Source organism: Streptomyces microflavus (assembly GCF_014650075.1).
GTDB lineage: Bacteria > Actinomycetota > Actinomycetes > Streptomycetales > Streptomycetaceae > Streptomyces > Streptomyces microflavus.
The window spans coordinates 284,317-340,408 of sequence record NZ_BMUG01000009.1; the positions used below are offsets into that span (position 1 = coordinate 284,317).

Annotated in this window: 54 protein-coding genes (2 of these 54 running past the window's edge); 26 read left to right on the forward strand and 28 right to left on the reverse strand. The window is 71.0% G+C overall.

Annotation, left to right across the window (positions count from 1 at the left end):
* Positions 1-540: the 5' portion of a helix-turn-helix domain-containing protein gene (locus tag IE264_RS26465; RefSeq protein WP_032757626.1), read on the reverse strand. It extends 345 nt beyond the left edge of the window; 540 of the gene's 885 nt are visible here — the first part of the coding sequence; it begins with the start codon at positions 538-540; the stop codon falls past the left edge of the window.
* A 242-nt stretch (positions 541-782) separates the two neighbouring features.
* On the opposite strand from IE264_RS26465, the gene IE264_RS26470 reads away from it, so the two are divergent.
* Both IE264_RS26470 and IE264_RS26475 read left to right on the forward strand, forming a co-directional pair.
* Complete coding sequence (locus tag IE264_RS26470; protein ID WP_229887764.1) at positions 783-1,079, forward strand: recombinase family protein; 297 nt, start codon at positions 783-785, stop codon at positions 1,077-1,079.
* Positions 1,076-1,645: an ATP-binding protein gene (locus tag IE264_RS26475; RefSeq protein ID WP_051821845.1), complete on the forward strand. Its 570-nt coding sequence runs from the start codon at positions 1,076-1,078 to the stop codon at positions 1,643-1,645. Before IE264_RS26470 ends, IE264_RS26475 begins: the two co-directional genes overlap by 4 nt.
* 103 nt (positions 1,646-1,748) lie before the next feature.
* On the opposite strand, the gene IE264_RS26480 is transcribed toward IE264_RS26475, so the two are convergent.
* A complete protein-coding gene (locus IE264_RS26480) occupies positions 1,749-3,014 on the reverse strand; it encodes a L,D-transpeptidase (protein WP_015610957.1) in 1,266 nt (421 codons plus the stop codon).
* A gap of 238 nt (positions 3,015-3,252) precedes the next feature.
* Positions 3,253-3,702, reverse strand: a complete 450-nt coding sequence (locus tag IE264_RS26485; RefSeq protein ID WP_373301938.1) for a hypothetical protein — start codon at positions 3,700-3,702, stop codon at positions 3,253-3,255.
* A 108-nt stretch (positions 3,703-3,810) separates the two neighbouring features.
* Between IE264_RS26485 and IE264_RS26490 the strand changes: the two genes are divergently transcribed.
* Positions 3,811-4,113 carry an LPXTG cell wall anchor domain-containing protein gene (locus IE264_RS26490; RefSeq protein ID WP_015610955.1) on the forward strand — a complete coding sequence of 101 codons (303 nt, stop codon included), beginning with the start codon at positions 3,811-3,813 and terminating at the stop codon, positions 4,111-4,113.
* A gap of 75 nt (positions 4,114-4,188) precedes the next feature.
* Here IE264_RS26490 and hutH read toward each other — a convergent pair whose 3' ends face one another.
* From hutH to IE264_RS26515, 5 genes are all read right to left on the reverse strand, one after another.
* Positions 4,189-5,739 carry a histidine ammonia-lyase gene (gene hutH / locus IE264_RS26495; RefSeq protein WP_032757624.1) on the reverse strand — a complete coding sequence of 517 codons (1,551 nt, stop codon included), beginning with the start codon at positions 5,737-5,739 and terminating at the stop codon, positions 4,189-4,191.
* Between the two features lie 112 nt (positions 5,740-5,851).
* Complete coding sequence (locus IE264_RS26500; protein WP_032757623.1) at positions 5,852-7,006, reverse strand: GGDEF domain-containing protein; 1,155 nt, start codon at positions 7,004-7,006, stop codon at positions 5,852-5,854.
* Positions 7,007-7,096: 90 nt separating this feature from the next.
* Positions 7,097-7,909, reverse strand: a complete 813-nt coding sequence (locus IE264_RS26505) for an enoyl-CoA hydratase/isomerase family protein (RefSeq protein WP_032757622.1) — start codon at positions 7,907-7,909, stop codon at positions 7,097-7,099.
* Positions 7,910-8,086: 177 nt separating this feature from the next.
* Complete coding sequence (locus tag IE264_RS26510) at positions 8,087-9,286, reverse strand: adenylate/guanylate cyclase domain-containing protein (protein ID WP_015610951.1); 1,200 nt, start codon at positions 9,284-9,286, stop codon at positions 8,087-8,089.
* 212 nt (positions 9,287-9,498) lie between these two features.
* On the reverse strand, positions 9,499-10,368 hold the full coding sequence (locus tag IE264_RS26515; RefSeq protein ID WP_032757621.1) for a biotin--[acetyl-CoA-carboxylase] ligase: 870 nt from the start codon (positions 10,366-10,368) through the stop codon (positions 9,499-9,501).
* Positions 10,369-10,598: 230 nt separating this feature from the next.
* Between IE264_RS26515 and IE264_RS26520 the strand changes: the two genes are divergently transcribed.
* The 4 genes from IE264_RS26520 to IE264_RS26530 all read left to right on the forward strand — a co-directional run bounded on the left by IE264_RS26520 (position 10,599) and on the right by IE264_RS26530 (position 13,282).
* A complete protein-coding gene (locus IE264_RS26520; RefSeq protein ID WP_031123309.1) occupies positions 10,599-12,179 on the forward strand; it encodes an acyl-CoA carboxylase subunit beta in 1,581 nt (526 codons plus the stop codon).
* Positions 12,180-12,209: 30 nt separating this feature from the next.
* Positions 12,210-12,416 carry an acyl-CoA carboxylase epsilon subunit gene (locus tag IE264_RS26525; RefSeq protein ID WP_015610948.1) on the forward strand — a complete coding sequence of 69 codons (207 nt, stop codon included), beginning with the start codon at positions 12,210-12,212 and terminating at the stop codon, positions 12,414-12,416.
* Positions 12,417-12,502: 86 nt separating this feature from the next.
* The gene (gene mmpB / locus IE264_RS38465; protein ID WP_015610947.1) at positions 12,503-12,631 is read left to right on the forward strand and encodes a morphogenic membrane protein MmpB; all 129 of its coding nucleotides are present in this window, start codon (positions 12,503-12,505) and stop codon (positions 12,629-12,631) included.
* Between the two features lie 39 nt (positions 12,632-12,670).
* Positions 12,671-13,282, forward strand: a complete 612-nt coding sequence (locus IE264_RS26530) for a nucleoside triphosphate pyrophosphatase (protein WP_032757620.1) — start codon at positions 12,671-12,673, stop codon at positions 13,280-13,282.
* Between the two features lie 34 nt (positions 13,283-13,316).
* Here the strand turns inward: IE264_RS26530 and IE264_RS26535 are convergent, their stop codons facing one another.
* Positions 13,317-13,757, reverse strand: a complete 441-nt coding sequence (locus tag IE264_RS26535; protein WP_373301939.1) for a hypothetical protein — start codon at positions 13,755-13,757, stop codon at positions 13,317-13,319.
* Between the two features lie 351 nt (positions 13,758-14,108).
* Between IE264_RS26535 and IE264_RS26540 the strand changes: the two genes are divergently transcribed.
* Together IE264_RS26540 and IE264_RS26545 are read left to right on the forward strand one after the other, a co-directional pair.
* Positions 14,109-15,863 (forward strand): acetyl/propionyl/methylcrotonyl-CoA carboxylase subunit alpha, encoded by a 1,755-nt coding sequence (locus tag IE264_RS26540; protein WP_190167709.1) that lies wholly within the window; start codon positions 14,109-14,111, stop codon positions 15,861-15,863.
* Between the two features lie 181 nt (positions 15,864-16,044).
* The gene (locus tag IE264_RS26545; RefSeq protein WP_441350691.1) at positions 16,045-16,587 is read left to right on the forward strand and encodes a TetR/AcrR family transcriptional regulator; all 543 of its coding nucleotides are present in this window, start codon (positions 16,045-16,047) and stop codon (positions 16,585-16,587) included.
* A 202-nt stretch (positions 16,588-16,789) separates the two neighbouring features.
* On the opposite strand, the gene IE264_RS26550 is transcribed toward IE264_RS26545, so the two are convergent.
* Positions 16,790-17,764, reverse strand: coding sequence for a DeoR/GlpR family DNA-binding transcription regulator (locus tag IE264_RS26550; RefSeq protein WP_078657689.1), 975 nt, complete (start codon positions 17,762-17,764; stop codon positions 16,790-16,792).
* Between the two features lie 219 nt (positions 17,765-17,983).
* Positions 17,984-19,423 (reverse strand): NAD(P)H-quinone dehydrogenase, encoded by a 1,440-nt coding sequence (locus IE264_RS26555; protein WP_015610941.1) that lies wholly within the window; start codon positions 19,421-19,423, stop codon positions 17,984-17,986.
* Positions 19,424-19,674: 251 nt separating this feature from the next.
* Between IE264_RS26555 and IE264_RS26560 the strand changes: the two genes are divergently transcribed.
* From IE264_RS26560 to IE264_RS26570, 3 genes are all read left to right on the forward strand, one after another.
* Entirely contained in the window at positions 19,675-20,112 is a 438-nt protein-coding gene (locus IE264_RS26560; RefSeq protein WP_015610940.1) for a gamma-glutamylcyclotransferase family protein, read from the forward strand.
* 104 nt (positions 20,113-20,216) lie between these two features.
* Positions 20,217-21,041, forward strand: coding sequence for a purine-nucleoside phosphorylase (locus tag IE264_RS26565; protein ID WP_032761064.1), 825 nt, complete (start codon positions 20,217-20,219; stop codon positions 21,039-21,041).
* A gap of 217 nt (positions 21,042-21,258) precedes the next feature.
* On the forward strand, positions 21,259-22,899 hold the full coding sequence (locus IE264_RS26570; RefSeq protein ID WP_032759844.1) for a phospho-sugar mutase: 1,641 nt from the start codon (positions 21,259-21,261) through the stop codon (positions 22,897-22,899).
* Between the two features lie 76 nt (positions 22,900-22,975).
* Here IE264_RS26570 and IE264_RS26575 read toward each other — a convergent pair whose 3' ends face one another.
* Positions 22,976-23,620 (reverse strand): PH domain-containing protein, encoded by a 645-nt coding sequence (locus tag IE264_RS26575; RefSeq protein ID WP_032759845.1) that lies wholly within the window; start codon positions 23,618-23,620, stop codon positions 22,976-22,978.
* Between the two features lie 161 nt (positions 23,621-23,781).
* On the opposite strand from IE264_RS26575, the gene deoC reads away from it, so the two are divergent.
* From deoC to IE264_RS26590, 3 genes are read left to right on the forward strand one after another with little or no spacing between them, the layout of a single operon-like run.
* The gene (deoC, locus tag IE264_RS26580; protein ID WP_043973235.1) at positions 23,782-24,729 is read left to right on the forward strand and encodes a deoxyribose-phosphate aldolase; all 948 of its coding nucleotides are present in this window, start codon (positions 23,782-23,784) and stop codon (positions 24,727-24,729) included.
* Between the two features lie 6 nt (positions 24,730-24,735).
* Positions 24,736-26,172, forward strand: a complete 1,437-nt coding sequence (locus tag IE264_RS26585) for an aldehyde dehydrogenase family protein (protein WP_032759847.1) — start codon at positions 24,736-24,738, stop codon at positions 26,170-26,172.
* Positions 26,165-27,082, forward strand: a complete 918-nt coding sequence (locus IE264_RS26590) for an aldehyde dehydrogenase family protein (RefSeq protein ID WP_032759849.1) — start codon at positions 26,165-26,167, stop codon at positions 27,080-27,082. Before IE264_RS26585 ends, IE264_RS26590 begins: the two co-directional genes overlap by 8 nt.
* A gap of 72 nt (positions 27,083-27,154) precedes the next feature.
* Here IE264_RS26590 and IE264_RS26595 read toward each other — a convergent pair whose 3' ends face one another.
* Positions 27,155-27,574 (reverse strand): hypothetical protein, encoded by a 420-nt coding sequence (locus IE264_RS26595; RefSeq protein WP_031125653.1) that lies wholly within the window; start codon positions 27,572-27,574, stop codon positions 27,155-27,157.
* Positions 27,575-27,636: 62 nt separating this feature from the next.
* Between IE264_RS26595 and IE264_RS26600 the strand changes: the two genes are divergently transcribed.
* Positions 27,637-28,353: a uridine kinase family protein gene (locus tag IE264_RS26600; protein ID WP_015610932.1), complete on the forward strand. Its 717-nt coding sequence runs from the start codon at positions 27,637-27,639 to the stop codon at positions 28,351-28,353.
* A gap of 21 nt (positions 28,354-28,374) precedes the next feature.
* Here IE264_RS26600 and IE264_RS26605 read toward each other — a convergent pair whose 3' ends face one another.
* The 4 genes from IE264_RS26605 to IE264_RS26620 all read right to left on the reverse strand — a co-directional run bounded on the left by IE264_RS26605 (position 28,375) and on the right by IE264_RS26620 (position 33,408).
* The gene (locus tag IE264_RS26605; RefSeq protein ID WP_229887768.1) at positions 28,375-29,439 is read right to left on the reverse strand and encodes a hypothetical protein; all 1,065 of its coding nucleotides are present in this window, start codon (positions 29,437-29,439) and stop codon (positions 28,375-28,377) included.
* Between the two features lie 4 nt (positions 29,440-29,443).
* On the reverse strand, positions 29,444-31,708 hold the full coding sequence (locus IE264_RS26610) for a WXG100 family type VII secretion target (RefSeq protein ID WP_032759853.1): 2,265 nt from the start codon (positions 31,706-31,708) through the stop codon (positions 29,444-29,446).
* Between the two features lie 67 nt (positions 31,709-31,775).
* Complete coding sequence (locus tag IE264_RS26615) at positions 31,776-32,243, reverse strand: hypothetical protein (protein WP_032759855.1); 468 nt, start codon at positions 32,241-32,243, stop codon at positions 31,776-31,778.
* A gap of 367 nt (positions 32,244-32,610) precedes the next feature.
* Positions 32,611-33,408: a SigE family RNA polymerase sigma factor gene (locus IE264_RS26620; protein WP_015610928.1), complete on the reverse strand. Its 798-nt coding sequence runs from the start codon at positions 33,406-33,408 to the stop codon at positions 32,611-32,613.
* A gap of 193 nt (positions 33,409-33,601) precedes the next feature.
* Between IE264_RS26620 and afsQ1 the strand changes: the two genes are divergently transcribed.
* From afsQ1 to IE264_RS26645, 5 genes are all read left to right on the forward strand, one after another.
* Entirely contained in the window at positions 33,602-34,279 is a 678-nt protein-coding gene (gene afsQ1, locus IE264_RS26625; protein WP_176145506.1) for a two-component system response regulator AfsQ1, read from the forward strand.
* Positions 34,276-35,817 carry an ATP-binding protein gene (locus tag IE264_RS26630; protein ID WP_032759857.1) on the forward strand — a complete coding sequence of 514 codons (1,542 nt, stop codon included), beginning with the start codon at positions 34,276-34,278 and terminating at the stop codon, positions 35,815-35,817. Before afsQ1 ends, IE264_RS26630 begins: the two co-directional genes overlap by 4 nt.
* Entirely contained in the window at positions 35,814-36,449 is a 636-nt protein-coding gene (locus IE264_RS26635) for a hypothetical protein (RefSeq protein ID WP_051822021.1), read from the forward strand. The genes IE264_RS26630 and IE264_RS26635 overlap by 4 nt, the downstream gene beginning before the upstream one ends.
* Positions 36,450-36,619: 170 nt before the next feature.
* Positions 36,620-37,192, forward strand: coding sequence for a VanZ family protein (locus tag IE264_RS26640; RefSeq protein ID WP_032759896.1), 573 nt, complete (start codon positions 36,620-36,622; stop codon positions 37,190-37,192).
* Between the two features lie 94 nt (positions 37,193-37,286).
* Positions 37,287-37,493, forward strand: coding sequence for a PspC domain-containing protein (locus IE264_RS26645; RefSeq protein ID WP_015610923.1), 207 nt, complete (start codon positions 37,287-37,289; stop codon positions 37,491-37,493).
* Between the two features lie 122 nt (positions 37,494-37,615).
* Here IE264_RS26645 and IE264_RS26650 read toward each other — a convergent pair whose 3' ends face one another.
* Both IE264_RS26650 and IE264_RS26655 read right to left on the reverse strand, forming a co-directional pair.
* Positions 37,616-37,918, reverse strand: coding sequence for a hypothetical protein (locus tag IE264_RS26650; RefSeq protein ID WP_015610922.1), 303 nt, complete (start codon positions 37,916-37,918; stop codon positions 37,616-37,618).
* 134 nt (positions 37,919-38,052) lie between these two features.
* Positions 38,053-39,207, reverse strand: coding sequence for an adenosine deaminase (locus IE264_RS26655; RefSeq protein WP_015610921.1), 1,155 nt, complete (start codon positions 39,205-39,207; stop codon positions 38,053-38,055).
* 103 nt (positions 39,208-39,310) lie between these two features.
* Here IE264_RS26655 and IE264_RS26660 point away from each other — a divergent pair, with 103 nt between their 5' ends.
* Positions 39,311-40,072 (forward strand): dienelactone hydrolase family protein, encoded by a 762-nt coding sequence (locus tag IE264_RS26660; RefSeq protein WP_078618743.1) that lies wholly within the window; start codon positions 39,311-39,313, stop codon positions 40,070-40,072.
* 18 nt (positions 40,073-40,090) lie between these two features.
* Here IE264_RS26660 and IE264_RS26665 read toward each other — a convergent pair whose 3' ends face one another.
* Positions 40,091-41,044, reverse strand: a complete 954-nt coding sequence (locus IE264_RS26665) for a LysR family transcriptional regulator (protein ID WP_031125663.1) — start codon at positions 41,042-41,044, stop codon at positions 40,091-40,093.
* Positions 41,045-41,106: 62 nt separating this feature from the next.
* Between IE264_RS26665 and IE264_RS26670 the strand changes: the two genes are divergently transcribed.
* From IE264_RS26670 to IE264_RS26680, 3 genes are all read left to right on the forward strand, one after another.
* Positions 41,107-42,414 carry an MFS transporter gene (locus IE264_RS26670; RefSeq protein WP_015610918.1) on the forward strand — a complete coding sequence of 436 codons (1,308 nt, stop codon included), beginning with the start codon at positions 41,107-41,109 and terminating at the stop codon, positions 42,412-42,414.
* A 191-nt stretch (positions 42,415-42,605) separates the two neighbouring features.
* Positions 42,606-43,322, forward strand: coding sequence for a L,D-transpeptidase family protein (locus IE264_RS26675; protein WP_015610917.1), 717 nt, complete (start codon positions 42,606-42,608; stop codon positions 43,320-43,322).
* Positions 43,323-43,436: 114 nt separating this feature from the next.
* Complete coding sequence (locus IE264_RS26680) at positions 43,437-44,465, forward strand: sigma-70 family RNA polymerase sigma factor (protein WP_032759859.1); 1,029 nt, start codon at positions 43,437-43,439, stop codon at positions 44,463-44,465.
* Positions 44,466-44,494: 29 nt separating this feature from the next.
* On the opposite strand, the gene IE264_RS26685 is transcribed toward IE264_RS26680, so the two are convergent.
* Positions 44,495-44,863 (reverse strand): STAS domain-containing protein, encoded by a 369-nt coding sequence (locus IE264_RS26685; RefSeq protein ID WP_032759861.1) that lies wholly within the window; start codon positions 44,861-44,863, stop codon positions 44,495-44,497.
* Between the two features lie 150 nt (positions 44,864-45,013).
* Here IE264_RS26685 and IE264_RS26690 point away from each other — a divergent pair, with 150 nt between their 5' ends.
* Complete coding sequence (locus IE264_RS26690) at positions 45,014-48,358, forward strand: S8 family peptidase (RefSeq protein WP_190167710.1); 3,345 nt, start codon at positions 45,014-45,016, stop codon at positions 48,356-48,358.
* Between the two features lie 82 nt (positions 48,359-48,440).
* Here IE264_RS26690 and IE264_RS26695 read toward each other — a convergent pair whose 3' ends face one another.
* The 7 genes from IE264_RS26695 to IE264_RS26725 all read right to left on the reverse strand — a co-directional run.
* Positions 48,441-49,718, reverse strand: a complete 1,278-nt coding sequence (locus tag IE264_RS26695; RefSeq protein ID WP_015610913.1) for a thymidine phosphorylase — start codon at positions 49,716-49,718, stop codon at positions 48,441-48,443.
* 111 nt (positions 49,719-49,829) lie between these two features.
* On the reverse strand, positions 49,830-50,252 hold the full coding sequence (locus tag IE264_RS26700; RefSeq protein ID WP_015610912.1) for a cytidine deaminase: 423 nt from the start codon (positions 50,250-50,252) through the stop codon (positions 49,830-49,832).
* On the reverse strand, positions 50,249-51,511 hold the full coding sequence (locus tag IE264_RS26705; protein WP_015610911.1) for an ABC transporter permease: 1,263 nt from the start codon (positions 51,509-51,511) through the stop codon (positions 50,249-50,251). The genes IE264_RS26700 and IE264_RS26705 overlap by 4 nt, the downstream gene beginning before the upstream one ends.
* The gene (locus tag IE264_RS26710) at positions 51,508-52,626 is read right to left on the reverse strand and encodes an ABC transporter permease (protein ID WP_015610910.1); all 1,119 of its coding nucleotides are present in this window, start codon (positions 52,624-52,626) and stop codon (positions 51,508-51,510) included. The genes IE264_RS26705 and IE264_RS26710 overlap by 4 nt, the downstream gene beginning before the upstream one ends.
* Positions 52,623-54,206, reverse strand: coding sequence for an ABC transporter ATP-binding protein (locus IE264_RS26715; protein WP_078657624.1), 1,584 nt, complete (start codon positions 54,204-54,206; stop codon positions 52,623-52,625). The genes IE264_RS26710 and IE264_RS26715 overlap by 4 nt, the downstream gene beginning before the upstream one ends.
* A 361-nt stretch (positions 54,207-54,567) precedes the next feature.
* Complete coding sequence (locus IE264_RS26720; RefSeq protein WP_032759863.1) at positions 54,568-55,614, reverse strand: BMP family lipoprotein; 1,047 nt, start codon at positions 55,612-55,614, stop codon at positions 54,568-54,570.
* A 174-nt stretch (positions 55,615-55,788) separates the two neighbouring features.
* Positions 55,789-56,092 carry the final stretch of an amidohydrolase gene (locus IE264_RS26725; protein ID WP_032759864.1) on the reverse strand. 932 nt of this gene lie beyond the right edge of the window, so the window shows 304 of its 1,236 coding nt (coding positions 933-1,236); its start codon lies beyond the right edge, outside the window; its stop codon occupies positions 55,789-55,791.

Consider the following 56,092-nt stretch of genomic DNA (forward strand, 5'->3'; position numbering starts at 1 on the left):
CCGCAGGATGGCTTCGCTGAGCACCACGTCGATGTCGGGCGGTGCCGTCACCCGCGTCAGCAACGCCTGTCGCGCGATGCGAATATGAACCAACCGCTCCACCTCGGCGTCGTTCCTTGCCGAAGTTGACCTCCTGATGAGGGTGCGAGCGTAGTCAGGCGTCTGGAAGAGGCCGGGAATCAGCTCCGCTTCGTACCAGGACAGACTGGCTGCGGCTTCTTCCAGCCCGATGTAGAGGTCGAAGCCCTCAGGAATCACGTCCCCGTAGGCGTGCCACCAACCCCGGTTCTTCGTCTCCTTAGCCAAGCCCATCAGGCCCTTGGTCAACTCGGGGTCCGCCCCGTACGTCCGACACATGGCCTCGACATCAAGGCTGCGAAGCGACACTTGCCCGGTCTCGATGCGCCAGATCTTCGGCTCCGACCACTCCAACGCCTTGGCAGCGGCGCGCACAGTCAGGCGCGAGGCGTTGCGTAAGTCTCTCAGGTGCCGACCGAGTTGGCGTCGAGGAACGGTCGAACCAGTCGTTGCGCCACTCACAGGCGGCCACCTTCCTTCAGTGCGAATACGCCTTACACCCGAAACGTAGTCGTCAGTAGTTCAAATCCGCAATGCCGCATAAAAGTTCGAGTAATTCGAATTGATTACTCGAAATGTAGTCTTGCATAACGATGTCTCAGGGTGCTTCACTCGATTACCCAAAGGACCGCCGCGAGCACTCCACGTGATCGCCGGCAAGGCAAGGGGACCGAAGCGCAATGAACCCGCTGATCTTTGGCTACATGCGTGTGCCCGACGACATGAGCGACGAGGAAGCGAAGCAGAAACAGGACGACCTCTCCACGTACGCCGAGACCAACGGCTTCCACCTGGCCACCGTGTTCTACGAGTACGTACCGGGGGCCCAGTCCGCGTTCACGGAGTTGGTGGCGGCCGTCAAGCGTGCCGAGGCCAAGCACGTCGTCGTGCCGTCCTACCGGGAGCTGGCGCTCAACCGGTCGCTCCAGAACGCCATGCTCACCCACCTCTTCCACGCCACCGGCGGCGCGGAGGTCATCAGCCTGGACGACGGCTCATGACGCGCCAGACCCCGCCGTACCAGCCCCAGCAGGTGCGCTTCGTCGACCAACTCGCCCTCGTCGCCACACAATCGGCCGCCTCCGCCTCGCGCCACTTCCTGCGGCTCGCCCTCTCCAAGTGGCAGGCCGCCCTCATCGAGGACGACGTTCTTCTCGTTGCCTCGGAGCTGGTCACCAACGCGGTCACCGTCACCGGGGTACTCCCGAAGCCGCCTGCGTGGGACGAGTTGGAGCGGCTCGGCCTCGTCCACGTCCGCCTCGTCGGCTTATCGGACAGCGTCGTCGTAGAGGTGTGGGACGTGTCGGGCGAACCGCCCCGGCTCCAGCGCGTCGGCGATGACGCCGAGGGCGGGCGCGGACTCCTCCTCGTACAGCAGCTGGCAACGCGCTGGGGTTCCTACCGCACCACGGGCGGAAAGGCGGTGTGGGCCCAGCTGGCGGCCCGTCCGCCGTTGCCGCAGCGGCCGAGGGGCGAGCGTCGCGGGGGCAGGTCGGCCGCCGCCCGGCCGGGACCCGATGCCGCGCTTCTCCGCCGTATCCGGGCGGGGCTGGACACGGCGTTGTAGAAGTTCCCGCACACGCGCCGAAGGCGGCGGCCCCCGGAGCGTTCCGGGGGGCCGCCGCCTTCAGATGGGGACGGGGGTGAAGCGGGAGGGTGGGGCGGGTGGATCAGGCGGCGGAGCCGGCCGTCCACTGGGCCCAGTCCATGTTCCAGCCGTTGAGGCCGTTGTCCGGGGTGATGGTCTTGTCCGGGGAGTTCTTGACGATGACCACGTCGCCGACGAGCGAGTTGTTGTAGAACCAGGCGGCGGGCTGGTTGGCGTCGTTCGCGCCCTTCACGTCGGCGAGGCCCACGCAGCCGTGGCTGGTGTTGGCGGTGCCGAAGATGCCCTTGCCCCAGTAGTTGCCGTGGATGAAGGTGCCCGAGGTGGACAGGCGCATCGCGTGCGGCACGTCCTTGATGTCGTACTCGCCCTTGCCGTCGTCATCGGTGAAGCCGACGGTGGCGCCGTTCATCCGGGTCTCCTTGTGCTTCTCGGAGATCACCATCTGTCCGTTGTACGTGGGGTTCTCGGGCGCGCCCGCGGAGATCGGGATGGTCTTGATCGTCTTGCCGTCGCGGGTGACCGTCATCATCTTGGTCTTCGCGTCGACGGTGGAGACCTGGTTGCGGCCGACCTTGAACGTCACGGTCTTCTGCTGCACACCGAAGACGCCGTCGGCGCCCTCGACGCCGTCCAGGGCCAGCTTCAGGGTGACGGTGGAGCCGCCCTGCCAGTAGTCCTCCGGGCGCAGGTCCAGGCGCTGGGCGTTGAACCAGTGGCCGACGACCTCCTGGCCGCTGCTGGAGGTCACGGTGATGCCGGACTGGACGGCCTTCTTGTCCGTGATCGGCTTGTTGAAGTTGATCGAGACGGGCATCCCGACGCCGACGGTGGAGCCGTCCTCGGGGGTGAAGTTCCCGATGAAGCTGTTGTCGGGCGAGACGGTGGTGAAGGAGCTGTTCTCGTGGGCCTTGCGGCCCTTCGAGTCCTCCGCCGTGGCGTCGATCTTGTACGTGGTGGAGCGTTCCAGCTGCCCCGCCGGCTTCCAGCTGGAGCCGTCGGCCGCCAGGGTGCCCTCGACCGTCTTGCCGTCCGCCGTGGTCATGACGACCTCGGTCAGCTTGCCCTTGGTGACGGAGACCTGGGCGGCGTTGTTGATGCTGGCGTTGGTGGCACCGTTCTTCGGCTTGATCGCTATCTGCGCCTCGGAAGCGTCCTCGGCCGCGGCCTTGTCCACCTCCTGCGCCTGCGAAGACTCCGAACTTCCGGCGCCCGCCTTTTTGTCGCCGTCGTCGCTACAGGCCGAAAGCACCAGCACGCCGCCGAGCAGTGCGGACACGGCCGCGAGGCCCCTGCGCCGCTTGCTGTCCGTCATCACACGCTTCTCCATCGTTGCCGATTCCCCAAAAATCCCCGAGCGGGGCTGCCAGGCGGCGATTCCCCGTCAATGTTCCAAGAACACCCGGAACGGGTGCTCCGTTCCGCATCCGCCAGGGATGTGGGGAACACCACTCATCGACGCGGCTGCGGCAGCGGTGGTTCCCACTGCCCAGCCCGTATACGAAGACCGCCGCACAGCACGGCCCCGGTCCGCGGTGAAGCGGGGCCGGGGCCGGTGTTCTCACACGTCAGACCCGCTGCGCGAGGTCACCGTCCTCGCCGTCGTTCTTCCCATTGTGCGCGACCTCGTCGCCGTACCCCTCCTCGTCGTCCCCGGCCTCGGCCGGGAACGGTCCGTCCTCGTCGTCCTCGTCGTCGTCCCAGCCCTCCGCGTCGGGGTCGTAGTCGACGCTCTCGCTGCTCCAGGAAGCCTGCGCGAGCTCGACCCCGGGCACCTCGCTGACCAGGTCGAACGGGTCGATCAGCGAGGCGAGGGCCTCTGCTCCGTCTGCCCGGACGGTGGCCTCGGCATGCATCCGCTCCTCGGCGGTGTCGCTCTCGGTGATACCCGAGACCGGCTCCCCGTATTCGGCGGCGATGGATTCGAGGGCGGTACCGGTGAGGGCGTCGAGGTCGGTGACCTCCAGCACCATCTCCACGCGAACGCGAACAAACCTGGATGTCTCTTCTGTGCTCATACTCCGGAGCGTATGGCTCGTGGAGGCCGCGACTTTCCACCGACCCGCTGCTTTGCTTAGCATCGGCCCACGGGGCTAACTCATGGTTGTCGCAAGGGGATAGAAACTGTGTCCATCACTCGCCGCACGCTCCTGACCGCCACCGCCGCGGGAACGCTGCTGGCCGCTCTCTGGTTCGTCCCGTCGGCCAACGCGACCGTCGAGACCACCTCCCGGAGCGGCGCGGCCACCACGTCCGCCCAGGGCGCACCGTCCACCGCCGAGGACGCCGCCTCCGGTCCGCAGCTCGCCGAGACCGGCCCGGGGACGGACACCACCCCGTACCTGATCGTCGGCACGGCGCTGCTGGGCCTGGGCGCCGCTTCCGTCACGTACTCGGTGCGCCGCTCGGGGGCGCGCCCGGCCTTCTGAGGACGTACGCGAAAGGGCTGTCGCACCCCCCGGTGCGACAGCCCTTTCCGCATGAGCCGGACGTACGGGGCCGGCTCAGGCCAGCGGACCGGTGACCGGCTCCACGGCCGCCACCAGGCGCCCTTCCCGTACGAACGTGTCGGCGGCGGCCAGGTCCGGCGCGAGGAAGCGGTCCGGGCCCGGACCCTGCGCCCCGGCGGCCCGCAGCGCGGCCACGGCGGCCTGCGAGGCGGGGGCGGGGGTGAGGCCCTGGGCGGCCCGGATCTCGACGGCGCGGGTCGCCGCGTACAGCTCGACGGCGACGATCCTGGCGAGGTTGTCCACGGCGGTACGGAGCTTGCGCGCGGCCGACCAGCCCATGGAGACGTGGTCCTCCTGCATCGCGGAGGACGGGATGGAGTCGGCGGAGGCGGGGACCGCGAGCCGCTTCATCTCGCTGACCAGGGCGGCCTGGGTGTACTGGGCGATCATGAGGCCCGAGTCGACCCCGGCGTCGTGCGCGAGGAACGGCGGCAGCCCGTGCGAGCGGTTCTTGTCGAGCAGCCGGTCGGTGCGGCGCTCGCAGATCGAGCCGAGGTCGGCGGCGACGATCGCGAGGAAGTCCAGGACGTACGCGACGGGCGCGCCGTGGAAGTTGCCGTTGGACTCGACCCGGCCGTCGGGCAGCACCACCGGGTTGTCCACGGAGGAGGCGAGTTCGCGGCCCGCGACCACGGCCGCGTAGTCCAGGGTGTCCCGTCCGGCGCCGTTGACCTGGGGGGCGCAGCGTACGGAGTAGGCGTCCTGGACCCTGGGCGCGTCGTCCTGATGATGGCCCGTCAGGCCCGAACCGGCCAGCACCCGCAGCATGTTGTCCGCGCTGACGCCCTGGCCGGGGTGCGGGCGGATGGCGTGCAGCTCGGGGGCGAGGACCTTGTCCGTGCCGAGCAGCGCCTCCAGGGAGAGGGCGGCGGTGATGTCGGCGGAGGTGTAGAGGTTACGCAGGTCGGCGAGGGCCATGACCAGCATGCCGAGCATGCCGTCGGTGCCGTTGAGGAGGGCGAGGCCCTCCTTCTCGCGCAGCTCGACCGGGGCGATCCCGTGCGCGGCGAGCAGCTCGCCCGCCGGGCGGACCGTGCCGTCGGGGCCCTCCGCGTCGCCCTCGCCCATCAGGGTGAGCGCGCAGTGGGAGAGCGGGGCGAGGTCGCCGGAGCAGCCGAGCGAGCCGTACTCGTGGACGACGGGCGTGATGCCCGCGTTGAGCACGTCCGCCATGGTCTGGGCGACCTCGGGGCGTACGCCGGTGTGTCCGGAGGCGACCGTCTTCAGCCGCAGGAACATCAGGGCGCGCACGACCTCGCGCTCGACCCGGGGGCCCATGCCCGCCGCGTGCGAGCGGACGATGTTGCGCTGGAGCTGGGCGCGCAGCTCCGGGCTGATGTGGCGGCTGGCCAGGGCGCCGAATCCGGTGGAGACGCCGTAGACCGGCTCGGGCTTGGCCGCGAGCGCGTCCACGATGAGGCGGGAGGCGGCCAGCGCGTCCACGGCTGCGGTGGAGAGCTCGATCCGGGCGCCGTGGCGGGCCACGGCGACGACGTCCTCGGCGGTGGTTCCGGACGTCCCCACCACGACAGTGTGCATATCCATATTCAGCAGCGTACGGATTGAAACCCTGTGTGTCACTAGGGGTCGGCGGCGGGATGGTCACGAGTGGTCACCCGGGGGACCCCTTACCGACAGGCCCGCCCCGGTGACGGCCTCAGGGACGGTTGCCACGCAGCCTGCGCCGGTCGTGCGCGGACTTCGGCGGGGAGTCGGCGAGCCGGATGACCTCGCCGTCCCGCCCGGCCACCACCGGCCGCAGCGAGCGGGCGGCCTTGGCCCGGTACTGCGCCGCGTCCGCCAGCCGGAACAGCCGGCGGGCCGAGCGCACCGGGCCGATCGGGTCGCCGGTCGATGCGACCCCGCAGGCGACCCCGTTGCCCAGCTCGATCACCGCCGCCCGGTCGCACAGCTCGGTGGCCACGCCCACCACGTCGTCCGCCTCGGGTCCGTCGGCCACCAGGCAGAACTCGTCGCCGCCGAGCCGGGCGGCCAGGGCGTCCGGGAGCATCGCCCCGCAGAGGGAGAGCACCGAGCCGAAACGTTCCAGCAGCCGGTCGCCGACCGCGTGCCCATGGGTGTCGTTCACCGTCTTGAGGCCGTTGAGATCGCAGACGACGAGGCTGACGACGACCCCGGCGGTGCGGTGCGCCTCGACCGCCTCGTCGAGGCGGATGTCGACGGCCCGGCGGTTGGCGAGGCCGGTCAACGGGTCGGTGAAGGCGAGCTTGCGGACCTCTTCGAGCCGCTCGGTCTGGGCGATCCCGGAGGCCACGACGGCGGCGAGCACGGTCGCGAAGTTCGCGTCGCCCCGGTCGAAGACCGGCATCCCGGCCGGGCGCGCCACATACAGCTCACCCCAGGCCCGGCCGTGCAGCACGATCGGCGCGACCACGCAGCAGCCCCGGCCGCGCCGCCGCAGCGCCGCCACCCGCTGGTGGCAGTACGGGCGGGCGCCGCGCGCCGGGCCGCCCGCGCCGGGCAGGCCGTCGGCGGTCTCCACCCAGGCGTCGGGTTCACCGCCGCCGGCCCAGCGTTCGTGCAGGAACTCGGTGATCTCCGGGAACTCGTGGACCGGGTAGGCCTCCTCCTCGGGGAACTCCTCCTCCCCCTCGGCCCGCCGGCCCGCGTTGACCAGGACCCGCAGCCTGCCCCGGTCCCGCTCCCACACGGAGAGCGCGGCGAAGCTTCCCCCCAGCGCCTCACAGGCCCCCAGTGCGGCCGCCCGCCACGATTCGCGCGGCGTGTAGGCCGCTGCCATCGTCTGCGCCAGCGAAACCACGGCCCGCAGCCGCACATCGTCTCCACCCATTTATCCAGCTTATGTAGATTTGTTCCCTTTTGATCAGTTTGATGCGCAACTAATTTTCGGCGTCATCCAGCCGGGCGGAGGCGCGGTGCCTCACTCACCAGGCCACTGCGGGGTCCGCTTCTCGTTGAAGGCGGCCACGCCCTCCGCCCGGTCCCCGGAGAAGGCCACCGACCGCCAGGCCGCGTCCTCCACCTCCAGGCCCGCCCGCAGGTCGAGGCCGTGCCCCAGCCGGAGCGCCTTCTTGGCCGCGCGCAGGCCCACCGGCGAGTTGGCGGCCATCCGGGCGCCGAGCGCGAGGGCCTCCTCCCGGTCCCGGCCCGCCTCCACCAGCTCGTCCACCAGACCCAGCTCGCGCGCCTCGGCCGCCTCCACCCGCCGCGCGGTGAACACCAGCTCGGCGGCGCGCGCCGCACCCACCCGGCGCGGCAGCAGCTGCGTACCGCCGCCGCCCGGGATGACGCCCACCGAGACCTCGGGCAGGCCGACCACGGCGGTGGCGTCGGCGACGATCACATCGCAGGCGAGGGCCAGTTCGAAGCCGCCGCCGAGGGCGAAGCCGTGGACGGCGGCGATCGTCGGCATGGGCAGCTCCAGGACACCGGTGTAGGCGGCCCGGGCGGTGGGCCGCTGGCGTACCAGCTCGGCGTCGGTGAAGGAGTTCCGCTCCTTGAGGTCGGCACCCACACAGAAGGCCCGCTCGTGGCTGGAGGTGAGGACGGTGACCCTGACGCCCGGGTCGGCGCCGAGGGCCTCGCAGGCGGCGGCGATGGAGCAGGCCATGTCGGTGGAGACGGCGTTCATCGCCTTCGGCCGGTCGAGCACCAGCTCGGCCACGTGCTCCTGCCCCGCGTGACGCCGTACGGCGACGAACTCCCCGAACCGCTGCTCGGACGTGACGGTCATGACTGCACCCCTGTCGGTCGACTGCCGGTGGACGACACCGGCGCGTACCCGAACGCCGGTGAACGCCGATGAACGCCGGTTAACGAGCGTTACCGACAGGGATCCTAGACAGGGCACCCGGAGAACCGACAGGGCGAGCCGAGCCCGAGCACGTAAAGGAACACGTGAAGGCGGGGCTCAGGAGCCCGTCTTCCCCCGCCGGGCCAGCAGCCACGGCTCCACCACACCGAGTCCGCGCACCGGCCGCTGCCACATCGGCTGGAGCCCGAAGCGGTACGTGGGCAGCGGCGGCTGGTCGACCGGCTCGCGGCCCTCCTTCTCGGCCAGCCGCGCCCGTTCGGCGGCGGCCGCGACCTCCTCGGCGGCCTGGGCCTCGGACTCGGGGGCGTCCCCGTGCCGGACCAGCTCCTTGGCGAACGCCCCGTCGACGAGGACGGCGTCCTTCGGAGCTATCGAGGTGAGCCGGCTGGCGAGGTTGACCGTGGTGCCGAAGACGTCGCCCATGCGGGTGGTGACCGTGCCGAAGGCGATGCCGACGCGCAGTGCGGGCATCGTCTCGTCCTGGGACATCGCCTCGATCAGCCGGAGCGCTATCTCGGCGGCCGTGCCCGCGTCGTCGGCGGCGAAGAGCACCTCGTCGCCGAGGGTCTTGATGAGCCGTCCGCCGTGTGCGGCGACCAGGTCGGCGGCGGTCGTCTCGAAGGACTCGACCAGCTCGCCGAGCTCCTCCTCCTCCAGGCGCCGGGTCAGCCGGGTGAAGCCGACCAGGTCCGCGAAGCCGACGGCCAGCCGCCGGTCGACCATCTCGTCGTCGTCCGCCGCCTGCACGACCCGCCCGGTCGCGGCGGCCAGCTGGCGCCGCCACACGTAGACGAGGAACTCCTGCAGCTCCGGCAGCAACAGCTCGACCAGCGGATACGTGACCTCGGTCCGGGTCATCCCCGGCTCGGGCGGCTCGGTGAGCCCCTCCAGGAACGAGTCGATCTGCCACTCCGCCAGCCGGGCGGTGGTCTGCCCGGTCGAGCGGGCCACCTGGATCGCCATCGGCTCGCTGAGCAGCCCCGCCTCCACCAGACCGGCGAGCCGGCGCAGCGCCAGGACGTCGGCCTCGGTGAGCGCCTTGGCCTGGCCGATGTCGGCGAAGCCCATGGCCCGCCAGAAACGGGAGGCCAGGTCCATGGAGACCCCGGCGGTGCGGGCGGCCTGGAAGGGCGTGTAGCGGCGGTCCGCCCCGAGGATCAGCGCTTCGAGGCGGATCGCGAGGGGGTCGTCGGTCGGTTCGGCCGTGTGGTCGACCTCGTGATGCGGGGTGGCATGGACCGAGGAGTCCGACGGGTGCTCCTCGCCCGCGCCGGACGTCGTGTCGCCGACGGTCACCAGCCGCCTCCTGCCCGTTCCCTGCGCACTGCCTGCCGATCTGTCGCTGATCGCCTCGACATGATCTGTCGCTGGATCGCCTCAACAATACGGCAGGTGTGCCCTAGCTCACGTCCTTGGTTGCCCGATACGGGTGCGTCGCGCGTGACATCCACCGGTTACGCGGTATCCACCCCTTACCCGGCCCCCTCCCGTACGGGCATTCGGGTGTCTCACGTCAGTCCGCCCGCCGCCCCCCGCAGGTGCACGATGTCGCCCGCCGACACCGGCTGCTGGAGTCCCCCCTCGGTGGAGAGCACCAGACGCCCGTCGCCGTCGATCGCGACGGCCTGCCCGACCAGGGAGTTCCCGCCCGGCAGCTCGGCCCGCACGGTCCGGTCCAGGGTCGCGCAGCCCGCCGTGTACGCGGCCTGGAGCCCGCTCGCCGACGCGTCGCCGTCGGCCGCCTTCCACTCCCCGTACCGGTGCTCCAACGAGCGCAGGACGGCCCGCAGCAGGGTCTCCCGGTCGGTGGAGACGGCCCCGGCGAGGGCCAGGGACCCGGCGGTGGGGGCGGGGAGCTCGTCGGCGCGCAGCGAGACGTTGATGCCCAGGCCGACGACGATGCCGTCCCCGGCGAACTCCCCGAGGATGCCGCCCGCCTTGCGCTCCTCCCCCTCCACTGTGACCAGCAGGTCGTTGGGCCATTTGAGTGCCGTGTCGACGCCCGCCGACTTCGCTAGCCCGGTCGCGGCGGCCACCCCGGCGAGCAGCGGCACCCACCCCCACCGCTCCACGGGTACGTCGCCGGGCTCCAGGTACACCGAGAAGAACAGCCCGGAGCGGGGCGGCGCGGTCCAGCTCCGCTCCAGCCGGCCGCGCCCGGCGGTCTGCTCCTCGGCGACCAGGACCGTGCCCTCGGCCAGGAAGCCGGAGCGGGCCCGCTCCGCGAGGTCGGAGTTGGTCGATCCGGTGGTCTCCACGACCTCCAGCTCGCTCCAGAGCGCGTCCGGCCGCAGCAGCCCGCGGCGCAGTGCGGTCACGTTCAGGGGCGGCCGGTCCAGGTCCGACCAGCGGTTGTGTGGCGCATCCGGTGGTGTCATGCAAGCCACCCTAGGTGTGGCAAAGGACGCACTGCCTTTCCGGAGGCGCGCCGATACCCTACGAGTCAGTAGCCACGAGTTACGCAACAGAGTTACGCAACACAGCCGACGAACAGCGATACGCGTCGGAGTGACGCATCAGCAGCCGCAGAGCCGGACAGACGACCGGTCGTCCCCCCGAGACCGTCACCGTTCGTCGTCCCCGTGACCAGGCAGGGAGCCGCCCCCCGATGTCCGAGCCGCTAAGCGACATCCACACCACCGCGGGCAAGCTCGCGGACCTGAGCCGCCGCATCGACGAAGCGACGCACGCCGGTTCGGCCCGCGCGGTCGAGAAGCAGCACGCCAAGGGCAAGCTGACGGCCCGTGAGCGGGTCGAGCTGCTGCTGGACGAGGGCTCCTTCGTGGAGCTCGACGAGTTCGCCCGGCACCGCTCCACCAATTTCGGCATCGAGAAGAACCGCCCGTACGGCGACGGTGTCGTCACCGGGTACGGCACGGTCGACGGCCGCCCGGTCTGCGTGTACTCGCAGGACTTCACCATCTTCGGCGGTTCGCTCGGCGAGGTCTACGGCGAGAAGATCGTCAAGGTCATGGACTTCGCGCTGAAGACCGGCTGTCCGGTCATCGGCATCAACGACGGCGGCGGCGCGCGCATCCAGGAGGGTGTGGCCGCGCTCGGTCTGTTCGCCGAGATCTTCCGCCGCAACGTGCACGCCTCCGGGGTGATCCCGCAGATCTCGCTGATCGTCGGCCCGTGCGCGGGCGGTGCGGTCTACTCCCCCGCGATCACCGACTTCACGGTGATGGTCGACCAGACCTCGCACATGTTCATCACCGGGCCCGACGTCATCAAGACGGTCACCGGTGAGGACGTCGGCTTCGAGGAGCTGGGCGGAGCCCGTACGCACAACACCACCTCCGGGGTGGCGCACCACATGGCGGGCGACGAGAAGGACGCCATCGAGTACGTCAAGTCCCTCCTGTCCTACCTCCCTTCGAACAACCTCTCCGAGGCCCCGGCGTTCCCGGAGGAGGCGGACCTCGCCACCACCGACGAGGACCGCGAGCTGGACACGCTGATCCCGGACTCGGCGAACCAGCCGTACGACATGCACACCGCGATCGAGCACGTGCTGGACGACGCGGAGTTCCTGGAGACCCAGTCCCTGTTCGCGCCGAACATCCTCACCGGCTTCGGGCGGGTCGAGGGGCACCCGGTCGGGATCGTCGCCAACCAGCCGATGCAGTTCGCCGGCTGCCTGGACATCAACGCGAGCGAGAAGGCGGCCCGCTTCGTCCGGACCTGCGACGCGTTCAACGTGCCGGTCATCACCTTCGTCGACGTGCCGGGCTTCCTGCCGGGCGTGGACCAGGAGTACGGCGGCATCATCCGGCGCGGCGCAAAGCTGATCTACGCCTACGCGGAGGCGACGGTCCCGCTGATCACCGTCATCACCCGCAAGGCGTTCGGCGGCGCGTACGACGTGATGGGCTCCAAGCACCTGGGCGCCGACCTGAACGTGGCCTGGCCGACCGCCCAGATCGCCGTCATGGGCGCCCAGGGCGCGGTGAACATCCTGCACCGCCGCACCATCGCGGCCGCCGAGGACCCGGAAGCCACCCGCGCCGAGCTGATGGCGGACTACGAGGACGCGCTGCTCAACCCGTACGTGGCGGCCGAGCGCGGCTACGTCGACGCGGTGATCATGCCGTCCGAGACCCGGGCCCACATCGTGAAGGGCCTGCGTCAGCTGCGTACGAAGCGGGAATCACTGCCTCCGAAGAAGCACGGCAACATCCCGCTGTAGCCGCCCGGCCCGTCACAGAGAGGTCTGCTCATGATCAGAGTCGTACGGGGCAACCCGACCCCTGAGGAGCTGGCCGCCGCCCTGGCGGTGGTCCAGGCCCGCGCCGCGGCGAGCGCCGCCGTCTCGTCCGGCGCGCCCGTCCCGCCCGAGCAGTGGTCCGACCCGGGCCGCATCGCCCGCACGGGCCGCCCGCAGCCGGGCCCCCGGGCCTGGGCCCGGACGTACTGGCCGGCCTGAGCCGCCCGGGTGTGTCCGCCGGGCGCCGCTGCGCTTGAGTACCCGTACTCAGGCGCTGCGGCGCCCGGCGGAGCAGGATCGGAAGCATGCTGTGGTCCGACCCCGAGAACAAGCCTCCGAAGGAACTGCGCGACGCCCAGGACATGATGCGCCGCGCGGGCTTCGTGCTCGCGCTGGCGATGGTGGTCGCGATGTTCGTGCTCGGCACCCGCTGAGACCTGGCAGGACTTTCCGGGGTCTCAGCTCCTTCTACGATGGCCGGTATGACTGATCAGCGCCGCCTCGTGCTCGCCTCCGCCTCCCCCGCCCGCCTCGGCCTGCTGCGCCAGGCGGGTTTCGCCCCCGAGGTGATCGTCAGCGGGGTGGACGAGGACGCCCTGACCGCCCCGACCCCCGGTGAGCTGGCCCTGGTGCTGGCCCGGGCCAAGGCGGCGGCGGTCGCGGAGCGCCCCGAGGCGGCGGGCGCCCTGGTCATCGGCTGCGACTCGGTGCTTGAGCTGGACGGCGAGGCGCTCGGCAAGCCGGCCGACGCCGAGGAGGCCACCGCCCGCTGGAAGGCGATGCGCGGCCGGTCCGGCATCCTGCAGACCGGCCACAGCGTGATCGACACCGCATCGGGCCGTCACGCCTCGGCGACGGCGTCCACCGTCGTACGGTTCGGCGAGCCGAGCGACGCCGAGGTCGCCGCGTACGTCGCGTCGGGAGAGCCGCTGCACGTCGCGGGAGCCTTCACGCTGGACGGCCGCTCGGCGCCGTTCGTCGACTCCATCGAGGGCGACCACGGCAATGTGATCGGCCTCTCGCTGCCGCTGCTGCGCCGCCTGCTGGGCGAACTGGACATCTCCGTTACGGAGTTGTGGGTCTGATACGGGTTCCGTGAGGCGGGCGGCGGTCGGCGGCTCAGGCCGCCGCCGGGGCGACCTCTTCGCCCACCCGGTCCTCGGTGCGGTCCTCGGGGCCGTACGCCAGCAGGGTGAACACCAGCAGCGCCAGCACCACCATCATGAAGGCGAAGGCGGACCAGCCCACCAGTCCCACGGTCACCGCGCCGAGCACCCCGTGCACCACCGCGCAGCCGATCAGGGCGATCCGGCCGAACCGCCCCGGCGAGCGGTCCCGGACCCCGGCCAGCAGGGGGATCAGCCCGCACCCGATCAGCAGCACGGCGGAGACCCCGCCCAGCACCCAGGTCCCGGTGGACATGGCCTTCGGGTCCATCCCCGCCAGCGACATGTTCTGGTTCTTGGTGACCGTGGCGAGGACGGCGTTGATGGCGAAGATGCCGACCGCCTCCCCGAACAGCACGAGCGCGGTCACGATCGCCACCGGTCTGCGCAGCAAAGCGCCACCCCCTGTTACCTGCAGTACGTCCGTAGCGCGGACCCTACTCACCGGTATTCCTTCGGACAAGGGGTCGGACCGCTCCGTACGCCACGCAAAGAATCACTCGGCCGTTCGTAGGGAGTCCACAAAGAAACGCCGTGAGGCGTTGACCTTCAAGACAGAGACCTGCACCACACCGGCTGGTTACTGTGCGGTGGTAGAACCCGGCGTACCGTGGTGCCACAAGGGATTTCACTACTGGGGCAAGCCTCGGATCACACTCCGTGTGGGCAAGCTCACCATTGGGGACGGGTCGTAGCGCCGTGTCGGTAGTCCCTAAACTCAGCTTGTTTCAAGGAGGGAGTCATCGTGCGCAAGGTGCTCATCGCCAACCGTGGCGAAATCGCTGTCCGCGTTGCTCGGGCGTGCCGGGATGCGGGGATCGCGAGCGTGGCGGTCTACGCCGATCCGGACCGGGACGCGTTGCATGTCCGGGCGGCCGACGAGGCGTTCGCGCTGGGCGGTGACACCCCGGCCGCCAGTTATCTGGACATGGCCAAGGTGCTGCAGGCCGCCGAGGACTCCGGGGCGGACGCGATTCACCCGGGGTACGGGTTCCTGTCGGAGAACGCCGAGTTCGCCCAGGCCGTCCTGGACGCGGGGCTGACGTGGATCGGGCCGCCGCCGCAGGCGATCCGGGACCTGGGGGACAAGGTCGCGGCCCGTCATATCGCGCAGCGCGCGGGGGCCCCGCTGGTGGCCGGTACGCCGGACCCGGTCGCCGGGTCGGCGGAGGTCGTGGCGTTCGCCCAGCAGAACGGGCTGCCGATCGCGATCAAGGCGGCGTTCGGTGGTGGCGGGCGGGGGCTGAAGGTGGCCCGGACGCTGGAGGAGATCCCGGAGCTGTACGACTCCGCCGTCCGTGAGGCCGTCGCCGCGTTCGGGCGGGGCGAGTGCTTCGTCGAGCGCTACCTCGACAAGCCCCGCCACGTGGAGACCCAGTGCCTGGCCGACACCCACGGCAACGTCGTGGTCGTCTCGACCCGTGACTGCTCGCTCCAGCGCCGCCACCAGAAGCTGGTGGAGGAGGCCCCGGCCCCCTTCCTGAGCCCGGCGCAGAACGAGGAGCTGTACGCGGCGTCCAAGGCGATCCTGAAGGAAGCCGGATACGTCGGCGCCGGCACGGTGGAGTTCCTCGTCGGGGCCGACGGGACGATCTCGTTCCTGGAGGTCAACACCCGCCTCCAGGTCGAGCACCCCGTCACCGAAGAGGTCACCGGCATCGACCTCGTACGCGAGATGTTCCGCATCGCCGACGGTGAGGAGCTCGGCTACGGCGACCCGGCCGTGCGCGGGCACTCCTTCGAGTTCCGCATCAACGGCGAAGACCCCGGCCGCGGGTTCCTCCCCGCCCCGGGCACCGTGACGACATTCGCCCCGCCGACCGGCCCGGGTGTCCGCCTGGACGCCGGCGTCGAGACCGGGTCCGTGATCGGCCCCGCCTGGGACTCCCTCCTCGCCAAACTCATCGTCACCGGCGCCACGCGTGAACAGGCACTCCAGCGCGCCGCCCGCGCACTCGCCGAGTTCCAGGTCGAAGGCATGGCCACCGCCATCCCCTTCCACCGCGCCGTCGTCACCGACCCCGCCTTCACCGCCGACCCCTTCACCATCCACACCCGCTGGATCGAGACCGAGTTCGTCAACGAGATCAAGCCCTTCGCCGCCCCGGCGGACGCCGACACCGAGGACGAGGCCGGTCGCGAGACCGTCGTCGTCGAGGTCGGCGGCAAGCGGCTGGAGGTCTCGCTGCCCTCCTCGCTCGGCATGTCGCTGGCCCGGACCGGCCTCGCCGCCGGTGCGAAGCCGAAGCGGCGCGCGGCGAAGAAGGCCGGTTCCGCCGCCTCCGGTGACTCCCTCGCCTCCCCGATGCAGGGCACGATCGTCAAGGTCGCGGTGGAGGAGGGCCAGGAGGTCAAGGAGGGCGACCTCGTCGTCGTCCTGGAGGCCATGAAGATGGAGCAGCCGCTCAACGCGCACCGCTCCGGCACGGTCAAGGGGCTCACGGCGGAGGTCGGCGGTTCCGTCTCCTCCGGCGCCCTGATCTGCGAGATCAAGGACTGACGGCTCAGTTCGTACGGAGGGGCCCGGCCCGCGTCGTCAGGACGCGGGCCGGGCCCCTCCGCGTGCAGTGGCATCCTGGATCCCGACGGAAGAACGAAGACCCGGGAACCGAGGGAGGGCGGGAGCCATGGCAGGGCCGATCTCGATGGGGACGGGCACGGCGCGGCCGCCGGAGCGGCCGATGCGCGCGGACGCCCGCCGGAACCACGAACGCCTCGTCGGGGTGGCCCGTACGGCCTTCGCCGAGCACGGCACGGATGCCTCGCTGGAGGACATCGCCCGGCAGGCGGGCGTGGGCATCGGCACCCTCTACCGGCACTTCCCCAACCGGGATGCCCTGATGAACGCCGTCTTCCAGGACGCGCTGTGCTCACTCCTGGACCGCTCCAGGGAGCTGGCGGGGGCGGAGGCTCCGTGCCGGGCGCTGGTGGACTGGCTGGGCGCGATCATCACTCATGCGGGTGAGTACCGCGGACTGGCCCGCGCGCTCATGTCGGCCTCGCAGGACCGGAATTCGGCGCTCGCCCAGTGCCATCTGCCGTTGCGGGAGGCGGGGGCGGGGCTGTTGCGGCGGGCGCAGGAGAGCGGGGCGGTGCGGGCGGATGTCTCGATCGACGATCTGCTGCAGCTGACGAATGCGATCGCGTTGGCGGCGGAGCAGTCGGCGGATGATCCTGAGTTGGCGGGGCGGTTGTTGCGGCTGACTTTGCGGGGGCTGAAGTAGGGGGGTGGGTGGGGCGCCCCGTACCCCGCTCTGTCCTCAAGCGCCGGACGGGCTGAGGTTTCGGGGCTCCGCCCCGGACCCCGCTCCTCAAACGCCGGAGGGGCTGAAATAGCGCCCGCATCTCCAGCGTCGAGGGCAGGCAAATCCAGCCCCTCCGGCGTTTGAGGAGCGGGGGTTCGGGGGCAGCGCCCCCGACGTGGGCCTACCGCCGCCGCAGGTCCGCCACCCGGGCCCGCTCGCCCGGCGACGCCTGGTCGGACAGCGAGGACGCGCTGCGCAGCTGCGGCCCCAGCCCCCCGTTCCGCGTCGTCGTCGTCCGCCGCTGCCCCGGCAACGGCATCTCGCGGCGGGGCCGGCGCTCCCCGGGGGGAGCCTCGCCCGCCGACGCGTCCGGCTCGGGGCCCGCCACCGTGACCTCCACGCCCTGGTCCGCCAGCGCCTGGAGTTCCGCCGCCGCACGTTCGTCGTGGAGCGGGGGTTCGTCCGTCACGAGACGGGTGATCAGATCCGTGGGCACCGTCTGGAACATGGTGTCGGCGCCGAGCTTCGTGTGGTCCGCCAGCACGACCACCTCGGCGGCCGCCTCCACCAGGGCCCGGTCGACGCTGGCCGAGAGCATGTTGGAGGTGGACAGGCCACGCTCCGCCGTGAGACCGCTTCCGGAGAGGAAGGCCCGGGAGACCCGCAGCCCCTGGAGGGACTGCTCGGCCCCGCTGCCCACCAGCGCGTAGTTGCTCCCGCGCAGGGTGCCGCCGGTCATGACGACCTCCACCCGGTTGGCATGGGCCAACGCCTGGGCGACCAGCAGCGAGTTGGTGACCACGGTGAGACCGGGGACCCGCGCGAGCCGGCGGGCCAGCTCCTGCGTGGTCGTACCGGCGCCGACCACGATGGCCTCGCCCTCACCTACGAGGCCTGCGGCCAGGTCGGCGATGGCCGTCTTCTCCGCGGTGGAGAGATGGGATTTCTGCGGAAAGCCGGACTCCCGCGTAAAACCGCCCGGCAAGACCGCACCGCCGTGCCGGCGGTCGAGGAGTCCTTCTGCCTCCAGCGCCCGCACGTCCCGCCGTACGGTCACTTCGGAGGTCTGGACGACGCGGGCGAGCTCACGGAGCGATACCGCCCCGTTGGCGCGCACCATTTCGAGGATCAACTGACGACGTTCTGCAGCGAACACGAAACTGACAGTAACCTGGCCGCCGGTGAGTTTTCAGCAGTTTGCGCCGAATAACGGAAGTTGTACATCCGGCAGCGCCCCAAGTGGTATAGGGGCTTTCGTTGTTGTCCGGGTGTGATCGCCGGGCGGTCGCAACCCCCGTCCGGAGTGACGGGGGTTGCCGGGGAATGTCTGGATTCCCCGGCGACCCAAAGGCTTCGCCCAGTCCCTGACCTGCTGTCAGCCCTCGTCCATGAGCTTGCGGGTGTGGAGCTGCCGGGCCACTTCTGCGATCGATCCGGACAGGGACGGGTACACGGTGAATGCGTTTGCGATCTGCTCCACGGTCAGGTTGTTGTCGACCGCGAGCGAGATCGGGTGGATCAGCTCGCTGGCGCGCGGTGCGACGACACAGCCGCCGACGACGATCCCCGTACCGGGACGGCAGAAGATCTTGACGAAGCCGTCGCGGATGCCCTGCATCTTGGCGCGCGGGTTGCGCAGCAGCGGCAGCTTCACCACCCGGGCCTCGATCTTGCCCGCGTCGACGTCGGCCTGGCTGTAGCCGACGGTGGCGATCTCCGGGTCGGTGAAGACGTTGGCCGAGACCGCCTTGAGGTTCAGCGGGGCGACCGCGTCGCCGAGGAAGTGGTACATCGCGATCCGGCCCTGCATCGCGGCGACCGAGGCCAGCGCGAAGATCCCGGTGACGTCACCGGCCGCGTAGACGCCGGGGGCGCTGGTGCGCGAGACCCGGTCGGTCAGGATGTGGCCGGAGTCCTTCAGCCGTACGCCGGCCTCCTCCAGGCCCATGCCCGCGGTGTTGGGGATCGCGCCGACCGCCATCAGGCAGTGCGAGCCGGTGATGACCCGGCCGTCGGCCAGCGTCACCTCGACCCGGTCTCCGACCCGTTTGGCGGACTCGGCGCGGGAGCGGGCCATGACGTTCATGCCGCGGCGCCGGAACACGTCCTCCAGCACGGCGGCGGCGTCCGGGTCCTCGCCCGGCAGCACCCGGTCGCGGGAGGAGACGAGGGTGACGCGGGAGCCGAGCGCCTGGTAGGCCCCGGCGAACTCGGCGCCGGTGACACCCGAACCGACCACGATGAGCTCTTCGGGGAGCTCGTCGAGGTCGTAGACCTGGGTCCAGTTCAGGATGCGCTCGCCGTCCGGCTGCGCGTCCGGGATCTCGCGGGGGTGGCCGCCGGTCGCTATCAGCACCGCGTCGGCGCTGAGCCGCTCCTCGGTGCCGTCTGCGGCGGTGACGACGACCTGGCGGGAGCCGTCGGCCGCCTGGAGCCCGTCGAGCCGGCCGCGGCCGCGCATCACGCGGGCGCCGGCCCGGGTGACGGAGGCGGTGATGTCGTGGGACTGGGCGAGCGCCAGGCGCTTGACCCGTCGGTTGACCTTGCCGAGGTCCACGCCGACCACCCGGGCGGCGTGCTCCTTGTGCGGCGTGTCGTCGGCGACGATGATCCCCAGCTCCTCGTACGAGGAGTCGAAGGTCGTCATCACCTCGGCCGTCGCGATCAGGGTCTTCGATGGCACGCAGTCGGTGAGTACCGAGGCTCCGCCGAGGCCGTCGCAGTCGACGACGGTCACCTCCGCGCCGAGCTGGGCGCCCACAAGAGCCGCCTCGTAGCCGCCGGGGCCGCCGCCGATGATCACGATCCGGGTCACGAAAAGTCCGCCTCGCGTGGTGTCATCCCACGGCCGTCTGCCGCCCCGGCCGGGGGTCCGGGGGATCGCCCCGGGGGAATGCAGTACGTACTCCATTGTCCCGCACGCGCCAAGCACATTCGCCCCGGGGCCCTCCATACGGGAACGGGCCGCCCGCGCAGCCCTCCGGGGCCGCGCCCGGAACTCCCCCGACCGGGGCCTTCGTCACAGGAACCGGCACTCCCGCGACCACCTCCCGTACCCTCGGTCCCATGTCGCTCTACGCCGCGTACGCCGGCAACCTCGACGCGCGGCTCATGACCCGCCGCGCCCCGCATTCCCCGATGCGCAGCACCGGCTGGCTCAACGGCTGGCGGCTGACCTTCGGCGGGGAGCAGATGGGCTGGGAGGGAGCGCTGGCCACCGTGGTGGAGGCGCCGCGCTCCCAGGTCTTCGTCGCGCTGTACGACCTGGCGCCGATGGACGAGGACTCCATGGACCGCTGGGAGGGCGTCGGGCTCGACATCTACCGGCGCATGCGCGTCCGTGTGCACACCCTGGACGGCGAGGAGCCGGCCTGGATGTATGTGCTGAACGGGTACGAGGGCGGGCTGCCCTCGGCGCGCTACCTGGGCGAGATCGCGGACGCGGCCGAGTCCGCGGGCGCCCCGCACGACTATGTGATGGGCCTGCGCAAGCGCCCCTGCTGAGCGGGGCTCCGGGGGCCTCTTCGTGCGAAGCCACAAAGCCACCCGCCGACTCTTTGCGCAAGGTCATCTACGCGCGTAGGCATTCAGCGGTTACGCTCTTCCGCGTGAACGCATCAGTTATTCCGGACAACATCCAGGGCGACCCGTACGCAGCCGCTGCCGGGGCCGCCGCCCGCCTGCGCGAGCTGACCGGCGCCGAGACCCACGACGTCGCCCTGGTCATGGGCTCCGGCTGGGCCCCCGCGGGCGAAGCACTCGGCGCCCCGGAGGCCGAGTTCCCCGTCACCGAGCTCCCCGGCTTCCCGGCGCCCGCGGTCGAGGGCCACGGCGGCACCATCCGCTCGTACAAGATCGGTGACAAGCGCGCGCTGGTCTTCCTCGGCCGCACGCACTACTACGAGGGCCGCGGCGTCGCCGCCGTCGCCCACGGAGTCCGTACGGCGGTGGCCGCGGGCTGCAAGACGGTCGTCCTGACCAACGGCTGCGGCGGCCTGCGCGAGGGCATGCGCCCCGGGCAGCCGGTGCTGATCAGCGACCACATCAACCTCACGGCGACCTCCCCGATCGTGGGCGCCAACTTCGTCGACCTGACCGACCTGTACTCGCCGCGCCTGCGCGCGCTGTGCAAGGAGATCGACGACACGCTCGAAGAGGGCGTGTACGTCCAGTTCCCCGGCCCGCACTACGAGACCCCGGCCGAGATCAACATGGTCCGGGTCATGGGCGGCGACCTGGTGGGCATGTCCACGGTCCTGGAGGCCATCGCGGCCCGCGAGGCGGGCGCCGAGGTGCTCGGCCTCTCCCTGGTCACCAACCTGGCCGCGGGCCTCTCCGGCGAGCCCCTGAACCACGAGGAAGTCCTCCAGGCCGGCCGCGACTCGGCGACGCGGATGGGCGCCCTGCTGGCCCAGGTGCTGGACCGCATCTAGGACCCGCCCATTTTCAGCCTGTCCGGCGTTTGAGGACCGGGGCCACCTCCCAGCCCGTCCGGCGTTCGAGGACCGGGGTCCGGGGCGGAGCCCCGGTTTCGGGAAGGGGCGGGGAGGGGAACAGCCCGCGCAGCGCCCACCCCACCTCACCCCCGCCCCGCCGGCCCCCGCACCCGCACCACCCCCGAAAGCCCCCGCACCCCGAAAGGCGGACCCCGTGCAGCACGACCTCATCGCGCAGGCCAGGACCTGGCTGGCCGAGGACCCCGACCCCGAGACGCGCGACGAGCTGGGCGCCCTCATCGAGGCGGGCGACACCCAGGAGCTCGCCGCCCGTTTCGCGGGCACGCTCCAGTTCGGCACCGCCGGGCTGCGCGGCGAGCTGGGGGCCGGGCCCATGCGGATGAACCGGTCCGTGGTGGTCCGGGCGGCGGCGGGCCTCGCCGCCTACCTCAAGGCGCAGGGCGAGGAGGGCGGGCTCGTCGTCATCGGCTACGACGCCCGCTACAAGTCGGAGGACTTCGCGCGCGACACCGCGGCCGTGATGACCGGCGCCGGACTCCGCGCCGCCGTCCTCCCCCGCCCGCTCCCCACCCCCGTACTGGCGTACGCCATAAGGCACCTGGGCGCCGTCGCCGGCGTCGAGGTCACCGCCAGCCACAACCCGCCCCGCGACAACGGCTACAAGGTCTACCTCGGCGACGGCTCGCAGATCGTGCCCCCGGCCGACGGCGAGATCGCGGCCGCCATCGCCGCGGTCGGCCCGCTGGACGGCGTGGCCCGCCCGGAGGACGGCTGGCAGGCCCTCGGCGAGGAGGTCCTGGACGCCTATCTCGCCCGTACGGACGCGGTCCTGGACGCCAGGAGCCCCCGTACGGCACGCATCGTCTACACCGCGATGCACGGCGTCGGCACCTCCGTGCTGACCGCGGCGTTCGACCGGGCCGGGTTCCCCGCGCCGGTGCTCGTCGCCGAGCAGGCCGAGCCGGACCCCGCGTTCCCCACCGTGGCCTTCCCCAATCCGGAGGAGCCCGGCGCGATGGATCTCGCCTTCGCCACCGCGCGCCGGTCGGCCCCGGACCTGATCATCGCCAACGACCCGGACGCGGACCGCTGCGCCGTCGCCGTGCCCGACACCGCCACCGAGGGCGGCTGGCGGATGCTGCGGGGCGACGAGGTCGGCGCACTGCTCGCCGCGCACCTGGTGGAGCGGGGCGCCTCCGGCGTGTTCGCCGAGTCGATCGTGTCGTCTTCGCTGCTCGGCCGGATCGCCGAGAAGGCGGGCCTCGGCTACGAGGAGACCCTGACGGGCTTCAAGTGGATCGCCCGGGTGGACGGACTGCGGTACGGCTACGAGGAGGCGCTCGGCTACTGCGTCGACCCCGAGGGCGTCCGCGACAAGGACGGCATCACCGCCGCCCTGCTCGTCGCCGAGCTCGCCTCCGTACTGAAGGAGCAGGGCCGTACGCTGCTGGACCTGCTGGACGATCTGGCGCTCGCCCACGGGCTGCACGCCACCGACCAGCTGTCGGTGCGGGTGGAGGACCTGTCGGTCATCGCGGACGCCATGGCCCGGCTCCGCGAGCAGCCGCCGACCGCGCTGGCCGGCCTCGCCGTCACCTCGGCCGAGGACCTGTCGCAGGGCACGGACAAGCTGCCGCCCACCGACGGGCTGCGCTACCACCTGGAGGGCGCCCGGGTGATCGTCCGCCCGAGCGGCACCGAGCCGAAGCTGAAGTGCTACCTGGAGGTGGTGGTCCCGGTCGCGGACGCCGCCGGGCTGCCCGCCGCACGGGCGCGGGGCGCGGAGCTGCTCGCCGGGATCAAGCGGGACCTGGCGGCGGCCGCCGGGATCTGAGACGTACGTACACACAACGGAGGACCAGCCCCCGAAGAGCGGGAGCCGGTCCTCCGTTGTGTGCGGGCCGCTGCCCTCAGCCGATCGCCGCCAGCACCACGAACAGCACGACCCCCGCGGCGGCCGGGGCGATCACCTCGTACGCCCAGCGCACCGAGCCCGTGGTGGTCCCACCGGCCGGGTCGCCCGCCTTCTCGGCGAGCCCCCGCAGCTCCACGATCGTCTGGTCGGCGGCCGCGACGGGCGGGACGGTGTGCCGGTGGGCGTCGGCGGCCGCGCCGGGCGAGAACCGGCCGTAGGCGTCCTTGTGCGGAGCACGGCCCGCCACACGCGAGGCGCGCTTGCGGTCGCGCAGCGAGACGGGCACCGCCCAGAGCTGGTACTTGGTGCCGCCGGTGGCGATCAGCTCGGAGGAGTAGCCGGCCCGGACGTCGGCGACCTCGGTCCACGGCAGCCGGATCGTGCGGAACGGGTTACGGATGCGGATCCGCTCGTCGTTCACGAAGACGGCGGGCCGCAGGGTGAACGCCACGATCAGCGGCACCGCGGTGAGCAGGGCGGCCAGGGCGAACCAAGGGGCCTGTCCCTCGCCCTGGATCAGGGCGTCCCCGGCCATCACGGCGATCAGCGCCAGGAGCAGCACCCCGCAGACCAGCGCGGCTGTCGAGCGGTAGGTCCGGTCGGCGTACTGCGGCTCTGCGGGGGGTGTGGGGCTCGTCATGGGGCCGATTCTGCCTGACGGACCCGGAGGACGGGCCTCCGGCCACCCGGGCCCGGCCGTCCCGCGCCGGAGAGGAAGTGGCGGAACGTGTGGCGGTGCGCACGGTTGGGCGCTCCCCCTGTACAGGTCGCTACGCGCGTAGATATGCTCCCCTGGTGACCATGCCCACCACTGCTCCCGCATTCTCCGACGCGACGGCGTCCGACAGTGCGCTGCGCCGCTTCCTGTTCGGGCTGCCCGGCGTCGACGCCGTCGGCCTCGAAGCGCGCGCCGCCTCCCTCGGAACCCGTTCGATCAAGACGACGGCCAAGGCGTACGCCATCGATCTCGCCATCTCGATGATCGACCTGACGACGCTGGAAGGCGCGGACACCCCGGGCAAGGTCCGGGCTCTCGCCGCCAAGGCCGTCCACCCCGACCCGACCGACCGCACGACCCCGCGTACCGCCGCGGTCTGCGTCTACCCCGACATGGCGGCCACCGCCGCGGCCGCGCTCGCCGGTTCCGGTGTGAAGGTGGCGTCCGTGGCGACCGCCTTCCCGGCCGGCCGCGCCGCGCTGGACATCAAGCTCGCGGACGTCCGTGACGCCGTGGCCGCGGGGGCCGACGAGATCGACATGGTGATCGACCGGGGGGCCTTCCTCTCCGGCCGGTTCATGAAGGTCTACGAGGAGATCCTCGCCGTGAAGGCCGAGTGCGGCACCGCCCGCCTCAAGGTGATCTTCGAGACCGGTGAGCTGTCCACGTACGACAACATCCGCCGGGCCTCCTGGCTCGGGATGCTGGCGGGCGCGGACTTCATCAAGACCTCGACCGGCAAGGTGGCCACCAACGCCACCCCCGCCAACACCCTGCTGATGCTGGAGGCCGTGCGCGACTTCCGGGCGCAGACCGGCGTACAGATCGGTGTGAAGCCGGCCGGCGGCATCCGCACCACCAAGGACGCGGTCAAGTTCCTGGTGCTGGTGAACGAGACGGCGGGCGAGGACTGGCTGGACAACCACTGGTTCCGGTTCGGCGCCTCCAGCCTCCTCAACGACCTGCTGATGCAGCGCCAGAAGCTCAGCACCGGCCGTTACTCCGGCCCCGATTACGTGACGGTGGACTGATACGCCATGGCATCTGCATTCGAGTACGCACCGGCGCCGGAGTCCCGCTCCGTCGTCGACATCGCCCCCTCGTACGGGCTGTTCATCGACGGTGAGTTCACCGAGGCCGCCGACGGCAAGGTCTTCAAGACCGTCTCGCCGAGCACCGAGGAGGTCCTCTCCGAGGTCGCGCGGGCGGGCGCGGCGGACGTGGACCGGGCCGTGAAGGCCGCGCGGAAGGCGTTCGAGAAGTGGTCGGCACTGCCCGGCTCCGAGCGCGCCAAGTACCTGTTCCGGATCGCGCGCATCATCCAGGAGCGCAGCCGTGAGCTGGCCGTCCTGGAGACCCTCGACAACGGCAAGCCGATCAAGGAGACCCGCGACGCGGACCTCCCGCTGGTCGCGGCGCACTTCTTCTACTACGCGGGCTGGGCCGACAAGCTGGACCACGCGGGGTACGGGAGCAACCCCCGGCCGCTGGGTGTGGCGGGCCAGGTCATCCCGTGGAACTTCCCGCTGCTGATGCTCGCGTGGAAGATCGCCCCGGCGCTCGCCACGGGCAACACGGTGGTCCTGAAGCCCGCCGAGACGACCCCGCTGAGCGCTCTGTTCTTCGCGGACATCTGCCGCCAGGCCGGGCTCCCCAAGGGCGTCGTCAACATTCTCACCGGGTACGGGGACGCCGGCGAGGCCCTCGTCACGCACCCGGACGTCAACAAGGTCGCCTTCACCGGTTCGACCGCCGTCGGCAAGGCCATCGCGCGCTCCGTCGCGGGCACGGACAAGAAGGTCACGCTGGAGCTGGGCGGCAAGGGCGCCAACATCGTCTTCGACGACGCCCCGATCGACCAGGCCGTCGAGGGCATCGTCACCGGGATCTTCTTCAACCAGGGCCAGGTCTGCTGCGCGGGCTCCCGGCTGCTGGTCCAGGAGTCGGTCCAGGACGAGGTGCTGGACGCGCTCAAGCGCCGGCTCTCGACCCTGCGGCTCGGCGACCCGCTGGACAAGAACACCGACATCGGCGCGATCAACTCCGCCGAGCAGCTCTCCCGGATCACCGCCCTGGTGGAGACCGGCGAGGCGGAGGGCGCGGAGCGCTGGAGCGCCCCCTGCGAACTGCCTTCGTCGGGTTACTGGTTCGCGCCGACCCTCTTCACCAACGTCACCCAGGCCCACACGGTCGCCCGTGACGAGATCTTCGGCCCGGTGCTCTCCGTCCTCTCGTTCCGCACCCCGGACGAGGCGGTGGCCAAGGCCAACAACAGCCAGTACGGCCTCTCCGCCGGCATCTGGACGGAGAAGGGCTCCCGGATCCTCGCCGTGGCGAACAAGCTCCGCGCGGGCGTCGTCTGGGCCAACACGTTCAACAAGTTCGACCCGACGTCGCCCTTCGGCGGCTACAAGGAGTCGGGCTACGGCCGCGAGGGCGGCCGCCACGGCCTGGAGGCGTACCTCGATGTCTGAGCAGAACCGTCTTGGCGTCTTCAAGACCTACAAGCTGTACGTCGGGGGCAAGTTCCCCCGCTCCGAGAGCGGCCGGGTGTACGAGGTGACGGACTCCAAGGGCCAGTGGCTCGCCAACGCGCCGCAGTCCTCCCGCAAGGACGCACGTGATGCGGTCGTGGCCGCGCGCAAGGCGTTCGGCGGCTGGTCGGGCGCGACCGCGTACAACCGCGGCCAGGTCCTCTACCGCGTCGCCGAGATGCTGGAGGGCCGCAAGGAGCAGTTCGTCCGCGAGGTCGCCGCGTCCGAGGGGCTGTCGAAGTCCAAGGCGGCGGCCGTCGTCGACGCGGCGATCGACCGCTGGGTCTGGTACGCGGGCTGGACCGACAAGATCGGGCAGATCTCCGGCGGGGCCAACCCGGTGGCGGGACCGTTCTTCAACCTCTCCACCCCCGAGCCGACCGGTGTCGTCACGGTGCTCGCGCCGCAGAAGTCGTCGTTCCTCGGGCTGGTCTCGGTGATCGCCCCGGTGATCGCGACCGGCAACACGGCGGTCGTCATCGCCTCCGCCGACGCCCCGCTGCCCGCGCTCTCGCTGGGCGAGGTGCTGGCCACCTCCGACCTTCCCGGCGGTGTGGTCAACATCCTGTCGGGCGCCACTGCGGAGCTCGCTGCCCCGCTCGCCGCCCACCAGGACGTCAACGCGATCGACCTCACCGGCGCCGGCGCCGAGCTGGCCAAGGAGCTGGAGATCGCGGCGGCGGACAACCTGAAGCGGGTCCTGCGGCCGCTCGCCGCCGAGGCGGACGGCTCGGACGCCTCCACCGACTGGCTGGCCGCGCCCGGTACGCACCGGCTGACGGCCTTCCTGGAGACCAAGACGGTCTGGCACCCGACGGGTGCGCTGGGGGCCTCGGGCTCGTCGTACTGACGTTCCCGGCCTCGTACGCCGGAAGGGGCCGCCCCCACGAACGGGGCGGCCCCTTCCGGCGTGCCGCAGGCGTCAGCCCGTGACCAGCCGGGTCACCTGCCCCACCACCGGCAGGTCGGCCAGCGCGCCGCCGCTGGTGAGGGGGTCGGTGAGCACCGCGGTGGTCACCGGCTGGAAGTCGGCGATCTGGGTGCCCACGGCGTTGTCCAGCGGATCCACCCCCGTGTTGGCCAGCGGGTGCAGCTGGAGGTTGGTGATCGGGGCGACACTGCTGGCGAGCGAGGTCCCGAGCGCGCTGGTCACCGCGGGCCCGGCGCTCTCGGTGACCGCCTGGACGGCCGTGACGCCCTGCTCGGGGATCTCGGCGACCGGGGGCAGGGAGACGGCCTGCGCGGAGCCCGCACCGGCTCCCAGGGCCGCTCCCAGCGCGGTCACGGTCAGACCGGCGCGCAGCAGGGCGCGACGTTCGGGCTTGCGTGCATGACGTGCCATGTTTTCCACCTGATCGAGCCTGGTCGGGTAATGGTCTGTACACGCAGAGTAGTTGAGGTGTGATGCTGGATACCAACAAGAGGCCCGAGTGGTCCCCCGTGCGGGTCGATGCCTCACACTTCTGTTCTGTGAGTTCCAGTTCCCAACCGATCCCGACCCGCGTCGTGCTGCTCGCGGGCCCCTCCGGCTCCGGCAAGTCCGTCCTTGCCGCCCGCACCGGCCTGCCGGTGCTGCGCCTGGACGACTTCTACAAAGAGGCCGGTGACCCGACGCTGCCCCAGGTCCCCGGCTCCACGGACATCGACTGGGACTCCGCCGGGTCCTGGGACGCGGGCGCGGCGGTGGCGGCCATCGCCGAGCTGTGCCGGTCCGGCCGTACGGACGTTCCGGTGTACGACATCGCCACCAGCTCCCGTACGGACCACGAGACCTTCCACATCGGGCGCTCGCCGCTGTTCGTGGCCGAGGGCATCTTCGCGGCGGACATCGTGGGGCGCTGCCAGGAGCTGGGTCTGCTGGCGGACGCGCTGTGCCTGCGCGGCCGCCCCTCCACGACGTTCCGGCGGCGGCTGGTGCGGGATCTGCGCGAGGGCCGCAAGTCGGTGCCGTTCCTGCTGCGGCGCGGCTGGCGGCTGATGCGGGCCGAGCGGCGCATCGTGGCCCGGCAGACGGCGCTGGGGGCGTACCCGTGCGGCAAGGACGAGGCGTTGGGGCGGTTCGCCGCCGCGGCGGCGGGGCGGTGCCGCCGGGCGAGCGTGGGGGCGCCGGTCCCGGAGTAGGGACGGGCGCCCCGCGCGCGCTCAGCCGGTGGGGGCCGCGCAGCCGAAGGTCTTGGCGGCGGCCTTCGTGAAGGGGGCGCCGTACGCGTCCCGCTTCGGCAGGTCGGGGTGGCGCTTGCTCGCCTCCAGGTACTGCTGCCCCGATTCCACCGCCAGGTAGAGAGGGCCGCCGTCCGCGCAGGGCAGGATGAACCCGACACCCTTGTCGACGATTTCGGCTTCCCGGCCGTCCGGCGCTCGGCCCTTCTCCGTACCCGGGAACTTCCGCAGGGCGTCGATGAGCAGCGGGTCCCGGGTGGCGGTGTACTTCATGAAGCCGTCACCACGGACGAAGTCGGTCGTCTCGTCGTCCAGGGTCAGCTTGCAGAACCACAGGTCTGCGGGAGCCTGCTGCCCCTCTTCGAGCACCTTGGTCCCCGCCGGCACCTGGCCCGCCACGGTCAGGCCGTCCAGGCCGCACACCCGTCCTTCGGAGACCGGGCGCGCGGCATCGGAGCGGGGAGAGATGAGCGTTCCGGGCTTCTCGGGAAGGTCACCGCACTTGGTCCGGGCCGCGATCGTCCGTGCGGTGTCGGTGGCCAGGGCGGCGAAGGCGGTGCGGTCGGCAGCCGGTTCGGTGATGTTGAACTCGGCGACCACCGGCCGGTCGGTCCAGCACTTCTCGGGCAGCATGACCCACGCCTTGTACGCATTGACCCCGCCGGTCACCTCGCCGGTGAAGTACGAGGCACCCGGTGGGTAGGGCTCGCTATCGAACGCCAGTGGGTCATAGCCCCGTGCCCCCCAGAGCCGGACACTGAGCCCGCTCTCGCCGGAACCGAGGACGACGGACGACTTCTCGACCCTGCACTCCGTATCCGTCAGGTTGTCCTCGTCCAGACCGTCCCCTTCGGCGTCCAGGCGCCCGGACCCCGGAAGGATGGCGTCCACCTTCTCCGCCGAGACAAGTCCCCCGCAGAGCCGGTCCGCCGTCAGCACATTGGTGTTGCGCCAGGCGTGCAGCAGCCCTGCGACCACCACGACCAGGACGGCCACGACAGCCCAGACCTTCCACGCCGGCCTCGTACGGGCCTCTGCTGTGCTCACGTGCTCACTTCCTGGTTCGCAGCGCCGAATACGCTTCTTCACGGCCGGTGATGTAGCTCTGCTTCGCCTCGCCCTTGGCGTTCTCGGCGGCGTCGGTGCCCTTGGCGTCCCGGGTCTCGGCCCAGCCGTCGATGAGGTTGTTCGTGCCCGCGATGCCGCCCGCCGTCTCGCGGCTGACGCCGGCGCGTGCGACGTCCTCCTTCTCGGTGATGACGTCCTTGGACCACTCGTAGGTGGCGGCGTCCACGGCGCGTTGGGCGATGTCGCCGACCTGCGGGATCGTGTTGGCCAGGGCCCCGAACCCGTGGTACGCGTAGCGGGCCTGGTCGTTGATCTTCCCGACCTCGGCGTCCCGGACGTCGAGCACCATGTCCGTGCCGATGGCGTTCATCCCGCCGAAGGCCTCACCGACGTGACGCGCCTTGACGTCCCAGCTGGTGACGTTCTCGGTCAGGGCGGACTGGGGCACCTGGCGGCCGGTCTCCAGGTACTCGGCCGCGTACCCGCGCTGGCTCTCGTAGAGGGTGTCGAAGACGCGTATGGGCTCACCCTTCTCGTTCTCGCCGGCCACACCGTCGGAGACTCCGCGCATCACCCGCAGCAGGCTCTCCTTGCTGTTGGTGATGGAGGCGTTGTCGCCGGAGCCGGCGATGTCGTCCTGGCCGACCGGGCTGTTCGGGGCGTAGCCGCCGAGAATGGCGTGGGTGTCGGCCGTGTAGTCGTTCAGTGCGCGGCCGAGCGGGGCCTTCAGCGCCTCCGGTACGGTGTCGCCCCCGGCGCCCTTGTCCAGCGTCGCGATGATGCCCTGCATCACGCGGGCCTGGCCCTCGCTGTGGGGTCCGGTGCTGCCCAGCGGCGTGCCCGGCTCGTGCCCGGTCGCCCCGGCCTCCAGCGCGAGGCCGAGGCCGTGGCGGCTGAGCGGGTCGTCGTTGGTGATGAGCGCTTTGCCGGCCACGATGTGCTGCTGCGGCCACTCGCGCGCGTCGTCCCCCTGGCCCACCAGGTAGTCGAGGTGGCCCTGGCCGTTCGCCAGCTTCGGGTCGAAGAAGGAAGTGGCCGCGTCGGGGTTCTTGCTCATCACACCGAGCAGGCTGTCGAGCGCGTCGGCCCGGCCCTCCCGGTGGTTGCCGCCCCACTGCTCGAATATGGTGCCGTTGTCCTTCTCGGCGGCGATCATGTCGTGGCCGAGCTGGTTGAGGAACTGGTCGTCGAACGGCACGTCGGCGCGCGTCATCATCTCGACGAACGGCCGGTAGCCGTACATCGGGTTGGTCTTCGAGTCGAAGTTCTTGGCCCCGGCCTCCTTGAGGCCCTCGGTGAACTTCTTGTAGAACGCGCCGTCGGGGCTGTTCAGCCAGGCCTGGTACTTCGCGGAGCCGGGCCCCGCGTCCGCCATCGAACCGGGAACCTCGGTGGCTGTCGCCACCGTGTTGGCCAGTCCGCCCAGGAGCTTCGTGTACTGGTCGGCGGAGGACCCGCCGTCCCGCTCACGGTCGGACATGACGTCGCTCAGCTTGACGAGGCCGTCGGGGCCCAGCTTGTTCAGCAGCGACTGGGACCACGCCTTGTCGCCGGCCTGGTCGCGCATCGCCCGTTCCATCTCGGCGAGGTCGGCGTCGGAGACCTTCTTGCCGTCGCGCAGCCGCTCCGCGATCTCCTCGGTGTTGCGCAGCTCGTACTGCTCGATGTCGCCGAGGGCCTTGGCGTTGAAGCCGTTGACCGTTCCGTCCAAGGGGTCGGAGTCCTTCACGACCGCCTTCAGCGCGATCTCGACGCCGGTGTCCGCGTCCGTCGTCTGCGCGACCAGGCGGTCGATCGCCCGCTGCCACGAACTGACCGCGTCGCGTACGGACTTCTGGTAGTCCGGATCGTGGTGGTAGGCGCTCTTCGAACCCGCGCTCAGGCTCGACATGTCGAAGGTGACCCGGCCGGAGTCCGAGACCAGCATGTCGGCCTTGAGCGCGTCGGTCCGCGTCGTCTGGAGCTTGGTCTTGAACTCCGTGAACTGGGTGTGCGCGTCCCGGAGCAGCGAGGCGATCGCCTTGGCCTGGGTCTGGGCCGCCCGGTACTCGTTGAGCGTGACGCGGAACTGCGCGTTGGCGGCGTTCGCGCTCTGGCCGATCCAGGTCGGCTGCAGCGTGATGCCCTGGACCTCTTTCTCGTAGTCCTTCTCACGCTTGTTGAACTCGCCCGCCATCGCTGTCCACTTGTCCGCCGCGGTGGTCAGAACGGCCAGGTCCGTGGTCATGATCTCGTGATATGTAGGCATGCCCCTACCCCCGTTGTCCGATATGCCTGATGAACGCGCCGATGCGGCTCCTCCCGCTCCGCAACGGTCAGTAGCCGTCGATGGCGGAGGGCAGGCGGAACTGCTGCCCGCTCAGCACATCGGCCCCCTGGAGGTTCAGCCGGGCGCCGCTCAGACCGTTGATGTCCGCTTCGAGCCGGTTCAGCAGGCCCTGCACCTGGCCGCCCCACGTCTTGTGCGCGTTCTTCAGCGCGCGTGAGGTGATCCATCCGTCGCCGTCCTTGGCGCCGAGGGCCTTGACCGCGGCCGAGGTCTCCTCGTCCGTGTGGTCGCCGGCCGTCTTGGTCTGCGGCTTGATGCGCGTGCGGATGGCCTCGGCCGCGGCCTTCTTCTGCGCGGGGGTGGAGGCCAGGGAGGGGCCGCCGCCGGGCGCGAAGGGCGACTTGTATCCGGGGGCGAAGGGGCCCTGGACGGGGCCGTTCGGGCCCTGTCCCGGCGCGTAGGGGCCGTACACGGGAGGCGGGGAAGGATCGCCCTGGACCTCGTTCAGCTGCATCGAGGTCGACGCCCCGCCCTCCGCGGACCCTGCTGCCTGATCGCCTGCCTGCCTGCTCACTTGGCCCCCATGAGTTCCCTCGTAGCCCACGCTTGACGTGGTCCGCTCACACTAACAAGTACGTTTTCCGCCACGCCCGCACGGCGAACGGGGCCGTACAGGACCCCCCGGCCCGTACGACCCCGCTGTGTTTCCCCCGTGGCCTGCGCCTCCCCCGAAGCGATGGGCCCTTCCCCCGTGTTTCCCCCGGGCCCCCTCGGACCCCGTTTTCACTGCTCCCCCGTGGTTCCCCCACATGTCCCCCGTGGGTTCCCCGCTTCTCCCCCGTCAGCCCCTGCCTCCCCCGAAGCAGTGGCCCCCCGTCGCCTCAGGCCACCAGCTCGCCGAAGGACTCCTGCTCGTCACGTCCGAAGCTGAGGACCTCGTCCTCGCGCAGCCGGCGGAGGGACCGCCAGATGCTCGACTTCACCGTGCCGACACTGATGTCGAGGATCGACGCGATCTCCGGGTCGGTGCGGCCCTCGTAGTACCGCAGGACCAGCATCGTGCGCTGGAGTTCGGGCAGCCGGGCGAGCGCCTGCCAGAGCACCGCCCGCAGCTCCGTGCCGCGCATCGCGTCCGTGTCGCCCACCGTCTCCGGGAGCTCCTCGGTCGGGTATTCGTTCAGCTTGCGCCGGCGCCAGGCGCTGATGTGCAGGTTGGTCATGGTGCGGCGCAGATAGCCGCCGACCGCCGCCTTGTCGCTGATCCTGTCCCACGCCCGGTACGTCGAGAAGAGGGCGCTCTGCAGCAGGTCCTCGGCCTCGAACCGGTCGCCGGTCAGGTGGTAGGCGGTCGCGTACAGGGAGGCCCGCCGCTCCTGGACGTAGGCCGTGAACGCCGCTTCGGCGCCCTCGGTCTCCGCCCGGCCGGTGCGGTCCCCCGTGGCCTCCCCGTACACGCCTCGCCCGTTGTCCCCCGTGCTTTCCCCCGTGGTGGCGTCGACCACCGTCATGTACGGCTTGCGCATCTGCTCCGCAGCCGGCGACGGGTGCTGACGCCCTACGCCCCGGACACACCCCCGCATGCCCGACACGTCTCTCGCACCGGACTTCTCCGCGCTCCGGCCGACATCGTGGAGACGCGTCACAACTGCGCTTGAGCTGGTGCTGTGCAGTGCGTTCATCTCGCGCCCCCTTGTCGGTGGAGTTCGGTGGAGTCCGTTCGTTTCCTGCTGACCAAGAGCTTGCCGGGGCAGTTTCATGGCGCTGTCCTCCGACTGTCACAGGCCTGTCACAGGGGCAGTTGCGGCCGTGCCCGGACAGGTGGAGGGGGCCGCAGGTCGAACTGAAGCGCCACCATGGGCCAGAATGACGCTCGTGCCTTTCCTGTTGCTGATCGAGGACGACGACGCCATCCGCACGGCCCTCGAACTCTCGTTGTCACGCCAGGGCCACCGTGTGGCCACCGCGGCGACGGGAGAGGACGGCCTGGAGCTGCTGCGTGAGCAGCGCCCCGACCTGGTCGTGCTGGATGTGATGCTCCCCGGGATCGACGGTTTCGAGGTGTGCCGGCGTATCCGGCGCACCGACCAGCTGCCGATCATTCTGCTGACCGCGCGCAGCGACGACATCGACGTCGTGGTGGGACTGGAGTCCGGCGCGGACGACTATGTGGTCAAACCCGTCCAGGGCCGGGTGCTGGACGCCCGGATCCGGGCGGTGCTGCGCCGCGGCGAGCGCGAGTCGACCGACTCGGCGACCTTCGGCAACGTGGTCATCGACCGTTCCGCCATGACCGTGACCAAGGGCGGTGAGGATCTGCAGCTCACGCCGACCGAGCTGCGGCTCCTGCTGGAGCTGAGCCGCCGGCCCGGCCAGGCCCTCTCCCGCCAGCAGCTGCTGCGCCTGGTGTGGGAGCACGACTACCTGGGCGACTCACGTCTGGTGGACGCCTGTGTGCAGCGGCTGCGCGCCAAGGTGGAGGACGTGCCGTCCTCGCCGACCCTGATCCGTACGGTGCGGGGCGTGGGCTACCGGCTGGACACGCCTCAGTGACCGAGAGCGCCAAGCGGTCGATCCGGGCGGGGCTGCGCTGGACCAGTCTGCGGCTGCGGCTCGTCGTGGTGTTCGCGCTGGTGGCGCTGACCGCCGCGGTCTCCGCCTCGGGGATCGCGTACTGGCTCAACCGCGAGGCCGTGCTGACCCGTACGCAGGACACCGCGCTCGACGACTTCCGGCGGCAGATGCAGGACACGGCGGCGACGCTGCCGGTGCGGCCCACCAAGGACGACCTCCAGCGGGCCGCCGCGCAGATGGCGGCCGGCGGCCCCGGCTACAGCGTGCTGCTGGAGGACGAGCGCGAGCGCGGCAAGCCGATCGTCGGCTACTCCGACCTGGACACCTTCACCCGGGCCGACGTACCGGACTCGCTGCAGAAGCAGGTGGCCCGCAAGCAGCCGCTGACCTCGAACAACGAGCACGAGTACCACCTGTTCTGGCAGCGTACGAGCATCGCGGGCACCCCGTACCTGGTCGCCGGTACGCGGATCATCGGCGGCGGCCCGGCCGGGTACATGCTCAAGTCCCTCGACCAGGAGCGGCAGGACCTCAACTCGCTCGCCTGGTCGCTGGGGATCGCCACCACCCTGGCGCTGATCGGTTCGGCGCTGCTGGCCCAGGCCGCCGCGACGACGGTGCTGCGCCCGGTGCAGCGGCTCGGCGACGCGGCCCGCAAGCTCGGCGAGGGCAAGCTCGACACCCGGCTCACCGTCTCCGGTACGGACGAACTCGCCGACCTCTCCCGTACGTTCAACCGGACCGCGAGCTCGCTGGAGAAGAAGGTCGCGGACATGAGCGCCCGGGAGGAGTCGAGCCGGCGGTTCGTCGCCGACATGTCCCACGAGCTGCGCACCCCGCTGACCGCGATCACGGCGGTGGCCGAGGTGCTGGAGGACGAGGCGGACAGCCTCGACCCGATGATCGCGCCCGCCGTGCACCTCGTGGTCAGCGAGACCCGGCGGCTGAACGACCTGGTGGAGAACCTGATGGAGGTGACCCGCTTCGACGCGGGCACCGCACGTCTGGTCCTGGACGACGTCGACGTCGCCGACCAGGTCACCGCGTGCATCGACGCGCGGGCCTGGCTGGACGCGGTGGACCTGGACGCGGAGCGCGGCATGATGGTCCGGCTCGATCCGCGCCGGCTCGACGTGATCCTGGCCAACCTGATCGGCAACGCCCTCAAGCACGGCGGTTCACCGGTGGGGGTCAGGGTGCGGACCGAGGGCGAGGAGCTGGTCATCGAGGTACGGGACCACGGTCCGGGTATCCCCGAGGAGGTGCTGCCGCACGTCTTCGACCGCTTCTACAAGGCCAGCGCCTCCCGGCCGCGTTCGGAGGGCAGCGGTCTCGGCCTCTCCATCGCCATGGAGAACGCGCACATCCACGGCGGTGACATCACGGCCGCCAACTCTCCCGACGGCGGGGCGGTCTTCGTATTGCGGCTGCCGCGCGGCGCCTCGGAGCCGACCGAGGACGGGACGGACGGCGGCAGTGGGCGGGACGACGACAGTGAGGACGGTGGGGCGTCATGACCGGCGTGTTCCGGCCGTTGCCGGGTGCCCCTCGACGGCGCGCCGCCGTCGCCGCGCTCGGCGCCGTCCTGGTGGCCGCCGCGCTGGCGTCGGGGTGCGGGATCCGGACGACGTCCGTCCCCGTGGACGCCGGGGCCGCGCCGTCGCGGGTGCCGTGCAAGCTGCCGTCGGCGGACGTCACGACCCGGTCCCCGGACAGCGTCGCGGCACCGGTGTACCTGGTGTGCGCCTCGCAGCTGGTGCCCGTGGACCGGCCGGTGCCCGCGGGGCGGGCCGGTGCCGACCCGCTGGTGGCCGCGCGCGCCCTGCTGGACCAGGTGCAACAGGCGCCGCCCGAGAACGAGCGCAGGGCCGGGTTCTCCACGGCGGTCCCGGTGGGGCTGCGGGTGGAGGCCTCCCGCCCCGATGACCCGGCGGGCACCCTGCGGCTGAGCAGCCAGCCCGAGGACCTGTCGGCGGAGGCGCTGGCGCAGCTGGTGTGCACGTACGCGGAGAACGACGCGCTCGTGACGGCGGGCTCGGTGGTCCTGGGCGGCCCCGGGCAGTACCCGCCGCGCGGCTATCTGTGCACCTCGCAGACGAAGTCCCGGCCGCAGGACGCGACGACCCCGGACGCGCTCGAACTGGACTGACCGGCCGGACGGCGGTGCCGTACGGGGACGGCGGGTCCGGTGCCGTACGGGGCGTGGGCGCGATGCCGTACGAGGACGGCTGGTCCGGTGCCGTACGAGGACGGCTGGGCGCGTCTCCGTACGGCCTGCGGCGAAGTCACGGAACCGATCCTGCCGGTCGGGGCGTCTTGGTGGACGTGCGTCAAGGTTCGGACGGTCAGACCGTCATCCACTTCCGCGCGGCGGGGGTCACTCTCCTCCTCGCGCATCTGCTGCTCGTCGGGTGGCTGACGCTGCGCCCGCTGGACGTGCCCTGGATCACGGCCGCCAACTTCGAGCCGCTCGCCTCCATCAGAGCCGACCTCGCGCTGGGGCCGGTCGAGGCCACGCGCCGGATCGGCGGGGCGCTGCTCCTGCTGGCCCCGCTCGGGGTGCTGCTGCCGATGGCCGGGGGCCGGATCTTCGTCTCGCCCTGGGTGTCGCTGCTGCGGACGGTGGCGGCCGGGGCGCTGATCTCGCTCGCCATCGAGCTGGGCCAGACCGGGGTGCCCGGTCAGGTGGTCGACATCGACTCGGTGCTGCTGAACGCCACCGGCGTGGTCCTGGCCCATCTGCTGGTCGTCCCGGTGTGCCGGGCGCGGCTGCGCCGCCGTGGGGTGCCGGGCGTACGGGACCTGCCCCGGTACCGGCAGGAGACCCGTCTCAGGGACGAGGCCCCTGGGGGGCCGACCCCGACGATTACCAGGGTCGGCATCGCCCCGTAGAGCGATGCTTTGTCCCCCTTCGCGGACGCACTATGGAGACATCGGGAGCGGAACAGAGCCGCCCCCACCGCAACGGTTCGCGAAGGAGCTCACCATGGCCGCACTTGTCCGCCCCAGTGAAGGACGCATGATCGGCGGTGTGTGTGCGGGGCTGGCACGGCGCTTCGGCACCTCGGCCGCCACGATGCGCGTCATATTCGTCGTCTCCTGCCTGCTGCCCGGCCCGCAGTTCCTGCTCTACCTGGCGCTGTGGGCGCTGCTGCCCTCGGAGAAGTCCGCCTCGTCCGCGTCGGCCTGGTGACGCGACCGGCCCACGGGGAGCGGTTCGGCGTACGCACAGTGGGGCGCACACCCTGATCAGGGTGTGCGCCCCACCGGCATGTGCGGGTGCGCGCCGCTGGGCGGCGCGTCGGGGTGGTGCGGTCAGCCGCCGAGCGGGATGCCGTTGGCGGTGAGGCCCTGGGTGGGCAGTCCGCCGAGCAGGCCGGTGACCGGGGCGGCGGCGTCGGTGGCGTCGCCGCCGAGGATCTTGCCGACGGTCTCCTGGACCGGCGCGTTCTGGGCCGACTTGGCGACGGTGTCCAGCGCCATGGTGGAGACGGGGAGCGCGCCGGCCGCGGAGTCGAGCGGCAGCGCGGGGGCGGCGGAGGCGCTGCCGGCGGCGGCAGCGGCGAAAGCGGCACCGAGGACGGCGACACCGAGAGACTTGGCAGCAGACTTCTTCATGAAGAATTCATCCTTGGGGAAGGGGATGTGAGCGGCTCTGCAAGTTAGCCACCCCACTGCCCCGACCGCAAACATCCCGACACGCGAAAAATGGCCGGGATTTCGATTCCCGGCCATCTTCCGAACCTCGAACGTCAGCTCGCCGCGGCGGAAGAACCACTGGTCACAGCGGTCTGCCGGAAAAGCCACTCGGACTTCAGCTCGGCATATCCGGGCTTGACGACCTCGTTGATCATCGCGAGACGTTCATCGAAAGGAATGAAAGCTGATTTCATCGCATTGACGGTGAACCACTGCATGTCGTCGAGCGTGTATCCGAATGCCTCGGTCAGCAGCTCGAATTCGCGGCTCATGCTCGTCCCGCTCATCAGCCGGTTGTCCGTGTTCACGGTGACGCGGAAATGCAGCTTCCGCAGCAGCCCGATCGGGTGCTCCGCGTACGAGGTGGCGGCACCGGTCTGGAGGTTGGACGTCGGGCACATCTCCAGCGGGATGCGCTTGTCGCGTACGTAGGAGGCGAGGCGGCCGAGGGTGACCGAGCCGTCCTCCGCGACCTCGATGTCGTCGATGATCCGCACCCCGTGGCCGAGCCGGTCGGCGCCGCACCACTGCAGGGCCTGCCAGATCGACGGCAGGCCGAAGGCCTCGCCCGCGTGGATCGTGAAGTGGTTGTTCTCCCGCTTGAGGTACTCGAACGCGTCGAGGTGGCGGGTGGGAGGGAAGCCGGCCTCGGCGCCCGCGATGTCGAAGCCGACGACACCGTGGTCGCGGTAGGTGTTGGCGAGTTCGGCGATCTCCAGCGCGCGGGCCGCGTGCCGCATCGCGGTGAGCAGGGCGCCGACGCGGATCCGGTGGCCGTTGGCGCGGGCGATGCGCTCGCCCTCGCGGAAGCCCTCGTTGACGGCCTCGACGACCTCTTCGAGGGTCAGGCCGCCCTCCAGGTGCTGCTCGGGGGCGTAACGGATCTCGGCGTAGACGACGCCGTCCTCGGCGAGGTCCTCGGCGCACTCTGCGGCCACCCGGAAGAGCGCGTCACGGGTCTGCATGACGGCGCAGGTGTGGGCGAAGGTCTCCAGATAGCGCTCCAGCGAACCGGAGTCGGCGGCCTCGCGGAACCAGATGCCGAGCTTGTCGGCCTCGGTCTCGGGGAGGGAGTCGTAACCCTGCGCGCGGGCCAGCTCGATGATCGTGCCCGGTCGCAGGCCGCCGTCGAGGTGGTCGTGGAGCAGCACCTTGGGGGCGCGCCGGATCTGGTCGGAATCAGGGACATTCGGGGTCTGGCTCGTCATCTGGGCACTCTAGCGCCTACGCGCGTAGAGCGCCTGTTGTCGATGCGCAACAGTGACCGGAAAGTCGGGTGGAGTACACCTGCTCTTCTGAGACTGTTCTGTCATGGCACAGCGCGCACTCCCCCTGCCTGCAGCCAGGCTGGGACGGGCCGTCACGACGGCCGGAGCACCATACGAGGTCAGCGGCGTGGTCCTGCTGCTCCCGGACGGCGAGGCCGACTCACGGCGCCGCCCCTCCCCCCTGTCGTACGCGATCCAGCTGCCGTTCGCCCGTGCGCTGGCGCGCGCCGGGGAGGGGGACGGTCTTGCGGTGCACGTGCTGCGCTACCGCTGCCGCGGCTGGAACGCGGACGACGCGCACCCGGCCGAGGACGCCGCGTGGGCGGCCGACGAGGTCCAGCGGCGGTACGGGGACGTGCCCGTGTGCCTGGTCGGCCACGGGATGGGCGGGCGGGCTGCGTTGCGGGCGGCCGGGCACGGGGCGGTGACGTCGGTGCTGGCGATGGCCCCCTGGCTGCCGGAGCGGGCCGCCGCCGAACCGGAGCCGGTGAAGCAGCTCGTGGGGCGGCGGGTGCTGATCGTGCACGGCACCAACGACGAGCGCACCGACCCGGAGCTGTCGTACCGGCTGGCGGAGCGGGCGAAGAAGTCCAACCGGGACACCTGCCGCTTCGAGGTCCACTCCGACGGGCACGCGCTGCGCCAGCACCGCTCCGAAGTGGTGGCGCTGGCCGCCGACTTCGTCCGCGGCTCGCTCTTCGCCCGGTCCTACTCGCGGCCGGTCAAGGACGCGCTGGCCGCGCCGCCGCCGCTCGGGCTGCGGATGCCGCTGGCCGCCGGGTTCGGGCGGTCGCTGCGGCACTGAGTTCCCGCGCAACGGAGTTCAGTCCGGCAGCAGGTTCCCCCGCCGCGAGAGCAGGAACCGCTTGAAGGCGGCGACCGGCGGGGTGTCGGGGTGTCCGTCCAGCCAGGCGACCCCGATCTCGCGGACCGCGCGCGGCGCCGTCACCGTCAGCTCGACCACCCCCGGGCGGGCGACCGCGGGCGGCGGGAGCAGGGCCACGCCGAGCCCGGCGGCGACCAGCCCGCGCAGGGTCTCGGCCTCCTCGCCCTCGAAGGCGACGCGCGGGGTGAAGCCCGCCTCCGTGCAGAGGTCGTCGGTGATCCGGCGGAGCCCGTAACCCGGCTCCAGGGTCACGAACGTCTCGTCGGCGGCCTCCGCGAGGCGGATGCGGCGGCGGGAGGCGAGGCGGTGGTCGTCGGGGACCACCAGGCGCAGGCGCTGTTCGTCCAGCCGGCGGGTGACCAGGTCGGGGGCGTCGGGCACGGGCGAGGTGAGGCAGAGGTCGAGGCCGCCGGCGCGCAGCCGTTCGATCATCGCCTCGCCGTAGTTCTGGACGAGCTGGAAGCGGACCTTGGGATGGTCGGCCCGGAAGCCGCGGATCAGGGCGGGCACGGTCTCCGAGCCCATGGTGTGCAGGAAGCCGAAGGAGACCCGGCCCGTCGTGAGGTCGGCGTCCGCCCGGACCGCGTCGGCGGCCTTCTCCACCTCGGCCAGGGCCCGTTCGGCCGAGGTGAGGAAGGTGCGGCCGGCCGGGGTGAGCGAGACGGTACGGCCCTTGCGGGCGAACAGGGCGACGCCCAGGTCCGCTTCGAGCCGGACCATGGCCCGCGAGAGCGTGGACTGCGGGACGCCGAGCTCGTGTGCGGCGCGGGTCACATGCTCGTGGCGGGCGACCGCCTCGAAGTACGCGAGGCGTGGCGCGAGGACGGCCCGGATGTCTTCTTCGTAACTGCTCGGTGACAGCCGAGGCTGTGAGCTGCGTTGATGCGCCATGGGATTGATTATGGCGGTTTCGTGCATTGGACGCATGAAACCGGGCGCTCTACGTTCGTCGTATGCCTCCCGCCGATACCGGGGCATCCACCGTCGTCGTGGATGCCTCTGCCCCGTCGTCCCCCGTCACCACCACCGCCGCTCCGGCGGGCGCCCATGAGCGCCTGGAGCCCGGCCGCCCCGGCTACCGGAAGATGAGCTTCGCGCTCTTCGCCGCCGGAGTCGCGGCCTTCGCCCTCCTCTACTCCACCCAGGCCCTGCTTCCCGCGATCTCCGCCTCGTACGGCGTGAGCGCCGGGCAGGCGAGCTGGACGGTCTCCGCGGCGACCGGCGCGCTGGCACTGTGTGTGCTGCCGCTGAGCGCGCTGTCGGAGCGGTTCGGGCGGCGGCAGATGATGACGGCCTCGCTGACGGTCGCGGTGCTGGTCGGGATGCTGGTGCCGTTCGCGCCCTCGATCGGCTGGCTGATCGCGCTGCGGGCCATCCAGGGCGCGGCGCTCGCCGGTCTTCCGGCCTCCGCGATGGCGTATCTGGCGGAGGAGGTCCGGCCCAAGGCGCTGATCGCCGCGATCGGGCTGTTCGTCGCGGGCAACAGCATCGGCGGCATGAGCGGCCGGATCCTCACCGGCTGGGTCGCCCAGGCCTGGGGCTGGCGCGCGGCGCTCGCGGCGGTCGGGCTGCTCGCGGTGGCGTGCGCGGTCGCCTTCCACTTCCTGATCCCCAAGGCCCGTAACTTCACCCCCGGTTCGCTGAACCCGAAGGCGCTGGCGAAGACCGTCGCCACCCACCTCGGCAACCCGCTGCTGGTGCGGCTGTACGCGATCGGCGCACTGTTCATGACGGTGTTCGGCGCGGTCTACACGGTGATCGGCTACCGGCTGGTCGATGAGCCGTTCTCGCTGCCGCAGGGCATCGTCGGCTCGATCTTCCTGGTCTACCTGGTCGGTACGGTCTCCTCCGCCGCGGCCGGACGGCTGGTGGCCCGCCTCGGCCGCCGGGGCGCGCTCTACCTGGCGGTCTCCACGACCACGGCCGGGCTGCTGCTCTCGCTCGCCGACCAGCTGGCCTCCGTGCTGCTGGGCCTGGTGCTGATCACGGCCGGCTTCTTCGCCGGGCACGCGGTCGCCTCGTCCTCGGTGAGCCGGACCGCGACGACGGGCCGGGCGCAGGCATCGGCGCTCTACCAGTCGGCGTACTACCTGGGCTCCAGCGCGGGCGGCACGCTGGGTGCGGTCGCCTTCCACGCGGGCGGCTGGGCGGCGACGGTGGCCCTGGGGCTGCTCGCGGTCCTCGGCGTCGTCTCCATCACGCTGTACGGGACCCGGGTGGCGCGGGCCGAGCGGCGGGCGCTGATCCCGGCGACCCGGTGAGCCGGTGGTCGGGGACTGGTGACCCTGTGAGCCGGTAATCGGGGCTTACGGCCTCCGGCCAACCGGAGGCCGTAATTCCGGCTATGCCGTACCGCGACGCAACCGAGACCTGGCCCGCGCAACCACCGCACCCCTTCGGACGTCTACCAGGCGTAACCACAAAACCACTGTGGGCGAAGGGGAGTTGGCGCATGGGAGTCACGGCGAAAATACCCGGAGGACGGCTGCGGCGCGGGGCGGCGCTCTCCGTGGCCGGGCTGGTGGCGGCACCCGCCCTGGTCCTGGGCACCGGGACCGCGGCCCAGGCCGCCTCCTGTTCGACCTCCGCCGGGCCGCACCAGAAGCAGGTCGAGAAGTTCCTGAAGCGGCCCGTCGACGGCAAGCAGTCGGCCGCCGACTGCAAGGCGATCCAGAAGTTCCAGAAGACCCACGGGATCACCCCGACCATCGGGTACGCCGGGCCGCTGACCTGGCGCACGATGAACACGATGCTCGCCCAGAAGGCTGCCGGGAAGAACCCCAACAAGGCCGGGAAGTGCCCCACCAACAAGGGCCGCATCGCCTGCGTCGACCTGACCCGGCAGCTGAGCTGGATCCAGGACGGCAAGAAGCTGAAGTACGGCCCGGTGCCGGTGCGGACCGGTCGCGACGGCGCGGAGACCCGGACCGGCGCGAAGAAGATCTACTGGCGCAACATCAAGCACTGGTCGACGATCTACAAGGTGTGGATGCCGCACTCGCAGTTCTTCGACGGCGGCCAGGCGTTCCACTCGGTCACCAAGTCCATGTACAACCCGCCGGGCTCCGGCGGCTGCGTCAACATGCGCCCCGCCGACGCGAAGGCATACTGGAAACTGCTGAAGAACGGCGACGACGTGTACGTCTACGGGCGCAAGCCCGGTACCTGATCCGGAGCCCCGGGGGCTTGGCCCCTTTCCACCCCCGTTGTCAGTGGCCTGCGGTAGCTTCCGAGGTACCGGGTGACGGATACCGCGGCGGGGCTGCGCGACAGGGGTGGAGCGATGAGCGATCTGACGACGACGGCTGCGGGGGCGGGGGCCGGGACGGCCGGTGACGCCGGTATCGACGCCCGCCTCGAAGGCCACAGGACCGAGCTGACCGGGTTCTGCTACCGGATGCTCGGCTCGGCGTTCGAGGCCGAGGACGCGGTGCAGGACACCCTGGTGCGGGCCTGGCGCAACTTCGACAAGTTCGAGGGCCGCTCCTCGCTGCGCTCCTGGCTCTACCGCATCGCCACCAACGTCTGCCTGGACATGCTGAAGGCGGGCAACAAGCGGGCCCGCCCGGTCGATCTGACGGGCCCGACCCCGCTCGCGCAGGCCGCGCTCAGCCCCCGTCCGGAGAACGTCTGGCTGGAGCCGATGCCGGACGGCCGGATCCTGCCCTCGGTCCAGGACCCGGCGGAGGCCGCAGTGGCGCGGGAGTCGGTGCGCCTGGCGTTCGTGGCCGCGCTCCAGCACCTGCCGCCCAAGCAGCGGGCCGTGCTGATCCTGCGCGAGGTGCTCGCCTGGAAGGCCGCCGAGGTCGCCGAGCTGCTGGAGACCTCCGTCGCCTCGGTCAACAGCGCCCTCCAGCGGGCCCGTGCCACCCTCACCGAGGCGGAGGGCCGGGTCCCGGACGCGGCGGACCCGCTCGACGAGGAGCAGCAGAAGCTCCTGGAGCGCTATGTGAAGGCGTTCGAGGGGTACGACATGGCCGCCCTGACCGCGCTGCTCCACGAGGACGCGGTGATGACGATGCCGCCGTTCGACCTGTGGCTGCGGGGCACGCCGGACATCACGGGCTTCATGACCACCATCGGCGCGGCCTGCGCGGGCTCCCGGCTGGTGCCCGTGGCGGTCAACGGCTCCCCGGGCTTCGCGCACTACAAGCCCGACCCGGAGGGGTCCGGCTTCGTGCCGTGGGCGGTGCAGGTCATCGACGTCCAGGACGGGGCGATCTCGGGGATGCACTGCTTCCTGGACGTGGAGCGCTGGTTCCCGCTGTTCGGCCTGGCCGACCGGCTTCCGGCGGTGCCGGCCGGGGAGTGACCGGTCGGAAGTGAGCGGTCGGAAAGGCCCTAGGGGCGAGGTACCCGCCCCTCCGGCTCCTCCAGGGCGACCACGTCCGCCAGTCCCACCAGGTCCAGCAGTCCCTGGAGTTCCGGCCCCACCCGGCGCAGCCGCAGCTGCCGCCCGGCCCGGCGGGCGACGAGCGCCAGCCGGGCCACCGCCTCGACCAGGGCCAGGTCCGCGCGCTCGACACCGCCCACGTCGCACTCCACCGGCGCGCCCTGGTCCGGCGCGGCGCCCCGGGGGCCGTTCAGCAAGGTCTCCAGTTCCGTGCAGAGGGCCGGTACGACGTCACGGGTGACGTGTCCGGTGACGACGAGGACGATCGGATTCATGGCAGCCACAACGGGGAGACCGGTCCGGTGACCGAAACTCATCGCCGCCCGGGGGCAGGATCCCCGCCGGAGAGAGTCAACTCACAACTCGTACACATCCCTTGCGAACCTCTTCACGATTTTCGCCCTCTAGATTGAGTGAACGGTTCAGAGGAACCGCCTCATTCTCCAGGGGGAGAGTTGCACAGACACGTGAACAGGGTGGGGGTCCCGGCTGTCGCCGCGGCCGCGGCCGTGGCACTCGCGGCGGGCATGACCACGCCCGCCGCCGCCCAGCCGGTCCGCAGCGCGGCCGCCGGTCCTGCGGCCTCCGGCCCCTCGGCCGAGGTCGCGCACCAGCTGACGCTGATCACCGGTGACCGGGTGTCGGTGGACGCCAAGGGCCGGATCGTGGGCTTCCGGCCCGCGAAGGGGCGCGCCGGGATACCGGTGCGCAAGGAGATACGGGACGGGCGCACGCTCGTCATACCCGCCGACGCCCAGCGGCTCATCGCCTCGGGCAAGCTCGACCGGCGGCTGTTCGACATCACGGAGCTGAACCGGCCGGAGAACCGCCGGGCCCAGCAGCACGACCTGCGGCTCATCGTCAGCTACCGGGGCGCGCAGAGCGCCCGGGCGAAGGCGGAGGTCCGGGACGCGGGCGCCACCCGGATCGGCCGGAGTCTGACGTCGCTGAACGCGCAGTCGGTGGCCACGCCGAAGGCGGACGCCGCAGACCTGTGGCAGGCGCTCACCAGTGAGCAGGCCGGCAGTGAGCAGCGCACCACCGCTGCGGGCGTCGACCGGGTCTGGCTGGACGGGAAGCGGAAGGCGACCCTGGACCGCAGCGTCGCCCAGATCGGGACGCAGGCCGCCTGGAGCGCCGGATACACCGGCAAGGGCGTCAAGATCGCGGTCCTGGACACCGGGGTGGACGGGACCCACCCGGACCTCGTGGGCAAGGTCGCAGCGGCGAAGAACTTCACCTCCTCGCCCAACCTCAGGGACCGCATCGGTCACGGCACCCATGTCGCGTCGATCGCCGCGGGTTCGGGCGCCAAGTCGGGCGGGAAGTTCAAGGGCGTGGCCCCGGACGCCACGCTGCTGGCGGGCAAGGTGCTCGGCGACGACGGGTTCGGCGACGACTCCGGCATCCTGGCCGGGATGGAGTGGGCGGTCGCCCAGGGCGCCGACATCGTCAACCTGAGCCTCGGCGGCATGGACACCCCCGAGGTGGACGCGCTGGAGGCCGGGGTCAACAAGCTCTCGGCCACGAAGGGCGTCCTGTTCGCCATCGCGGCGGGCAACGAGGGGTCCGGCGCGGGCACCGTCGGCTCCCCGGGCAGCGCGGACGCCGCGCTGACCGTCGGAGCGGTCGACGTCAAGGACAAGCTGGCGGACTTCTCCAGCCGTGGCCCGCGCGTGGGCGACGGCGCGGTCAAGCCCGATGTCACCGCCCCCGGCGTGGACATCACGGCGGCCTCCGCACCCAAGTCGGAGATCGCGCTGGAGGTCGGTGAGGCGCCCCCGGGCTACACCACCATCTCCGGCACGTCGATGGCCACCCCGCATGTCGCGGGCGCCGCGGCCCTGTTGAAGCAGCAGCACCCGGAGTGGACGTACACGCAGCTGAAGAGCGTGCTGGCGTCCTCCACCAAGCCGGGCGCGTACACCCCGTTCCAGCAGGGCACGGGCCGTATCGCGGTGGACCGGGCGCTGACCCAGTCCGTCGTGAGCGAGCAGGTCTCGGTCGGCTTCGGCGTGCAGCAGTGGCCGCACACCGACGACACCCCGGTCACCGAGAAGATCACCTACCGCAACCTGGGCACCACGGACGTCACCCTCGACCTGACGGCCGCCGGCACAGGACCGAAGGGCAAGCCTGCTCCGGCCGGCTTCTTCACCCTCGGCGCCCAGCAGGTCACCGTGCCCGCGGGCGGCACCGCCGATGTGGCGCTGACGGCCGACACCCGGCTCGGCGGGGCGGAGACCGGCGCGTACTCCGCGTACGTCGTCGCCACCGGCGGCGGCCAGACCGTCCGCACGGGGGCGGCGGTCGAGCGCGAGCGTGAGGCGTACGACGTCGTCGTGAAGGCCATCGGCCGTACGGGCAAGGCCGCGGTCGGCGCGGAGGTCTCGCTGGACGACCTCGGCGTCGCCTCGGACGGTTCCGCGTTCACCTCCGCCTTCAAGAACGGTGTGGCCACGCTGCGGGTGCCCAGGGGCACCTTCGTGCTGAACGGCACCGTCGTGACGGATCCCAAGAAGATCCGGGAGATCGACTGGCTCGCCCAGCCGAAGCTGAGCGTCACGAAGAACACGACGGTCACGCTGGACGCCCGCAGGGCCAAGCCGGCCGCCATCACCCTGCCGGTGAAGGGGACCAAGCTCCGCGGCCTGCAGAGCGAGTTCTCGGTCTCGACCAAGTACGACGAGGTCACGTACGGCTGGATGGTCGACGGCAAGGGGACCCTCCGCACCGCCCACGTCGGCCCGAAGATCACCGACGGTTCGCTCAGCCAGCGCTGGGCCGGCAACTGGAACAAGGGGGCGTCGGGCGACTACAACATCGCGACCGGCGGCCGGGTCCAGCAGCTCGCCACGGGCTTCACCCGTAAGTACAAGGCCAACCAGTTCGCCACGGTGAAGCTGACCATGGGCGTCGGCGCGGTCAAGAAGAAGACCGGCATGCTCGCCCCGCTGGCGGAACTGCCGGGCGGATACCCGATGTACGGCGCACCCGTCTCGCAGGCGCTGCCCGCCGTCCGCACGATCCGGGTCGCCACCACCGACAAGACCCGCTGGGGCCTGGAGTTCGCCCAGATCGGCGGCAAGGACCACGAGGGCTACCCGGTCTTCGAGTCGGGCTACTCGCTCGGACGGCCCGCCACCTACAAGGGCGGCAAGTCCTACACCAAGGCGGTCAACACCGGGGTCTTCGGCCCGCGGCTGGCCGCGGGCGACGGCATCTACCGCGACGGCAGCACGATCGGAGCCATCCTTCCGCTGCTGGCGGACGGCAAGGGCAACGACGGCGCACCGGAGTTCTCCTCGGTCACCACCGTGCTCCACCGCAACGGGAAGAAGTTCGCCCAGAACAACGACCCGCTCCAGGGCTGGGGCACCTTCCGGGTCCCGGCGGGCAACGCCGACTACAAGCTCACCTCGTCGGTGAAGCACAGCGCGAAGATCGGCGCCCTCTCCACCCGGGTGGACGTCAGCTTCTCGTTCCGCTCCAAGAAGGCGACCACGAAGCTCCCCGCCTCCACCGTCCGCTTCACCCCCGCCATCGGCTCCGACGGCCGGGCGAAGGCGGGCAGGACGATCTCCGTGCCGGTGACGGTGCAGGGCTCGGCCGCCGGGAAGAACCTCAAGTCGCTGACGACGTACGTCAGTTACAACGGCGGCAAGACCTGGAAGAAGGTCACCGTGAAGAAGGGCAAGATCACGGTGAAGAACCCGGCCAAGGGCAAGGGCATCTCCTTCTCCGCCAACATCACCGACAAGAAGGGCAACAAGTCCTCGGTGAAGATCTACAACGCGTACCTGGGCAAGTGACACGGTACGAGCGGTAGTTCACCCTCGCACGACGGCGGCCCGCCGCACGGATCATCTCCGTGCGGCGGGCCGCCGTTGTGTGTTAAGCGATACGTTCCCGCACCACCGGGAGCGCCGCGTACGACGTGCCGGCCGGGGCGACGTCGTACGCGTCCGGCAGGGCCTTCAGCGCGTAGTCGAACTTCTCCGGGGTGTCCGTGTGCAGCGTCATCAGGGGCTGGCCCTCGGTGACGGTGTCGCCGGGCTTGGCGTGGAGTTCGACGCCCGCGCCCGCCTGCACCGGGTCCTCCTTGCGGGCGCGGCCCGCGCCGAGGCGCCAGGCGGCGACGCCGACGTCGTAGGCGTCCAGGCGGGTCAGGACGCCGGACGAGCGCGCGGTGACCACGTGCTGCTCGCGGGCGACCGGGAGCGTGGCGTCCGGGTCGCCGCCCTGGGCGGAGATCATCCGGCGCCAGACGTCCATGGCGGAGCCGTCGGCGAGCGCCTTCTCGGGGTCGGCGTCCTTCAGGCCGGCCGCGTCGAGCATCTCGCGGGCGAGGGCGAGGGTCAGGTCGATGACGTCCTGCGGGCCGCCACCGGCGAGGACCTCGACCGACTCGCGGACCTCCAGGGCGTTGCCCGCGGTGAGGCCGAGCGGGGTCGACATGTCGGTGAGCAGGGCGACCGTCCGCACTCCGCTGTCGGTGCCGAGCGCGACCATGGTGGAGGCCAGTTCGCGGGCGTCCTCGATGGTCTTCATGAAGGCGCCGGAGCCGACCTTGACGTCCAGGACGAGCGCGCCGGTGCCCTCGGCGATCTTCTTGGACATGATCGAGCTGGCGATGAGCGGGATCGCCTCGACGGTGCCGGTGACATCGCGCAGCGCGTAAAGCTTCTTGTCGGCGGGGGCGAGGCCGTCACCGGCGGCGCAGATGACCGCGCCGGTGGTGTCCAGGACGTTCAGCATCTCCTCGTTGGAGATGTGGGCCCGCCAGCCGGGGATGGACTCCAGCTTGTCCAGGGTCCCGCCGGTGTGGCCGAGGCCCCGGCCGCTGAGCTGCGGCACGGCCGCGCCGCACGCGGCGACCAGCGGGGCGAGCGGCAGGGTGATCTTGTCGCCGACGCCGCCGGTGGAGTGCTTGTCGGTGGTGGGGCGGGAGAGCGCGGAGAAGTTCATCCGCTCGCCGGAGGCGATCATCGCGGCGGTCCAGCGGGCGATCTCGGTGCGGTTCATGCCGTTGAGCAGGATCGCCATGGCGAGGGCGGACATCTGCTCGTCGGCGACCTCGCCGCGGGTGTACGCGTCGATGACCCAGTCGATCTGCTCGGGGGTCAGCTCGCCTCGGTCCCGCTTGGTGCGGATGACGGAGATGGCGTCCATGGGAGTCCTTCCGGCCGGTGCGTACGCAGGAGTTCTGTCGACTCTACGCGCATAGAGAGGGGGAATGGCGGTGGCCCTTCCGCGAAGGGAAGGGCCACCAGGGTTGCAGATTCAGCCGAGGTGCTGCGGGCCGAACGACTGCGGCAGCATCTCGTCCAGCGTGCGCCGCCCGTCGGGCGTCTCCAGGAGGAGCTCGGGGCCGCCGAACTCGTACAGGAGCTGCCGGCACCTGCCGCACGGCACCAGGATCGACCCGGTGCCGTCCACACAGGTGAAGTGGGTCAGCCGGCCGCCGCCGGTCGCCTGGAGGGTGGAGACCAGGCCGCACTCGGCGCAGAGCGAGAGGCCGTAACTGGCGTTCTCGACGTTGCAGCCGGTGATCGTGCGGCCGTCGTCCACCCGGGCGGCGACCCCGACCGGGAAGCGCGAGTAGGGGGCGTACGCCCGGGACATGGCGTCCCGGGCCGCGGCCCGCAGGGCCCCCCAGTCGGACTCGCCGAAGGGAACCGCCTGCTCCGGGGCGGGCGAGGTCACTTGCCCTCGCCCTTCCGGTAGGGCACGCCGTCCGCCTTCGGCATCCGCAGCCGTTGCGCGGAGAGCGAGAGGACCAGCAGCGTGGTGACGTACGGGGCCGCGTCGACGAACTGGCTCGGCACCTGGTCGGTCAGGAAGTACCAGGTGAACAGCAGCGCCGAGACGGCCGCCGAGATCACCGCGGAGACGTACTTCTTCTTGTACAGCTGCCAGAACACCGCGATGACCAGCAGGATCGCCAGCAGGAGCAGCATCGCGTGGACGTTCTCCGCACCGCCGCGCAACTTGAGGCTGTCGGTGAAGCCGAAGAGTCCGGCGCCCAGGGCCATGCCGCCCGGCATCCAGTTGCCGAAGATCATGGCGGCGAGGCCGATGTAGCCGCGGCCGCCGGTCTGGCCCTCCTGGTAGATGCCGGTGGCGACGATCGCGAGGAACGCGCCGCCGAGACCCGCGAGACCGCCCGAGATGGTGACGGCGATGTACTTGTACTTGTACACGTTGACGCCGAGCGTCTCGGCGGCCACCGGGGACTCACCGCAGGAGCGCAGCCGCAGCCCGAACGAGGTGCGCCACAGGATCCACCAGGTGGCCGGGATCAGCAGCAGGGCCAGCAGGGTCAGCAGCGAGAGGCCGGTGACCAGGCCGCCGACGATGCCGGCGATGTCGGAGACCAGGAACCAGTGGTGTTGCTGGAGGTCCTGCATCCAGTCCGAGAGCCCCGGAATGGTGATCTTGTCGATCGGATCGATGCGCGGGGACTGCTTGGAGGAGCCGCCCTGCACGCCGTCGAAGGCGAAGTTGGAGAGGTAGCGGGTGACGCCGACGGCGAGGATGTTGATCGCCACACCGGAGACGATGTGGTTCACGCCGAAGGTGACGGTGATGACCGCGTGCAGCAGGCCGCCGATGCAGCCGCCGAGGATGCCGAAGAGGACACCCATCCACGGACCCCACTGGAATCCGGCCCAGGCACCGAACCAGGTGCCGAGGATCATCATGCCTTCGAGGCCGATGTTGACGACGCCCGCGCGCTCGGCCCACAGGCCGCCGAGTCCGGCGAGGCCGATCGGGACGGCGAGCTCCAGCGCGCCGGCGACCTGGCCGACCGAGGTGATGTCGTCGGCGCCGCTGATGAGGCGGACCAGCGAGACGAGGGCGAGACCGCCCGCGATGATGAGCAGGACGACGGGCAGAGTGAGCTTGCGGCGCCCGCCCTTCTTGGGGGCGTGGCGTGCGGCGGTGGCTTTGCTGGTGCTCACAGGGCCGCCTCCTTCTCGGTCTTGATGGCATGGCCGGCGGCGAGCTCCTCGCCGACCTTCTGCTGCTGGCGGCGGACGCCGTAGCGGCGTACCAGCTCGTAGGAGACGACGACCGAGATCACGATCAGGCCCTGCATGATCGTGGCGATCTCCTTCTCGTACCCGTACTGGTCGAGCGAGGCCGACGACTTGTCCAGGAAGGCGATCAGCAGGGCGCTGAAGGCGATGCCGAGCGGGTTGTTGCGGCCCAGCAGCGCGATGGTGATACCGGTGAAGCCGATGCCGGTGGGGAAGTCGAGGCTGTAGGTGTGGGTGTCGCCGAGCAGCGTCGGCAGGCCCGCGAGGCCCGCCACCGCACCGGAGATCAGCATCGAGGTGAGGATCATCTTCTTGGCGTCCACACCGGAGGCCTGGGCGGCGCTCTCGCTGGCGCCGGTGGCGCGCAGGTCGAAGCCGAACCGGGTGCGGTTGAGGACGAACCAGTAGAGCAGGCCGCAGCCTGCGGCGACGAAGGTGAAGCCGTAGATCTCGCCGGCCCCGTCGCCCATCGGCAGCCCCGGGAACCAGCCGGACTCGGCGATCTCACCGGTGGTCAGGTTGTTGGAGCCCGCGGGCTGCTCGCCGAAGTTCTTCGGCAGGATCAGCCAGGCGACCAGGGCGGTGGCGATCGAGTTGAGCATGATCGTGGAGACGACCTCGCTCACCCCGCGGGTGGTCTTGAGGAAGCCCGCGATACCGGCCCAGAAGGCACCGACGAGCATCGCGACGACCACGATCAGCGCGATGTGCAGCGGGCCCGGCAGGGTGACGCTGGCGCCGACCAGCGCGGCCATCATGGCGGCGAGGCGGTACTGCCCGTCGACGCCGATGTTGAAGAGGTTCATCCGGAAGCCGACGGCCACCGCGAGTGCGGCGAGGTAGTACGTGCCGGCCTGGTTGATGATCAGGACCTGTACGTCGGCGTAGCTGGCCGACTCGAACATGATCCGGTACGGCTCGAAGGGGTTGCGGCCGGAGGCCAGCAGCACCACGGTCGTCAGCGCGAGGGCCACGACCAGGGCGAGCACCGGGCCGGCGAGGCCCAGGATCAGCCGGTCCTTGTCGAATTTCTTCATCGGGCCTCGTCCTCCGGGCTTTCGAGGTGACCGGTGGCTGCACCGGTCATGGCCGAGCCCAGCTCCTCGGGGGTGATGGTGGCCGGGTCGGCGTCGGCGACCAGTCGGCCGCGGTACATGACGCGCAGGGTGTCGGAGAGCCCGATGAGCTCGTCCAGGTCCGCCGAGATCAGCAGGACGGCGAGCCCTTCGCGGCGGGCCTCACGGATCTGGTCCCAGATCTGCGCCTGCGCGCCGACGTCCACCCCGCGGGTGGGGTGGGCGGCGATCAGCAGCTTGGGGGCGTGGCTCATCTCGCGGCCGACGATCAGCTTCTGCTGGTTGCCGCCGGAGAGGGAGGCCGCGGTGACCTCGATACCGGGGGTGCGCACGTCGTACTCGCGCACGATCCGCTCGGTGTCGGTGCGGGCCGCCTTGTTGTCCAGCAGCCAGCCGCGGCTGTTGGGCTTCTCGGTGACGTGGCCGAGGATGCGGTTCTCCCAGAGCGGGGCGTCCAGCAGGACGCCGTGGCGGTGCCGGTCCTCGGGGATGTAGCCGATGCCGGCCTCGCGCCGCTTGCGGGTCGGGGAGTGCGAGATGTCGTCGGTGTCGAGGGTGATCACCCCGCCGTCCGGGTCGCGCATCCCGATCAGGGCTTCGATCAGCTCGGTCTGCCCGTTGCCCTCGACGCCGGCGATCCCGAGGACCTCGCCCTTGTGGATGGTGAAGCCGACGCCCGCGAGGACGTCGCGGACGGTGCCGTCGGGGTCGGTGACCGTGAGCGCCAGGTCCTTCACGCGCAGCATGGGCACGTCGGTGACGGTGGACTCACGGGTCTCCGGCGAGGGCAGCTCGCTGCCGACCATCAGCTCGGCGAGCTGCTTGGTCGTGGTGATGGCCGGGTCGGCGGTGCCCACCGTCGTACCGCGGCGGATCACCGTGATGTCGTCGGCGACCGACAGCACCTCGCCCAGCTTGTGCGAGATGAAGATGACGGTCAGGCCCTCGGCCTTGAGCTCGCGCAGGTTGGCGAAGAGGGCGTCGACCTCCTGCGGCACCAGGACCGCGGTCGGCTCGTCCAGGATCAGGATGCGGGCGCCCCGGTAGAGCACCTTGAGGATCTCCACGCGCTGCCGGTCGGCGACGCCGAGGTCCTCGACGAGCGCGTCGGGGCGGATGCCGAGACCGTACGCGTCGGAGATCTCCTTGATCTTCCTGCGGGCGCCGGCACCGATGCCGTACAGCTTCTCGCCGCCGAGGACCACGTTCTCCAGGACGGTGAAGTTGTCGGCGAGCATGAAGTGCTGGTGCACCATGCCGATGCCGCGCTCGATGGCGTCGCCCGGGTTGGAGAACGAGACCTGCTCACCGTTGATGGCGATGGTGCCCTCGTCCGGCTTCTGCATGCCGTAGAGGATCTTCATCAGGGTGGACTTGCCGGCACCGTTCTCGCCGACGAGGGCGTGGACCGTGCCCTTGCCGATCGTGATGTCGATGTCGTGGTTGGCGACGACGCCGGGGAAGCGCTTGGTGATGCCGTGAAGTTCCACGGCGGGGGGGCTGCTGGACGCGTTGATGACGCACTCTCCTTGGCCGGACAGGAGCGGGGGCGGAGGGGCTGAAGGGGGTGAAGTTATCGCGCCGGAGGGCTGTCTACACGCGTAGAGCTGCCGAATCGTAAAACACAGGCGCACGTCACAGTCCGGACGCGGGGTCCGGGACCGGGTGGGAGAGCACTGCGAAAGGCGGATCTTCTTCGTTGCTTGCTGTTCTTGCTGCGGGTGCCGCTTCGGACGCTCGGCCGGCACGGCCGGGATCCGGGCGCCGCCCGCGTACGGGTGAGGGCCCGGCGGCCCTGCCCGCCCTGCCGCGCCGGTGTGCGGCGGGGCGGACGGACAGGGCCTGGGAAACCAGCCGGTGGGCCGACCTCGACCGCCCTTGTCAGGGGGCGGTCATGCCTTGTTACGGGGCGGTCTTGACGGTGATCTTGCCGTCGATGATCTCCTGCTTGGCCTTGTCGACCGCGGCGATGACGTCCTTCATCTCGGTGAAGGCCGGGTTGGACATCGACAGGCCGACGCCGTCCTTGTCCAGGCCGTAGCGAATCTCACCGGTCTGCGGCTTGCCGTCCTGGACCGACTTGATCAGGTTGAAGACCGAGTCCTCGACGTCCTTCGTGACCGAGGTCAGGATGGACTCCTTGTAGTTGGCGAGGCCCGCCTGGTTGTACTGGTCGGAGTCGACGCCGATGTTCCACTTGCCCGCCTTGGAGGCGGCCTCGATGGCACCGGAGCCGGCCAGACCGGCGGCCGAGTAGATCACGTCGGCCTTCTTGTCGAGCTGGCCCTGGGCGGCGGCCTTGCCGAGGTCGGGCTTGGAGAAGCCGTCGAAGTTCGGGGGCTGCGTCAGGTACTGCGGGAGCACGTTCACCGACGGGTCGGTGTCCTTGACGCCCTGGATGTAGCCGGCCTCGAACTTCTTGATCAGCGGGGTCTCGACGCCACCGATGAAGCCGACCGTCTTCGTCTTCGTGACCTTGGCGGCGGCGACGCCGGCGAGGTAGGAGCCCTGCTCCTCGTTGAAGACGATGTTGGCGATGTTCTTGCCGGTCACCGAGGCGTCGTCGATGATCCCGAAGGTGGTCTTCGGGAACTTCGGCGCGACCTTCTTGATGGCGGGCGCGTAGGCGAAGCCGACACCGATCACCGGGTTGTTGCCGGCGCGGGCCAGCTCGGTGAGGCGCTGGACCTTGTCGGCGTCGCTCTCGCCGTCGGACGGCTCGGCCTCGTTGCCGTCGATGTCGAGGTCCTTCTCGGCCTTGGCGAGACCGGCGTAGGCGGCGTCGTTGAACGACTGGTCGCCGCGGCCACCGATGTCGTACGCGATGGCGGCCTTGTCAGCGCCGTCGGAACCTGCGTCCGACGACGTTTTTCCGCCACACGCGGTGGCGGAGAGCGCGAGGGCCGCTGACGCGACGCCCACGGTGGCAATCCTGGTGATCCGGCGCAAGGGAAGGCTCCTTCAAACCTGACCGAAGCGCCTCTTCCGGCGCTGGTTTCGCGGCGATCGTAACGCGCGTAGATGTCAGATAAGAGCACGTACGGAAGCCGTTATCGGATCGTCGCGAACAGGAGGTGTCGCGTCCGTCCATGGATGGCCCGCGAACAGTTGGTAAAGGCGGGCCTAAGACCGTCCGGCCAGCAGGGCAGCGGCGGTGAACAGCTCGACCCCCACGGTGATGGCCTCCTCGTCCACATCGAAGTTGCCGCGGTGCAGGTCCAGACCGCGCGTGTCGCCGGGCGGCCGGACCCCGAGACGGGCCATGGCGCCCGGGACGTGCTCCAGGTACCAGGAGAAGTCCTCGCCGCCGAGGCTCTGCTCGGTGTCCTCGATCGCATACGCCCCGCGGCGCTCGGTCATCGCCGCGTCCAGCAGGCCGATGGACTCGGCGTCGTTCACCACGGGCGGCACGCCCCGTACGTAATTG

Coding starts and splice junctions, on each gene's coding strand:
- IE264_RS26470 (WP_229887764.1), top strand. CDS start 783: ATGCGTGTGCCCGACGACATGAGCGACGAGGAAGCGAAGCAGAAACAG.
- IE264_RS26475 (WP_051821845.1), top strand. CDS start 1,076: ATGACGCGCCAGACCCCGCCGTACCAGCCCCAGCAGGTGCGCTTCGTC.
- IE264_RS26480 (WP_015610957.1), bottom strand. CDS start 3,014: ATGGAGAAGCGTGTGATGACGGACAGCAAGCGGCGCAGGGGCCTCGCG.
- IE264_RS26485 (WP_373301938.1), bottom strand. CDS start 3,702: ATGAGCACAGAAGAGACATCCAGGTTTGTTCGCGTTCGCGTGGAGATG.
- hutH (WP_032757624.1), bottom strand. CDS start 5,739: ATGGATATGCACACTGTCGTGGTGGGGACGTCCGGAACCACCGCCGAG.
- IE264_RS26500 (WP_032757623.1), bottom strand. CDS start 7,006: ATGGGTGGAGACGATGTGCGGCTGCGGGCCGTGGTTTCGCTGGCGCAG.
- IE264_RS26505 (WP_032757622.1), bottom strand. CDS start 7,909: ATGACCGTCACGTCCGAGCAGCGGTTCGGGGAGTTCGTCGCCGTACGG.
- IE264_RS26515 (WP_032757621.1), bottom strand. CDS start 10,368: ATGACACCACCGGATGCGCCACACAACCGCTGGTCGGACCTGGACCGG.
- IE264_RS26520 (WP_031123309.1), top strand. CDS start 10,599: ATGTCCGAGCCGCTAAGCGACATCCACACCACCGCGGGCAAGCTCGCG.
- IE264_RS26525 (WP_015610948.1), top strand. CDS start 12,210: ATGATCAGAGTCGTACGGGGCAACCCGACCCCTGAGGAGCTGGCCGCC.
- mmpB (WP_015610947.1), top strand. CDS start 12,503: ATGCTGTGGTCCGACCCCGAGAACAAGCCTCCGAAGGAACTGCGCGAC.
- IE264_RS26530 (WP_032757620.1), top strand. CDS start 12,671: ATGGCCGGTATGACTGATCAGCGCCGCCTCGTGCTCGCCTCCGCCTCC.
- IE264_RS26545 (WP_441350691.1), top strand. CDS start 16,045: ATGCGCGCGGACGCCCGCCGGAACCACGAACGCCTCGTCGGGGTGGCC.
- IE264_RS26560 (WP_015610940.1), top strand. CDS start 19,675: ATGTCGCTCTACGCCGCGTACGCCGGCAACCTCGACGCGCGGCTCATG.
- IE264_RS26575 (WP_032759845.1), bottom strand. CDS start 23,620: ATGACGAGCCCCACACCCCCCGCAGAGCCGCAGTACGCCGACCGGACC.
- deoC (WP_043973235.1), top strand. CDS start 23,782: ATGCCCACCACTGCTCCCGCATTCTCCGACGCGACGGCGTCCGACAGT.
- IE264_RS26585 (WP_032759847.1), top strand. CDS start 24,736: ATGGCATCTGCATTCGAGTACGCACCGGCGCCGGAGTCCCGCTCCGTC.
- IE264_RS26590 (WP_032759849.1), top strand. CDS start 26,165: ATGTCTGAGCAGAACCGTCTTGGCGTCTTCAAGACCTACAAGCTGTAC.
- IE264_RS26595 (WP_031125653.1), bottom strand. CDS start 27,574: ATGGCACGTCATGCACGCAAGCCCGAACGTCGCGCCCTGCTGCGCGCC.
- IE264_RS26600 (WP_015610932.1), top strand. CDS start 27,637: ATGCTGGATACCAACAAGAGGCCCGAGTGGTCCCCCGTGCGGGTCGAT.
- IE264_RS26610 (WP_032759853.1), bottom strand. CDS start 31,708: ATGCCTACATATCACGAGATCATGACCACGGACCTGGCCGTTCTGACC.
- IE264_RS26615 (WP_032759855.1), bottom strand. CDS start 32,243: ATGCAGCTGAACGAGGTCCAGGGCGATCCTTCCCCGCCTCCCGTGTAC.
- IE264_RS26620 (WP_015610928.1), bottom strand. CDS start 33,408: ATGAACGCACTGCACAGCACCAGCTCAAGCGCAGTTGTGACGCGTCTC.
- IE264_RS26635 (WP_051822021.1), top strand. CDS start 35,814: ATGACCGGCGTGTTCCGGCCGTTGCCGGGTGCCCCTCGACGGCGCGCC.
- IE264_RS26645 (WP_015610923.1), top strand. CDS start 37,287: ATGGCCGCACTTGTCCGCCCCAGTGAAGGACGCATGATCGGCGGTGTG.
- IE264_RS26650 (WP_015610922.1), bottom strand. CDS start 37,918: ATGAAGAAGTCTGCTGCCAAGTCTCTCGGTGTCGCCGTCCTCGGTGCC.
- IE264_RS26655 (WP_015610921.1), bottom strand. CDS start 39,207: ATGACGAGCCAGACCCCGAATGTCCCTGATTCCGACCAGATCCGGCGC.
- IE264_RS26660 (WP_078618743.1), top strand. CDS start 39,311: ATGGCACAGCGCGCACTCCCCCTGCCTGCAGCCAGGCTGGGACGGGCC.
- IE264_RS26665 (WP_031125663.1), bottom strand. CDS start 41,044: ATGGCGCATCAACGCAGCTCACAGCCTCGGCTGTCACCGAGCAGTTAC.
- IE264_RS26670 (WP_015610918.1), top strand. CDS start 41,107: ATGCCTCCCGCCGATACCGGGGCATCCACCGTCGTCGTGGATGCCTCT.
- IE264_RS26675 (WP_015610917.1), top strand. CDS start 42,606: ATGGGAGTCACGGCGAAAATACCCGGAGGACGGCTGCGGCGCGGGGCG.
- IE264_RS26680 (WP_032759859.1), top strand. CDS start 43,437: ATGAGCGATCTGACGACGACGGCTGCGGGGGCGGGGGCCGGGACGGCC.
- IE264_RS26685 (WP_032759861.1), bottom strand. CDS start 44,863: ATGAGTTTCGGTCACCGGACCGGTCTCCCCGTTGTGGCTGCCATGAAT.
- IE264_RS26695 (WP_015610913.1), bottom strand. CDS start 49,718: ATGGACGCCATCTCCGTCATCCGCACCAAGCGGGACCGAGGCGAGCTG.
- IE264_RS26710 (WP_015610910.1), bottom strand. CDS start 52,626: ATGAAGAAATTCGACAAGGACCGGCTGATCCTGGGCCTCGCCGGCCCG.